General features: G+C 31.4%; 59 protein-coding genes and 1 tRNA gene. 42 read left to right on the plus strand and 18 right to left on the minus strand.

Translation table 11 applies throughout. The features are described from left to right. Nucleotides 1-242 (minus strand): phosphoribosylaminoimidazolesuccinocarboxamide synthase (locus tag ACH5TX_RS02085; RefSeq protein WP_439337901.1); only part of this gene is annotated, 242 nt, incomplete at its 3' end. A 32-nt stretch (nt 243-274) separates the two neighbouring features. Between ACH5TX_RS02085 and ACH5TX_RS02090 the strand changes: the two genes are divergently transcribed. Both ACH5TX_RS02090 and ACH5TX_RS02095 read left to right on the plus strand, forming a co-directional pair. After that, nucleotides 275-577 carry an HAD family hydrolase gene (locus tag ACH5TX_RS02090; protein WP_439337902.1) on the plus strand — a complete coding sequence of 101 codons (303 nt, stop codon included), beginning with the start codon at nt 275-277 and terminating at the stop codon, nt 575-577. After that, entirely contained in the window at nt 546-782 is a 237-nt protein-coding gene (locus tag ACH5TX_RS02095) for an HAD family hydrolase (RefSeq protein ID WP_439337903.1), read from the plus strand. Before ACH5TX_RS02090 ends, ACH5TX_RS02095 begins: the two co-directional genes overlap by 32 nt. Nucleotides 783-840: 58 nt before the next feature. Here the strand turns inward: ACH5TX_RS02095 and ACH5TX_RS02100 are convergent, their stop codons facing one another. Then, entirely contained in the window at nt 841-1,770 is a 930-nt protein-coding gene (locus ACH5TX_RS02100) for a helix-turn-helix domain-containing protein (RefSeq protein WP_439337904.1), read from the minus strand. Nucleotides 1,771-1,981: 211 nt separating this feature from the next. Between ACH5TX_RS02100 and ACH5TX_RS02105 the strand changes: the two genes are divergently transcribed. Then, nucleotides 1,982-2,473 carry a T9SS type A sorting domain-containing protein gene (locus ACH5TX_RS02105; protein ID WP_439337905.1) on the plus strand — a complete coding sequence of 164 codons (492 nt, stop codon included), beginning with the start codon at nt 1,982-1,984 and terminating at the stop codon, nt 2,471-2,473. Nucleotides 2,474-2,477: 4 nt separating this feature from the next. Further along, nucleotides 2,478-4,178, plus strand: coding sequence for a DUF8740 domain-containing protein (locus ACH5TX_RS02110; protein ID WP_439337906.1), 1,701 nt, complete (start codon nt 2,478-2,480; stop codon nt 4,176-4,178). 246 nt (nt 4,179-4,424) lie between these two features. On the opposite strand, the gene ACH5TX_RS02115 is transcribed toward ACH5TX_RS02110, so the two are convergent. Both ACH5TX_RS02115 and ACH5TX_RS02120 read right to left on the minus strand, forming a co-directional pair. Next, nucleotides 4,425-5,372 carry a phosphoribosylaminoimidazolesuccinocarboxamide synthase gene (locus ACH5TX_RS02115; RefSeq protein ID WP_439337907.1) on the minus strand — a complete coding sequence of 316 codons (948 nt, stop codon included), beginning with the start codon at nt 5,370-5,372 and terminating at the stop codon, nt 4,425-4,427. Between the two features lie 225 nt (nt 5,373-5,597). After that, nucleotides 5,598-6,551 carry a PhoH family protein gene (locus ACH5TX_RS02120; RefSeq protein WP_439337908.1) on the minus strand — a complete coding sequence of 318 codons (954 nt, stop codon included), beginning with the start codon at nt 6,549-6,551 and terminating at the stop codon, nt 5,598-5,600. A gap of 135 nt (nt 6,552-6,686) precedes the next feature. Here ACH5TX_RS02120 and ACH5TX_RS02125 point away from each other — a divergent pair, with 135 nt between their 5' ends. From ACH5TX_RS02125 to dnaN, 6 genes are all read left to right on the plus strand, one after another. Further along, the gene (locus tag ACH5TX_RS02125; protein WP_439337909.1) at nt 6,687-7,580 is read left to right on the plus strand and encodes an SAM hydrolase/SAM-dependent halogenase family protein; all 894 of its coding nucleotides are present in this window, start codon (nt 6,687-6,689) and stop codon (nt 7,578-7,580) included. 2 nt (nt 7,581-7,582) lie between these two features. Next, nucleotides 7,583-7,879, plus strand: coding sequence for a putative quinol monooxygenase (locus tag ACH5TX_RS02130; RefSeq protein WP_439337910.1), 297 nt, complete (start codon nt 7,583-7,585; stop codon nt 7,877-7,879). Nucleotides 7,880-7,886: 7 nt separating this feature from the next. After that, nucleotides 7,887-8,606, plus strand: coding sequence for a gliding motility-associated ABC transporter permease subunit GldF (gldF, locus tag ACH5TX_RS02135; protein WP_439337911.1), 720 nt, complete (start codon nt 7,887-7,889; stop codon nt 8,604-8,606). Beyond that, entirely contained in the window at nt 8,603-9,088 is a 486-nt protein-coding gene (locus tag ACH5TX_RS02140) for a hypothetical protein (protein ID WP_439337912.1), read from the plus strand. Before gldF ends, ACH5TX_RS02140 begins: the two co-directional genes overlap by 4 nt. Continuing rightward, on the plus strand, nt 9,081-10,748 hold the full coding sequence (gene gldG / locus ACH5TX_RS02145; protein ID WP_439337913.1) for a gliding motility-associated ABC transporter substrate-binding protein GldG: 1,668 nt from the start codon (nt 9,081-9,083) through the stop codon (nt 10,746-10,748). The genes ACH5TX_RS02140 and gldG overlap by 8 nt, the downstream gene beginning before the upstream one ends. A gap of 188 nt (nt 10,749-10,936) precedes the next feature. After that, nucleotides 10,937-12,055: a DNA polymerase III subunit beta gene (gene dnaN / locus ACH5TX_RS02150; protein WP_439337914.1), complete on the plus strand. Its 1,119-nt coding sequence runs from the start codon at nt 10,937-10,939 to the stop codon at nt 12,053-12,055. A gap of 165 nt (nt 12,056-12,220) precedes the next feature. On the opposite strand, the gene ACH5TX_RS02155 is transcribed toward dnaN, so the two are convergent. Next, the gene (locus tag ACH5TX_RS02155) at nt 12,221-12,559 is read right to left on the minus strand and encodes a DUF4870 domain-containing protein (RefSeq protein WP_439337915.1); all 339 of its coding nucleotides are present in this window, start codon (nt 12,557-12,559) and stop codon (nt 12,221-12,223) included. A gap of 197 nt (nt 12,560-12,756) precedes the next feature. Here ACH5TX_RS02155 and ACH5TX_RS02160 point away from each other — a divergent pair, with 197 nt between their 5' ends. Then, entirely contained in the window at nt 12,757-14,346 is a 1,590-nt protein-coding gene (locus tag ACH5TX_RS02160; RefSeq protein WP_439337916.1) for an aspartate:alanine exchanger family transporter, read from the plus strand. A 9-nt stretch (nt 14,347-14,355) separates the two neighbouring features. On the opposite strand, the gene ACH5TX_RS02165 is transcribed toward ACH5TX_RS02160, so the two are convergent. Continuing rightward, nucleotides 14,356-14,829 carry a hypothetical protein gene (locus tag ACH5TX_RS02165; RefSeq protein ID WP_439337917.1) on the minus strand — a complete coding sequence of 158 codons (474 nt, stop codon included), beginning with the start codon at nt 14,827-14,829 and terminating at the stop codon, nt 14,356-14,358. Nucleotides 14,830-14,853: 24 nt separating this feature from the next. After that, a complete protein-coding gene (locus tag ACH5TX_RS02170; RefSeq protein WP_439337918.1) occupies nt 14,854-15,696 on the minus strand; it encodes a universal stress protein in 843 nt (280 codons plus the stop codon). 186 nt (nt 15,697-15,882) lie between these two features. On the opposite strand from ACH5TX_RS02170, the gene ACH5TX_RS02175 reads away from it, so the two are divergent. The 4 genes from ACH5TX_RS02175 to ACH5TX_RS02190 all read left to right on the plus strand — a co-directional run bounded on the left by ACH5TX_RS02175 (nt 15,883) and on the right by ACH5TX_RS02190 (nt 19,326). After that, on the plus strand, nt 15,883-16,653 hold the full coding sequence (locus ACH5TX_RS02175) for a DUF3108 domain-containing protein (protein WP_439337919.1): 771 nt from the start codon (nt 15,883-15,885) through the stop codon (nt 16,651-16,653). Between the two features lie 4 nt (nt 16,654-16,657). Further along, nucleotides 16,658-17,032, plus strand: a complete 375-nt coding sequence (locus ACH5TX_RS02180) for an FUSC family protein (RefSeq protein WP_439337920.1) — start codon at nt 16,658-16,660, stop codon at nt 17,030-17,032. Nucleotides 17,033-17,115: 83 nt separating this feature from the next. Continuing rightward, a complete protein-coding gene (locus ACH5TX_RS02185; protein WP_439337921.1) occupies nt 17,116-18,168 on the plus strand; it encodes a M28 family metallopeptidase in 1,053 nt (350 codons plus the stop codon). Nucleotides 18,169-18,315: 147 nt separating this feature from the next. Then, nucleotides 18,316-19,326: a M28 family metallopeptidase gene (locus ACH5TX_RS02190; protein WP_439337922.1), complete on the plus strand. Its 1,011-nt coding sequence runs from the start codon at nt 18,316-18,318 to the stop codon at nt 19,324-19,326. 10 nt (nt 19,327-19,336) lie between these two features. Here the strand turns inward: ACH5TX_RS02190 and ACH5TX_RS02195 are convergent, their stop codons facing one another. From ACH5TX_RS02195 to bshB1, 3 genes are all read right to left on the minus strand, one after another. Then, complete coding sequence (locus ACH5TX_RS02195; protein WP_439337923.1) at nt 19,337-19,729, minus strand: hypothetical protein; 393 nt, start codon at nt 19,727-19,729, stop codon at nt 19,337-19,339. 70 nt (nt 19,730-19,799) lie between these two features. Beyond that, nucleotides 19,800-19,875 (minus strand) — tRNA-His (locus ACH5TX_RS02200). A 113-nt stretch (nt 19,876-19,988) separates the two neighbouring features. After that, nucleotides 19,989-20,708: a bacillithiol biosynthesis deacetylase BshB1 gene (gene bshB1, locus ACH5TX_RS02205; protein WP_439337924.1), complete on the minus strand. Its 720-nt coding sequence runs from the start codon at nt 20,706-20,708 to the stop codon at nt 19,989-19,991. A 439-nt stretch (nt 20,709-21,147) separates the two neighbouring features. Between bshB1 and pckA the strand changes: the two genes are divergently transcribed. Further along, nucleotides 21,148-22,788 (plus strand): phosphoenolpyruvate carboxykinase (ATP), encoded by a 1,641-nt coding sequence (gene pckA, locus ACH5TX_RS02210; RefSeq protein WP_439337925.1) that lies wholly within the window; start codon nt 21,148-21,150, stop codon nt 22,786-22,788. 59 nt (nt 22,789-22,847) lie between these two features. On the opposite strand, the gene rlmF is transcribed toward pckA, so the two are convergent. Further along, nucleotides 22,848-23,738, minus strand: a complete 891-nt coding sequence (gene rlmF / locus ACH5TX_RS02215; protein WP_439337958.1) for a 23S rRNA (adenine(1618)-N(6))-methyltransferase RlmF — start codon at nt 23,736-23,738, stop codon at nt 22,848-22,850. A gap of 122 nt (nt 23,739-23,860) precedes the next feature. Between rlmF and ACH5TX_RS02220 the strand changes: the two genes are divergently transcribed. Then, nucleotides 23,861-24,517, plus strand: coding sequence for an HAD family hydrolase (locus tag ACH5TX_RS02220; RefSeq protein ID WP_439337926.1), 657 nt, complete (start codon nt 23,861-23,863; stop codon nt 24,515-24,517). Here the strand turns inward: ACH5TX_RS02220 and ACH5TX_RS02225 are convergent. The 6 genes from ACH5TX_RS02225 to ACH5TX_RS02250 form a co-directional block, all read right to left on the minus strand. Beyond that, complete coding sequence (locus ACH5TX_RS02225) at nt 24,509-24,949, minus strand: DM13 domain-containing protein (RefSeq protein WP_439337927.1); 441 nt, start codon at nt 24,947-24,949, stop codon at nt 24,509-24,511. The genes ACH5TX_RS02220 and ACH5TX_RS02225 overlap by 9 nt on opposite strands. Nucleotides 24,950-25,034: 85 nt before the next feature. Continuing rightward, nucleotides 25,035-25,184, minus strand: coding sequence for a hypothetical protein (locus ACH5TX_RS02230; RefSeq protein ID WP_439337928.1), 150 nt, complete (start codon nt 25,182-25,184; stop codon nt 25,035-25,037). 2 nt (nt 25,185-25,186) lie between these two features. Beyond that, nucleotides 25,187-25,630, minus strand: a complete 444-nt coding sequence (gene mscL / locus ACH5TX_RS02235; RefSeq protein WP_439337929.1) for a large conductance mechanosensitive channel protein MscL — start codon at nt 25,628-25,630, stop codon at nt 25,187-25,189. 95 nt (nt 25,631-25,725) lie between these two features. After that, nucleotides 25,726-26,154: a DinB family protein gene (locus ACH5TX_RS02240; RefSeq protein WP_439337930.1), complete on the minus strand. Its 429-nt coding sequence runs from the start codon at nt 26,152-26,154 to the stop codon at nt 25,726-25,728. 35 nt (nt 26,155-26,189) lie between these two features. Further along, the gene (locus tag ACH5TX_RS02245) at nt 26,190-29,441 is read right to left on the minus strand and encodes a cytochrome c biogenesis protein (protein ID WP_439337931.1); all 3,252 of its coding nucleotides are present in this window, start codon (nt 29,439-29,441) and stop codon (nt 26,190-26,192) included. A 119-nt stretch (nt 29,442-29,560) separates the two neighbouring features. Further along, on the minus strand, nt 29,561-29,962 hold the full coding sequence (locus ACH5TX_RS02250) for a group III truncated hemoglobin (protein ID WP_439337932.1): 402 nt from the start codon (nt 29,960-29,962) through the stop codon (nt 29,561-29,563). A gap of 60 nt (nt 29,963-30,022) precedes the next feature. Between ACH5TX_RS02250 and ACH5TX_RS02255 the strand changes: the two genes are divergently transcribed. The 9 genes from ACH5TX_RS02255 to ACH5TX_RS02295 all read left to right on the plus strand — a co-directional run bounded on the left by ACH5TX_RS02255 (nt 30,023) and on the right by ACH5TX_RS02295 (nt 40,078). Continuing rightward, a complete protein-coding gene (locus tag ACH5TX_RS02255) occupies nt 30,023-30,790 on the plus strand; it encodes a Rossmann-like and DUF2520 domain-containing protein (RefSeq protein ID WP_439337933.1) in 768 nt (255 codons plus the stop codon). Next, nucleotides 30,771-31,301 (plus strand): KdsC family phosphatase, encoded by a 531-nt coding sequence (locus tag ACH5TX_RS02260; protein ID WP_439334603.1) that lies wholly within the window; start codon nt 30,771-30,773, stop codon nt 31,299-31,301. Before ACH5TX_RS02255 ends, ACH5TX_RS02260 begins: the two co-directional genes overlap by 20 nt. A 99-nt stretch (nt 31,302-31,400) precedes the next feature. Then, nucleotides 31,401-32,315: a geranylgeranylglycerol-phosphate geranylgeranyltransferase gene (locus ACH5TX_RS02265; RefSeq protein WP_439337934.1), complete on the plus strand. Its 915-nt coding sequence runs from the start codon at nt 31,401-31,403 to the stop codon at nt 32,313-32,315. Between the two features lie 3 nt (nt 32,316-32,318). Next, on the plus strand, nt 32,319-32,909 hold the full coding sequence (locus tag ACH5TX_RS02270) for a Maf-like protein (RefSeq protein ID WP_439337935.1): 591 nt from the start codon (nt 32,319-32,321) through the stop codon (nt 32,907-32,909). Nucleotides 32,910-33,044: 135 nt separating this feature from the next. Continuing rightward, nucleotides 33,045-33,572 (plus strand): mechanosensitive ion channel domain-containing protein, encoded by a 528-nt coding sequence (locus tag ACH5TX_RS02275; protein WP_439337936.1) that lies wholly within the window; start codon nt 33,045-33,047, stop codon nt 33,570-33,572. Between the two features lie 30 nt (nt 33,573-33,602). Then, nucleotides 33,603-34,670 (plus strand): magnesium/cobalt transporter CorA, encoded by a 1,068-nt coding sequence (corA, locus tag ACH5TX_RS02280; protein WP_439337937.1) that lies wholly within the window; start codon nt 33,603-33,605, stop codon nt 34,668-34,670. Between the two features lie 83 nt (nt 34,671-34,753). Next, entirely contained in the window at nt 34,754-37,282 is a 2,529-nt protein-coding gene (locus ACH5TX_RS02285; protein WP_439337938.1) for a PIG-L family deacetylase, read from the plus strand. A 116-nt stretch (nt 37,283-37,398) separates the two neighbouring features. Continuing rightward, a complete protein-coding gene (locus tag ACH5TX_RS02290; RefSeq protein WP_439337939.1) occupies nt 37,399-39,114 on the plus strand; it encodes a sodium:solute symporter family protein in 1,716 nt (571 codons plus the stop codon). Continuing rightward, entirely contained in the window at nt 39,092-40,078 is a 987-nt protein-coding gene (locus ACH5TX_RS02295) for a Gfo/Idh/MocA family protein (protein WP_439337940.1), read from the plus strand. The genes ACH5TX_RS02290 and ACH5TX_RS02295 overlap by 23 nt, the downstream gene beginning before the upstream one ends. A gap of 180 nt (nt 40,079-40,258) precedes the next feature. Here the strand turns inward: ACH5TX_RS02295 and ACH5TX_RS02300 are convergent, their stop codons facing one another. Further along, nucleotides 40,259-41,104 (minus strand): DUF2911 domain-containing protein, encoded by an 846-nt coding sequence (locus ACH5TX_RS02300; protein ID WP_439337941.1) that lies wholly within the window; start codon nt 41,102-41,104, stop codon nt 40,259-40,261. Nucleotides 41,105-41,231: 127 nt separating this feature from the next. Between ACH5TX_RS02300 and ACH5TX_RS02305 the strand changes: the two genes are divergently transcribed. From ACH5TX_RS02305 to ACH5TX_RS02380, 16 genes are all read left to right on the plus strand, one after another. Then, nucleotides 41,232-41,900, plus strand: a complete 669-nt coding sequence (locus tag ACH5TX_RS02305) for an MIP/aquaporin family protein (RefSeq protein WP_439337942.1) — start codon at nt 41,232-41,234, stop codon at nt 41,898-41,900. A 91-nt stretch (nt 41,901-41,991) separates the two neighbouring features. Next, the gene (locus ACH5TX_RS02310) at nt 41,992-42,648 is read left to right on the plus strand and encodes a TetR family transcriptional regulator C-terminal domain-containing protein (protein WP_439337943.1); all 657 of its coding nucleotides are present in this window, start codon (nt 41,992-41,994) and stop codon (nt 42,646-42,648) included. A 4-nt stretch (nt 42,649-42,652) separates the two neighbouring features. Then, nucleotides 42,653-43,963 (plus strand): ABC1 kinase family protein, encoded by a 1,311-nt coding sequence (locus ACH5TX_RS02315; RefSeq protein WP_439337944.1) that lies wholly within the window; start codon nt 42,653-42,655, stop codon nt 43,961-43,963. Further along, on the plus strand, nt 43,963-44,583 hold the full coding sequence (locus ACH5TX_RS02320) for a flavin reductase family protein (RefSeq protein WP_439337945.1): 621 nt from the start codon (nt 43,963-43,965) through the stop codon (nt 44,581-44,583). The genes ACH5TX_RS02315 and ACH5TX_RS02320 overlap by 1 nt, the downstream gene beginning before the upstream one ends. Before the next feature lie 46 nt (nt 44,584-44,629). After that, entirely contained in the window at nt 44,630-46,051 is a 1,422-nt protein-coding gene (locus ACH5TX_RS02325) for an SDR family oxidoreductase (protein ID WP_439337946.1), read from the plus strand. Between the two features lie 126 nt (nt 46,052-46,177). After that, nucleotides 46,178-46,402: a hypothetical protein gene (locus ACH5TX_RS02330; protein ID WP_439337947.1), complete on the plus strand. Its 225-nt coding sequence runs from the start codon at nt 46,178-46,180 to the stop codon at nt 46,400-46,402. Nucleotides 46,403-46,558: 156 nt separating this feature from the next. Then, nucleotides 46,559-46,774: a hypothetical protein gene (locus ACH5TX_RS02335; RefSeq protein ID WP_439337948.1), complete on the plus strand. Its 216-nt coding sequence runs from the start codon at nt 46,559-46,561 to the stop codon at nt 46,772-46,774. A gap of 23 nt (nt 46,775-46,797) precedes the next feature. Next, the gene (locus ACH5TX_RS02340; protein WP_439337949.1) at nt 46,798-47,481 is read left to right on the plus strand and encodes an SDR family NAD(P)-dependent oxidoreductase; all 684 of its coding nucleotides are present in this window, start codon (nt 46,798-46,800) and stop codon (nt 47,479-47,481) included. 4 nt (nt 47,482-47,485) lie between these two features. Further along, nucleotides 47,486-48,028, plus strand: a complete 543-nt coding sequence (locus ACH5TX_RS02345) for a glutathione peroxidase (RefSeq protein WP_439337950.1) — start codon at nt 47,486-47,488, stop codon at nt 48,026-48,028. 5 nt (nt 48,029-48,033) lie between these two features. Then, nucleotides 48,034-48,201, plus strand: coding sequence for a Lacal_2735 family protein (locus ACH5TX_RS02350; protein WP_439337951.1), 168 nt, complete (start codon nt 48,034-48,036; stop codon nt 48,199-48,201). A gap of 19 nt (nt 48,202-48,220) precedes the next feature. Next, nucleotides 48,221-48,682 (plus strand): TspO/MBR family protein, encoded by a 462-nt coding sequence (locus tag ACH5TX_RS02355; RefSeq protein WP_439337952.1) that lies wholly within the window; start codon nt 48,221-48,223, stop codon nt 48,680-48,682. 15 nt (nt 48,683-48,697) lie between these two features. Further along, entirely contained in the window at nt 48,698-49,159 is a 462-nt protein-coding gene (locus ACH5TX_RS02360) for an SRPBCC family protein (protein WP_439337953.1), read from the plus strand. Beyond that, complete coding sequence (locus tag ACH5TX_RS02365) at nt 49,160-50,464, plus strand: cryptochrome/photolyase family protein (RefSeq protein ID WP_439337954.1); 1,305 nt, start codon at nt 49,160-49,162, stop codon at nt 50,462-50,464. Nucleotides 50,465-50,680: 216 nt separating this feature from the next. Next, nucleotides 50,681-51,331 (plus strand): hypothetical protein, encoded by a 651-nt coding sequence (locus tag ACH5TX_RS02370; protein ID WP_439337955.1) that lies wholly within the window; start codon nt 50,681-50,683, stop codon nt 51,329-51,331. 186 nt (nt 51,332-51,517) lie between these two features. Continuing rightward, entirely contained in the window at nt 51,518-52,459 is a 942-nt protein-coding gene (locus ACH5TX_RS02375) for a YHYH protein (protein ID WP_439337956.1), read from the plus strand. Nucleotides 52,460-52,473: 14 nt separating this feature from the next. Next, a complete protein-coding gene (locus ACH5TX_RS02380) occupies nt 52,474-53,775 on the plus strand; it encodes a sulfatase-like hydrolase/transferase (protein WP_439337957.1) in 1,302 nt (433 codons plus the stop codon). Nucleotides 53,776-54,048 lie beyond the last annotated feature (273 nt).

A 54,048-nucleotide genomic window follows, 5' to 3' on the forward strand; every position in this document is an offset into this window, starting at 1 on the left:
GCTGTTAACCAGTTAGGAACTAAATCCTGAGTAGCTGCCATCATTTTTGTGGCTATTTGGTTTAATATTTGTCCTTTGTACGGTATACCTTTTGGCATCACGACATCGAACGCCGATAACCTATCGGTTGCAACCATTACCAATTCTTCATCGTTAATATTATAAACGGCTCTTACTTTTCCTTTGTACAGGCTTTTTTGACCTGGGAAATTAAAATTTGTATCTATTATTGTATTACTCATTATTTCTTCCTTTTGGCTTTTAGCGACTAGCTTTGAGCTTAAGGAATCTTGTTATTAAAGCCTTACCAGAAACCCATCGTGATGATGCACAAATAAATAATGCTTTTGATGCTATGATGACTATTTATCGCGACCAATGCATTGTTAAAACAAAACCGTATGATGGAATTATAGAATTGTTAGATCAGTTAAAATCGCGCTCATTAAAACTTAGTGTTTTATCTAACAAAGCAGGCGAACTTACTAAAAAAACAGTTGCCGCCTTGTTTCCAAATTATTTTGAACATGTATTAGGTTTAAACATTGAAGCTCATAAAAAAACCAACCCCTATTAAAGCCTTTGAAATAAGTAAAAGTTTAAGAATAAACCCTGAAGACATTATTTACGTAAGCGATACAGGTATTGATATGCAAACCGCTAATAATGCAAACTTGCTTACTGTAGGTGTTTCTTGGGGTTTTAGAGATAAAGAAAAATTGATTGATAACAGCGCAAAACACATCATAAATAACCCATTAGATTTAATTGAACTTTTGTAGTGAGATTAAAAAAATCAAATAATATATTTATAAATATAAAAGCTAAACAAACTATTAATTACAATTCTTTTAAAAAATATTTATTTTCCTCTTTTCTAAATTTAGTAGGTGTCATACCCGTTTTAGAGCTAAAAAAACGTGTAAAATAATGTGGGTAATTAAAACCTAATGAATATGCAATCTCACTTATTGAGTTATTAGTTGTTAATAATTTATTCTTGGCTTTTCTAAGTACTAAATTGTTTATATGCTCTTTTATAGAATACCCCGTCTCTTTTTTTAGTAAGTCACTTAAATAATTAGGTGAAAAGTTCATTTTTTCTGCAAAATATTGAATTGATGGAAATCCTTTTTCTACAAGAGTACTCTCTTCTAAATAAGTATTTAAATTACTTTCAAAATCCACCAAAATACTTTGATTGTTTATACTCCTACTAATAAACTGGCGTTCATAAAAGCGTAGCGAATAGTTTAATAATAATTCTAAATTTGAAACAATCAAATTCTGACTATGTTTATCTATCATTTGAATGTACTCTTCTCTAATTTTAGCCGCTATATTATTCAATATGTCTTTTTCGTTTTCAGAGAGATGTAAAGCTTCATTTGCTTCATATTCAAAAAAATTATATTGATTCATTTTTTGACTTAAACTAAACTGCTGAATTAAATCTGGATGAAAATATAATACCCAACCATTTTCTTCATTTTTTTTCAAAGCTTTAGTAGCCATAATCACTTGGTATGGTGCTGTAAAAAGCAAAACCCCCCTTTCAAAATCAGAACTAGTCATACCATATAGCATACCACAATGCTCATCTTTTAACGAAATAGTATAAAGGTTTGTTACAACTTTCACTCCTATCATTTCTTCTTTTATTTCCAAATCGGAAACATTTACTAATGAAATTAAGGGGTGATTAGGTGCATCAAAGTTTAATGCATTATGCAACTCTGCAATAGAATTTATATGAATAATTGTACTCATTATTAATGGTTAGTTTTTTAATCAAAAATAGAATTCTTAAATGTATTATTTATCAGTTTCTGTAAAAAGTGTTAGCAATTCCGTTTTTAGTGTTATTGCACTTATTCTTTATTTGTAATATTTGTTATGTATTTCATCGACTATTAACACCTTTTCAACGATAAAAAATTATAATACCATTAAAAACGCAACAAATATTAAATCTATTTATATGACAAAAAGCACTTTAACAAAAAACTTATTTACAATAGCGGTAGTATTATTTCCCTACACTATTTCATATGCTCAAGATGTATTATTAGCATCAGGAAATACAACAACAGATACTGGAGGTTCTGTTAGCTACTCTGTTGGTCAAATAATGCAACAAAATGCTACAAATTCAAATGGTTCTGTTGTTAAAGGCATTCAATTTAATTTTGATGCTTCAAGTTTAACGGTTATAGATTTAGAAACCAATCTAGATGTTTCAACCTATCCAAATCCAACAACATCTATTTTGAATGTTCAAATTGATAATTTCAAACCGAAAGCAATGTCTTACAAACTATTTGATATTTCTGGAAAATTAATAACCAGCGGAACCATTAAAGATAAAACTACTAAGATTAATGTAAACCACTTAGAAATGGCTACCTATCTTCTAAAAATTAATAATACACATAACCACACAACCAAAACATTTAAAATAATTAAAAATTAATCCGATGAAAAAACTAGCCCTAATTATAATTTTACTATTAGTCTCAATTTCTATTGAAGCACAAACACCGGAAAAATTAAGCTATCAAGCTATAATAAGAAATTCTAGCGACGCAATTTTAGCCAACAAATCTATTGGCATACAAATTAGTATCTTACAGGGTTCTGCTAGCGGAACTACTGTTTATACAGAAACACAAAAACCAAACACAAATGCTAATGGTTTGATTTCTATTGAAATTGGAAACGGAACTTCTAATGATGACTTCACAACCATAGACTGGTCTGCAAACACTTATTTTATTAAAACTGAAATAGATCCTATTGGAGGCAACTCATACAACATTACAAGCACAAGCCAGTTAATGAGTGTGCCTTATGCATTGTATGCAAAAACATCTGGTAGTTCAATTCCTGGGCCTCAAGGAATAAAAGGAGACCAAGGTGAAACAGGACCAAAAGGGGATCAAGGGAACACTGGAGCAACTGGACCTAAAGGCGACAAAGGTGATCAAGGGGACACTGGAGCAACTGGATTAAAAGGTGACAAAGGTGATCAAGGAGACCAAGGGGATACTGGACCTAAAGGCGACAAAGGTGATCAAGGGGACACTGGAGCAACTGGATTAAAAGGTGACAAAGGTGATCAAGGAGATACTGGAGCAACTGGACCTAAAGGAGACAAAGGTGATCAAGGGGACACTGGAGCAACTGGACTAAAAGGTGATAAAGGAGATCAAGGGGATACTGGAGCAACTGGACCAAAAGGTGATCAAGGGGATACTGGCGCAACTGGACCTAAAGGTGACAAAGGAGACCAAGGTGATACTGGTGCAACTGGACTAAAAGGCGACAAAGGTGATCAAGGGGACACTGGAGCAACTGGATTAAAAGGTGACAAAGGAGACCAAGGGGATACTGGAGCTACTGGACTAAAAGGTGACAAAGGTGATCAAGGGGATACTGGAGCAACTGGACCTAAAGGTGACAAAGGTGATCAAGGGGATACTGGTGAAACTGGACCTAAAGGTGACAAAGGAGACCAAGGGGATACTGGTGCAACTGGACCTAAAGGAGACAAAGGAGACCAAGGTGATACTGGAGCAACTGGACTAAAAGGTGACAAAGGTGATCAAGGAGACCAAGGGGATACTGGTGCAACTGGACCTAAAGGAGAAACTGGGGATACTGGATTTATTGGAGAAATAAAACAAACTATAGGCTCTATGCCAGCTGGTTGGATTCAATTAAACGGACAAGCTATATCTAGCTTAACAACTAATCAACAAACAAATGCAGTTAGTTTAGGGTTATCGGGTAATTTACCAGATGCAAGCAATGCTTATTTAAGCCAAAATGGAAATGCTTTAGGAAGTGTAAATGGAGACAACTCAAAAAATATAGTTCAAAATAATTTACCGAATATTAACCTTACAGGAGTTACAAGTACAAACGGAGACCATACTCATAACCTAACAGGTCCTTTTACTAACTCATTAAGAATTACTGGGAATGACACTAGTAATGGACAAGATAGTTCACCAAACGAACCTGATATCAGAAGAGCTGGGACACCTACCATAAGTTCTTCAGGTGATCATAATCATACAGTTTCAGTTTCTTTAAACGGAGGTGTAACACAACAAGTTTTTGATTTTACACCAAAAACATTAAGTGTTAATACTTATATTTTTTTAGGAGAATAAATTAACAGTTTTTATAAAAAAAGAGGTTGTTTATTAAAAATTGAACAACCTCTTTTTTATTTCAAAAATTCCTAAATATTTACTTTAACTATAATTTTTAATAATCATGTTGAAATTAAGGTACAGGTGTCGCGTTATTATTGCACCTGTTAACTTTATGTGATTTCTCAATGCGTTCGAAAGAACAAAACAAAAAAGACCTTGTTTTTACAAGGTCTTTTTTGTTATTTAAAGTTTTCTAAGTATTTATTTCAAATACTTCAAAACATTAGCTTCAATACGCTCTTCTATATTTGAAACATCTGCCTTAACAAAAGTTTCTCCTGTAATGTTTTCGTAAAGTTCAATATATCGTTCGCTAACCGATTGAATATACTCATCGCTCATAAAAGGCACTGTTTGCCCTTCTAAACCTTGAAAGTCATTAGCTATTAACCATTGGCGCACAAACTCTTTAGATAGTTGCTTTTGAGCCTCTCCTCTATCTTGACGTTCTTGATAACCATCGGCGTAAAAATAACGCGATGAATCTGGTGTGTGTATTTCGTCTATTAAAACAATTTTACCGTCTTTGGTTTTTCCAAATTCGTATTTGGTATCTACTAAAATTAAGCCACGAGATGCTGCAATTTCAGAACCACGTTGAAATAATTTACGGGTGTAATCTTCAAGAATAATGTAATCTGCTTCTGAAACGATACCACGTTTTAAAATGTCTTCACGTGAAATATCTTCGTCATGATCGCCCATTTCTGCTTTTGTAGCTGGCGTGATTATTGGCTCTGGAAACGCATCGTTTTCCTTCATTCCTTCTGGCATGGGTACACCACAAAGCATGCGTTTTCCTAATTTATATTCGCGTGCTGCATGTCCAGACATATAACCACGAATAACCATTTCTACTTTAAAAGGTTCGCATAAATGACCTACTGCTACATTAGGGTCTGGTGTTGCTGTTAACCAGTTAGGAACTAAATCCTGAGTAGCTGCCATCATTTTTGTGGCTATTTGATTTAATATTTGTCCTTTGTACGGTATACCTTTTGGCATAACGACATCGAACGCCGATAATCTATCGGTTGCAACCATTACCAATTCTTCATCGTTAATATTATAAACGGCTCTTACTTTTCCTTTGTACAGGCTTTTTTGACCTGGGAAATTAAAATTTGTATCTATTATTGTATTACTCATTATTTATTAAAACTTTTATTCGTTTATGAGTTTATTTGTTTATGAAACACTTAGAATGCGCTTAGTGCAACATTTAGTTTCTATTATTGTTTTAAACTAAAAGCCCTAGCCCTGATTGATGCGGCATCCTTTTTTGCCATTAAAAGCAAAAAAGATATAGCTGAAAGCAGGAATAGCTTCTAATATTTTTTATTTTATTTAATACGTTTAGACTGCCTACTTAAACTACTCTCTGTTTTCGATGCTCTTATAAGCTTCAATAACTTTTTTAACTAGTTTATGACGAATAACATCTTTATCGTCTAAAAATATCATGCCTACACCTTCTACATTTTTCAAAATTAATAAGGCTTCCTTTAATCCAGAAATAGTACGACGTGGCAAATCTATTTGACCAGGATCTCCGGTTAACAAAAACTTAGCATGTTTACCCATACGGGTTAAAAACATTTTCATTTGCGCATGCGTTGTGTTTTGTCCTTCATCTAAAATTACAAAGGCATTATCAAGCGTACGCCCACGCATAAATGCCAAAGGTGCTATTTGAATAGTTCCGTTTTCTATATAATGCGCCAATTTTTCGGGTGCAATCATATCGCGCAACGCATCATACAAAGGTTGCATATACGGATCTAGTTTTTCTTTTAAATCGCCTGGTAAAAAACCAAGATTCTCGCCTGCTTCTACAGCTGGACGAGTTAAAATAATTCGCTTTACCTCTTTGTTTTTTAATGCCTGAACGGCTAACGCAACGCCTGTATAGGTTTTTCCTGTACCTGCTGGCCCAATAGCAAAAACCATATCGTTTTTACGCATAAGCTCTACCATTTTACGTTGGTTTGCTGTTTGCGCTTTTATTAATTTACCACCAACACCGTGCACAATTACTTCGCCGCTTTGTTTTGATGTGGCATAATCATCGCTACTTTGACTTGTTAAAACACGTTCAATAACATTTTCGTCTAGTTTATTATACTTTCCAAAATGTTTTAAAAGCATGGTAATACGTCGGTCGAATTCTTCTAGCAATTCTTCATCTCCAAAAGCTTTTATTTTATTTCCGCGCGCCACAATTTTTAGCTTAGGGAAATACTTTTTTAGAAGTTCAATATTAACATTCTGCGCTCCAAAAAACTCTTTTGGAGAGATTTCTTCTAGTTCGATAATGATTTCGTTCAAAGGCGTTGTTTTAATTTTTAAAAATATGTGTTATCAGACCAAATGATTTATTAGTTTTGTATCTCACACATGTGAAACTCAAAAATACATAAATTTGAGTGACCTAACGCTAAAAACATATCAACAATTTTGCCAATGGCAATCATAACTTTAACAACCGATTTTGGAGAAAAAGATCACTTTGCTGGCGCAACAAAAGGCGCTATATATAGTGAGTTACCTGATGTTAGAATTGTTGATATCTCACATTCGGTTTCACCGTTTAGTATTCCTGAAGCGGCTTACATTATACAAAACGCATACAATAGCTTTCCTAAAGGCACCATTCATATTATTGGTATTGATTCTGAAATAAACCCAGAAAACAAACACATTGCTTTAAAGTTAGACGATCATTATTTTATTTGTGCCAACAATGGCATTATGAGTATGATTTGTTCTGAAATAAATCCAGAAAAAATTGTTGAAATTAATATTCATGATAAAGTACAAACCAGTTTTCCTGTACTAGATGTTTTTGTAAATGTAGCTTGCCATATAGCGCGAGGCGGTACTTTAGAGGTTATTGGCAAAACTATTAAAGAAATAAAACCTATAAAAAACATAGTACCTTATGTAAATAAAGATAAGTCGCAAATTATTGGAAATATTATATATATAGACAATTACGGCAATGTTATTACCAACATTAAACGTAGCTTTTTTGAAACCATACAGAAGGGACGTAATTTTGAAATTTCGGCAAGAAATAATAAATTCAAAAAAATATATAACAAATACAGTGATATTGTAAATTTTGATACACCTGAAGAAAAACGACAAGATGAAGGCAGAGGCTTAGTAGTTTTTAATTCTGGTAATTTTTTAGAAATTGCCATTTATAAAAGCAATAGTGCAACCGTTGGAAGTGCGTCTAGTTTAATGGGACTTGGTTTAATGGATACTGTAAGTGTTAATTTTATTACCAAGCCTATTAGTAGCATTGAAAATGATATTTTGCAAAGCGCTACTAAAACAAGAAGCTTTTAATTATGTTTATTAGAATTGTTAAAATGGGATTTAATGAAAAGAACATAGAGGTTTTTCTTAAAAATTTTGATGATTCGAAAAAGATGATAAGAGCATTTAAAGGTTGTTCTTTTTTAGAGTTATATAGAGACAAAAACGATTCTAATATATTTTTTACATACAGCCATTGGGAAACAGAAGCCGATTTAGAACTTTACAGACAATCTGATTTATTTAAAAACGTTTGGAGTAAAACTAAACCACTTTTTAGTATTAGACCTGAAGCTTGGAGTGTTGATAAATTAGAAAGTTTAAAATAAATAGTACATGTACGCCATACTTAAAAAAGAAATAAACTCATTTTTTGCATCACCAATTGGATATTTGGTGGTTGCTATTTTTTTACTACTAAACGGTTTGTTTTTATGGCTTTTTAAAGGTGAATTCAATATTTTAGATTATGGTTTTGCCGATTTATCCCCTTTCTTTTTATTAGCGCCTTGGATATTAATATTCCTTATACCTGCAGTAACTATGCGTAGTTTTTCTGATGAAAAAAAACAAGGTACGCTTGAGCTTTTAGTTACAAAACCAATATCGTACACTCAAATTGTTTTAGGTAAATATTTTGGTGCTTTTATTTTAATTTTAATTGCCTTATTACCTACTTTATTATACGTTTATACGGTTTACCAATTAGGAACTCCTGTAGGTAATTTAGATATTGGAAGTACTTTAGGCTCTTATTTCGGACTACTATTTTTAATTGCTGCTTACACTGCCATTGGTATATTTGCATCTACATTATCAGACAACCAAATTGTGGCGTTTATTACTGCTGTATTCCTTTGCTTTATATTTTATATTGGTCTTGAAGGTATTGCAGAATATGCTTCAAGTAATTTAATAGAACAATTAAGTATGAGTACGCATTATAAAAGTATGAGCCGTGGAGTACTAGACACAAGAGATATTATATACTTTTTAAGTATTACCATACTTTTTTTAGCATTTACAAAGTTAAACTTGAATAAAGAACATAAATGATTTTAACACCAACTTTTGTTATTTTATTAGTAATAGTATTCGTTTTAGTATGGCTATTTACAAACACCATAGATAAACGTAAATGGTTAACATTTCTGTTAAGTATTGTACTAACACCAATTGCTTATTTTTATGTTCTATACCCTGTTATGAATATTTTTAGTAGTTATCATCATGAAAAACATTTTAAATCTGAAGCTTGGAAAGAAACCCCTAGACTTCGCTATGAAATGCTAAATAACATTATTGAAGATAGTCTGTTAGTTCGGAAAAGCAAGCCTGAAATTAATGCGATTTTAGGTGCCAGCGAATGGTATGGATGGGATGATGCCATTAAAGCAAATACACCAGAAAAATGGAATTATAATTTAGGCTTTAAACCAGGTGCATTTAATGATATGCAAGAATGCATTGAACTTGAGTTTTCCAATGATACCGTTAAAACAGTTAGACAATATCAATTAGAAAAGACCTTTGAATAAAACAATAAAACATATAGCAATCCTAATAATTGCTTTAATAGCTATTAATATTATAAGTTATCAAGCTTTTAAACGTTTCGATTTAACCAAGGATGGGCGTTACACGCTTAGCGTTGCTTCTACAAATATTATTAAAGACGTAGAGTCTCCTATTATTGTTGATGTATTTTTAGATGGCGAAGATTTTCCTTCTGAATTTAGAAGGCTTCAACGAGAAACTAAACAGTTGCTAGAAGAGTTTTCTGCAAAAAACAATCGTATTATTTTTCATTTTATAAATCCTCTTGAAGAAGAATCAACACGAGAACGCAACATACAGCAATTAAGCGAACGAGGACTCACACCTATGCAATTAAGTGTAGAAGAAAGCGGAAAATCTTCGCAAGCCGTTATTTTCCCATGGGCGTTAGCGAGTTATAAAGATCAAACAGTTGTTATTCCTCTCATTAAAAATAAAATAGGTGCTACACAACAAGAATTAGTCACCAATTCTGTTCAGCATCTAGAATATGCTTTTGCTAACGGATTTAATAAACTAACCAAACCGAAGCATAAAAAAATAGCCATTTTAAAAGGTAACAAAGAATTAGAAGATAAATACATTGCCGATTTTGTTAAAAAAATTGGTGAGTATTATTACATAGCGCCTTTTACACTAGACAGTGTTTCTAAAAACGCACAAAAAACGCTTAAGGATTTAAAAAACTACGATTTAATTATAGCTGCAAAACCAACCGAAGCTTTTTCTGAAGAAGAAAAACTTGTTTTAGATCAATACACCATGAATGGCGGAAAAAGTCTTTGGCTTATTGACGCAGTTGCTATGGAACAAGACAGTTTATATAATGATAGTGGAAGTAATTTTGCTGTTCCTAGAGATTTAAACTTAACCGATTTATTTTTTAAATATGGTATTCGTATAAATCCTGTAATAATTAGTTCGCTTTACTCTGCTCCTATTACAGTTGCCATGGGTGAAGGAAGTAATTCTCAATTTCAACATTTAAGATGGCCATATTCACCATTAGCAAGTTCAAATAGTCAACATCCCATAGTTAACAATTTAGATTTGGTAAAATTTGATTTTGCAAATCAAATAGACACTCTTAAAAACAGCATAAAAAAAACCATTCTTTTAGAAACAGCAGCTTTAACAAAGCTAGATGGTACACCTAGAGAAATAAATTTACAGGTAGTAACTCAAGAACCTAAACCAGATCTTTTTAATAAAGGAAAACAAACACTTGCAGTACTTTTAGAAGGCGAATTTAATTCGGCGTATAGCAATCGAGTAAAGCCTTTTAAACTTAATGGAGAAAAAGAAAAAAGTGTTCCAACCAAAATGATTGTTATTGCTGATGGCGATGTTATAAAAAACGATGTTGTTAGAAATAAACCGCAAGAATTAGGCTTTGACCGTTGGACTGGAAAAAACTATGGTAACAAAGAATTTTTACTGAATGCAGTTAATTACCTATTAGACGATGATGGACTTATAAACATTCGCTCTAAAGAAATAGCCGTTGCTTTTTTAAATAAACAAGAAACATCTGCTAAAAAAACAAAGTGGCAACTTATAAACATCGCATTACCACTGCTATTACTAGGTCTGTTCGGATTCGTTTTTAATTACTTTAGAAAGAAAAAATACGCGCACTAAATGTTAATAAGTTTGTTTCCAAATATAGACTGTTTGGAATATATTTGTAAGTAGTATTACTTCTTTAAACGAAGTTAGTTTCATGAAACATTTATAAGTAATCAAAGTTTCACTTAATTATTTATGAATGTTGCATTTTTTGCACTGAGTTAAGTCGAAATATGTAATAAAAAAATTAAAAATATCACATGAAGTTTATTGTATCAAGCACATATTTATTAAAACAATTACAAGTTTTAGGTGGCGTTATAAACAGCTCTAACACCTTACCTATTTTAGATAATTTCTTATTTGAATTAGACCACACCAAGCTTACCGTTTCTGCAAGTGATTTAGAAACAACAATGGCATCTTCTTTAGATGTAGAAAGTGAAAGCAAAGGAAGTATAGCTATACCAGCTCGTCTATTATTAGACACTTTAAAAACCTTTCCTGAGCAACCTTTAACGTTTGTAGTTGAAGATAACAATACCATTGAAATAAGTTCTAATCATGGTAAATATGCTTTAGCTTACGCTGATGGAAACGAATTCCCAAAAGCAGTAGCACTTGAAGACCCAAGTAAAACAATAATTACTGGAGATGTTTTAGCAACTGCTATTAGTAAAACTATTTTTGCTGCTGGTAACGACGATTTACGCCCTGTAATGAGTGGTGTGTTTTTTCAATTTTCAACAGAAGGTTTAACATTTGTAGCTACAGATGCTCACAAATTAGTAAAATATACACGTGAAGATATAAAAGCTAATCAAGTTGCCGAATTTATTATGCCTAAAAAACCTTTAAATCTATTAAAAGGTATTTTAGCTGCAAATGAAGATGAAGTAACAATAGAATACAACGAATCTAATGCTAAATTCACATTTGATAATTCAGAATTAATTTGCCGTTTAATAGATGGTAAATACCCTAATTACGAAGCTGTAATACCAAAAGAGAATCCTAATAAATTAGCTATTGATAGAACTCAATTTTTAAATTCTGTGCGTCGTGTTAGTATTTTCTCTAATAAAACAACACATCAAATACGTTTAAAAATTGCTGGAGCCGAATTAAATATTTCAGCAGAAGATATTGATTACAGCAACAAAGCAGAAGAACGCTTAACTTGTGATTACCAAGGAGACGATATGCAAATTGGTTTCAACTCACGCTTTTTAACTGAAATGCTGAATAATTTAAATTCAGACGAGGTTCAACTAGAAATGAGTATGCCAAATAGAGCAGGTATTTTAACTCCTGTTGATGGTCTTGATGAAGGCGAACTTATTACAATGCTTGTTATGCCTGTTATGCTTAATAGCTAATAACTTTCTATTTCTACAAAAGCAAAAAACACTTTACAAAAAACTAAACTAAACAAACTAAACCTTTTGCTTTTGTAATATAAAAACGCTCACCATTTGGTGAGCGTTTTGCTTATCTCATACTAACAAAATAACTAATAAAATTAAAAAGAGATAACGTTTTTTTTAATTAATAAAATTAAAAGTAAAAGGATATACTGGGATGTCTCCTCTACTAGCCTTTATAGCATTTACTATAGGAAAAATGATTGATACAATCCCTAACACTATAAAACCTAATAATCCCAAGCCTAAAAATAATATTAAAGAAATACATATTATAAAGTATACTATTAAACTTAACTGAAAATTTATAATATTTTTACCATGTGCATCCATTTGATACACTTTATCTTTTTGTGTTAACCAGAATACTAAAGGAAGAATTAAACTTCCAAAACCAGTAATTAAAGTAATTAACTGACTTAAATGTGTAATAACAATTAATTGATTGTCTTCTCTCATGATGGTGATTTTTTTTGATTGATACTAATATGACGTTAAAAGAGAATAAATGTTACAAAAAATCAAAAAAAATATCTCCTATTTATTATTTCATAATAATACTCAAGAAAAAAACATTTACATCATTACTTGATAAATGTCAGTTTTATTAGCCAGTAATAAAGTAATTTTGTTATTCATTAAATAATGAGAATTCTATGGACTTGATCAATACAACCTACTTAGCTTTATTTTTAATTATATGTATTGGATTTATTATTGGAAATATTAAAATAAAAGGCATCTCTTTAGATATTTCTGCTATCATTTTTGTTGCATTACTATTTGGTCATTTTGGTGTTTCATTACCAGATATCTTACAAAAAATAGGACTCATATTATTTATTTATACTATTGGATTACAAGCCGGACCTGGTTTTTTTGACTCTTTTAAAGAACAAGGTAAAAATTTAGTTATCATGTCTGTTGTTATTGTTTTATCAGCAGCCATTATTGCATTACTAGCTATATTAGTTTTAGATATTGAAAAACCTATTGCTATAGGTCTCATGGCTGGAGCATTAACAAGTACTCCTGGTTTAGCAACTGCTATTGATGTTACACATTCTCCTTTAGCTTCTATAGGCTATGGTATTGCTTACCCCTTTGGAGTTATTGGCGTTATTTTATTTGTAAAATTATACCCCAAAGTTTTTAGAATAAACATCCCTAAAGAAGAAGCTTCTTATGAAGCAAAAACCCAGAGTCTTTATGAGGAAATTACAAGAAGTCATTTTATTGTAGAAAATGAAAGTGCTATTAATAAAACTATTGAAGAATTAAGAGTACGGTCTATGACAAAAGGTGTTATTTCAAGAGTTATGCATGAAGGAAAAGCATTTACTCCACAAAACGATACTGTTTTACACAAAGGAGACTATGTTAAAGTTGTAGGTAGCAAAGAAGCTTTAAAACGAGTTGAACTACTTATTGGTTCAGAAGTAAATGTTCAGATACCTCTGGGAGCACAATATATGATACAATCTTTTTTATTAACTAAAACCGAGTTAGTAAATACACCTCTTGGAGAACTTAATCTACTAAACAATTACAACGCATCAGTAACACGAATAAGACGTAGTGGTATTGATTTATCTCCAAATCCAAGTTTAAAACTGCAAATGGGAGATAAACTAATGATTGCTTGTTCTAAAGAAAACACCAATCAAATTTCTAGTTTAATTGGGGATAATAAAAGTAAACTTTCCGACACTAATTTCTTTCCTTTAGCATTAGGTATTGTTATTGGTATTTTAGTTGGAGGCGTTTCACTTTCTTTTGGAAACTCAATAACTTTTAATTTAGGCCTTACCGGAGGCGTTTTAATTGTAGCCATGATTTTAGGACGTGTTGGTAAAACGGGAAATGTTTTATGGGTAATGAGTGGGAACTCTAACCAACTTTTAAGACAATTTGGTTTAATGTTATTCTTAGCTTCTGTGGGAACTAAAGCTGGATCTACATTAGTAGAAACCTATTTACAATACGGTATAAAACTATTTTTAATAGGAGGCATTATTACGCTTTTACCAATGATACTAACAGCTATAATTGCTAAATTATTTTTTAAAACAAATGCATTAACTTTTTTAGGAACTATAACGGGTTCTATGACAAGTACACCTGGGTTAGCAGCTATAGACACTATGACTAAAACCAATGCTGCATCTGTAGCTTACGCAACCGTGTATCCTATAGCTATGGTACTTTTAATTATATGTGCGCAATTAATAGGACTTTTCTTTTAACATTTTTTGTTAATTAAGACTGTTTCCTTTACCCATTTGTTTATAATGCTCTTCAAACCATACAGGTTTTTCTATATCATTTTCATAAATATAATCTGCTATTTGTTCAATAACTTTATCTGGATAAGGTAATTTTTGCATAACACCAAAACGCCTAACTGCACCAAACATCTTAGCTTTATTCTCAGTTGGATTACTAATCCAAGATTTCATATCACTTATAAACTCATCTTTTGATGTACCCTTTAAAATATAATGTTTTTTTATAGCAATCATTGGTGGTGCTAATCTAGCATCTTCAGTTGTTGTTGCATTATGACAAGCATAACAATATACTTTCATCATTTTTTTTCCTGGATGAATAGTATCCTTATCTAGCTGTTCTAAAACACTTTGTGAATTATAAGCACTTTTTTTATTTGAATTATTACAACTGAAAAACAATAAACATAAAAGAGCTATTGAGAAAAGAGTATTCTTCATTTATTTAATATTTTAATTGATTTTTTAATCTGTTTTTTTCATTACTAAAAATGGAATATCTATTTTAAAAGCAAATGTTTCAACAGGGTGTTTTGTGAAGAATCGTTCAAAAAAGGAATGCTTTTCATCCATAAACGACAAAATATTTATGTCATTTTCTTCAATATACTTATGAACAATATCATATGTATTCCCTTTTTTAACCTCTAAAAGCTCATGTTTAACTTTCTTAAAGTAAATTTTAAAAAAATCAAAAATACTATTTTGATTTTGTTCTATATGTTTTTCATTAGGTATATGAAGCACACTTAAATTAAATTCAAACATAGATGTTAAGTCTTTTAAAGGCTCTAATGTTTTTATATTAGATGCTAATAAATTACTTGATGTAAAAGCAATATTGTTTAAACCTGTAAAAGTACAACCATCAGGAATTGCTAAAACAGGAACTTTACATCGTTGCATAACATGCACTGTATTTGTCCCAAAAATTACTTTTTCTAAACCAGAAGCTCCTCTGGTTCCCATAATAATTAAATCTATATCATACTTTTCTGAAGCTTGGTTTATAGAATCTACAAAATTATCGTAATCTACTATTGAATAAAGGGTATGATTCTTATTTTTATAACTTGTTTCAATTTGGGTAATTATATTCGTAATCGATTTTTTTGCGGCATCTATTATGGTATTATAAATAGTTGCTGATGGTGAAATAGACATCATATCATCACTAATAAACGAAGAAGCTTTTTGCACATTAAGAACATAAAAATTACAAGCTACATCCTTATATAACTCAACAGCATAATTTATAGCGTTTATAGAATTTTTAGAAAAATCGGTAGGTAATAATATATTTTTCATAGCTCTAAAAAATTGATTACAAAGTAAATATAACCTCCCAAACAAGTAAAAACTATGACAATTATCAGTTGAGAATAAATTCATACATTCCTTAAAATAAAAAAAATTAGTATAATATTTTAAAGCATTGTATTTTCGGCACAATAAATGTTATTTGATACGTTAATATCTACAAACTCGCTTTACATGATGACACGCTTATTATTTATTTTTATTTTACTTACAACACTAAATATCAAAGCACAAAACAATGCTATTGGTACAAGTGAAAAATTAACGTATACTGCCTCTTATAATATGTCTGGTATATTAACAGACTTAGCAGAAGTAACAATGGCAACTAGCACTGTTAAAACATCAAAAGCGACGCTCTTAAGACTTAAATGTACTGCTGCTACATATAGTAAATGGGATAATTTTTTTAAAATAAGAGATTTATATGAAAGCTATGTAAACCCCAAAACACTAACACCTTATTTATATAATAGAGACCTTAATGAAGGAGGTTATCATAAAAATGTAAAATACAATTTCAGTCACAAAACCAAAACGGTTAAATCGACACTAAAAAAGAAAAACAATTACGAACTAAAGAGAAGTGTTACTATAGGTTCTAACACAAAGGATATTGTATCTACAATGTATTACATTAGACTATTAGACTATACAACTATGTCTAAAGGCAGTAAAAAAACTATTACAATTATTTTTGACAGTAAAGAAATTAAAGGGGTAATAACCTTTTTAGGAAAAGAAACCATTAATACTGCAATTGGAAATAAAGAATGTTATAAACTAGCTATAAGCTCCAATCAAAAAAATGCATTGCAAGGACAAAACAATAATTTTTTATGGATAACTGCAGATGAAAATAAGATTCCTGTTTATGGCAAATTTAAAATCCCTGTTGGTAATGGTGAGTTAAAAATAAAATCGGTTTCTGGGTTAAAAAATTAATTAAATGAAAAAAATTTCTACCATTTTAGCAATAATATTTTCTGTTTTAGCAATTATACTAGCAGTATTACCTGTGTCTAACCTTGCTATCATACCTGCTATTCTTTCTCTTGCATTTGGCTTGTTTGCTTTTTATTTGTCTAAAAAAACTGGGCAAGTAAAAAAAATAATTCAATTTACTTTTTTTCTTACTATTGCAGCTCTTTCTATAACTATTTACAAATCAGTATTCACAACTACTCAGGTTGCAAGTACAGAAGGATTAGAAAAAACAGAAGCTAAATTAGAAGAAGAGTCTATTAACGAATTAGAGAACATAGAAATAGATGATTTTGAAATTGATGAATCTGAACTAGAAAATATCGATCTAGAACAGTAAGCAATTTCTTCTTTTGTTATATATTTGCAATTAGTATTAAATCAAGCTAAGTAAGCACTCATGTCTTAAAAGACTATTATAACATGAAAACCTTCTGGATTCTCTCAATATTTTCTTTAATAGGCACTTGTGCTACACAAAAGTACACTACTAAAATTCAAAGTGTTAAAGATAGTATTCAACTAGAAGACAGCACTCTTGTTTTTAAATATGCAAATACTATTAATTCTGAAGAATTAAGCACTCATTTATATAAATACGCATCTGATGAATTTAAAGGGCGAGAAGTAGGTGAAGAAGGTCAAAAAAAAGCAGTTGAATTTATAAAAGATTATTATGTATCTGAAGGTATTGAATCTGCTTTTGGAGGCACAAATTATTATCAAACCATACCTAAAAGCTTCTTTAACGGAGAGTATAATGCTTCTGAAAACGTTTTAGCATTTATTGAAGGTACTGAAAAACCTGATGAAGTAATCATAATATCTGCGCATTTAGACCACCTTGGAATTGATGAAGACGGACAAATAAATTATGGAGCAGATGATGATGGTTCTGGCACAGTAGCCCTTATGGAAATGGCTCAAGCCTTTCAATTAGCTAAAAAAGAAGGTAACGGCCCTAATCGAAGTATTTTATTTTTACATCTTACTGCAGAAGAAATTGGTAAAAAAGGTTCTGAATATTACGTCAACAACCCTGTATTTCCTTTAGAAAACACCTTAGCAAACCTTAATATAGACATGATAGGAAGGGTTGATAAAATTCATGAAAATAATAAAAATTACTTATACCTTATAGGTGCTGATAGAATAAGCAAAGAGCTGCATTACATTTCTGAAAAAGTTAATAATACTTACTTCAACATAGATTTAGATTACAGATACAACGTAGAAGGAGAAAAGAACAATTATTATACACGATCTGATCATTATAACTTTGCAATGCATGGTATACCTGTTATATTCTATTTTAATGGCGAACATAAAGATTACCACAGACCCAGCGATACACCTGATAAAATAGAATACGAATTATTAGAAAAGCGTACCAAACTCATTTTTGCTACAACATGGCAATTAGCTAATCAAAAACACTATTTGGCAGCAGACAAAGACAATGAACTATTAAAATAGCACGAAAGGCTATTCATATTTATATTACTTTTTGTAATATCGTACCTCTAAAACTAAAACTTTTGAAATGCGCCATAAAAAATAAGCTAAAATAAACTTATTTTAATATAGGCAAATTACATCTGAACTAATTAATAACTCATACAGATGAAAAAATTATTATTACTTTTTTACACTACACTCTTTATTACGTCATGCATCTCTTCTCAAAACAAAAAAGAATCTAAAAACAGCTCAGATGCTACAAATTATGCTAAAAAAATTACGGCTGGCGAATTAAAAAGTATGTTATACAGATATGCTTCCGATGAATTTGAAGGAAGAAAAACTGGAGAACCTGGACAAAAAAAGGCCATAAACTATATAAAAGATTTTTATATTTTTAATAACATCCCCTCTCCTATTGCTAATGGTGATTATTTTCAAGAAATCCCAGAATCCTATTTTAAAGGAAAAGCTAAGGCTTCAGAAAACGTATTAGCTTATATAAAAGGATCTGAGAAACCAGATGAAATTATTATTATATCTGCACATTTAGACCACATAGGTATATCTGGTAGAGGCAATATTAATAATGGAGCTGACGACGATGGTTCTGGTACAGTCGCTATTATGCAAATAGCAAAAGCTTTTAAAGCCGCCGAAAAAGAAGGCTGTGGACCTAAACGAAGTATTTTATTTTTACATGTTACAGGAGAAGAAATAGGACTTTTTGGATCACGCTATTATGCTGATGTAAACCCTATTTTTCCTTTAAAGAATACAGTTGCCGATTTAAACATAGATATGATTGGTCGTGTAGACTCTAAACATGAAGGGAAACCTAACTATTTATATTTAATAGGGTCAGACAGATTAAGTCAAGAACTACATGATATTTCTGAAGCTGTAAATAAAAAGTACTTTAATTTAGATTTTGATTATACTTATAATAACGAAAACGATCCAAACCGCTTTTATTATAGATCTGATCATTATAACTTTGCTAAAAACAATATTCCTGTTATCTTTTATTTTAACGGCACACATGCCGACTATCATAAACCAACAGACACACCAGACAAAATTAACTACGAATTTTTAGAAACACGTACACGTTTAATTTTTCATACTGCTTGGGAGTTAGCAAATCGAGATGAACGTGTAAAAGTTGATTAAAAATATTTACTTATTCTAAAATATAATCAGCACTTACAAATTCTATTGGTTCTGATGGAAATAAATTCGGATTATCATCCACAACACTATAAGTTAAAATACAAGAACTATTAGCTGAAATAACTTGACAGTCACTATTAGGAACACTTGTAGACGTCGCTCCTCCTCCAATTGTCAATGTTATTTGAGGATTACCTTTTACATCAAAATCATTGGAGTTAAAAAATTCAACCTCATAAGATAACGATTCTTCATTTGTAGCTGTTTGCTGAATAAATACAAAACTTAAAAGCTTATAGGTTACAGGTTGAGGATCAAATTCAGTTATAGGAGAATCATCTTCTGGACATGAAAAAAAGAGGAAAGGTAAAAAACACAAAAAAAACATTCTTAAATACTTCATTAAAATATATTTTTAATCATTGGAATTAACAAAAAAAGCCTTTCAATTTCTTGAAAGGCTTTTACTTTTTGGGTGGAAGACCGGATTCGAACCGGCGACCCTTGGTACCACAAACCAATGCTCTAACCAACTGAGCTACAACCACCGTGTAACGCATTTTGTAATGCGTGTGCAAATGTAATTTATTTAACCCTTATCTACAAAGACTTTTTTTAAAATTTTACTTAAAAATTAAAAATAATTCCGAAGAAAAACTTAACTACTTTAAATCGAACAAACTATCAACAGCAACATAACGCTCAACATTATACCCTTCTGCATATTCAACACCAATAAGTCGCCCTAAATCTTTTGCTCTGTACTTAATACTGTCAGTAAAGTTCTTGCTAGAGATAGGAGTTTCTGGCTCATTACTGTTTTTATCATAAAATTGCGTTTTATACGCCAATACCGATGCCATTTTTTTATCCATAAATCCTGTAACATCAACTACAAAATCTGGTTCTAAGTTTTTCCATTGCATATAATGGTAAACTTGCTTAGGTCTCCAAGGACTTTGCAGCTCTTCATTATCGTTTTTTGTTTCAATTTTAATCAATCCACTTAAAAAACAAGCATCACTTACTAGTTTGCTACCTTTACCATGATCAATATGTCTATCATCAATAGCATTACAAATCACTATTTCTGGCTGATACTTTCGTATCATTTTAATAATGGCTAATTGATGTTGTTTATCATTTACAAAAAAGCCATCAGCAAACCTTAAGTTTTCTCGCACTGTAACACCTAATATTTTCGCAGCTTCTATAGCTTCTTCATCTCTTGTTTCAGCAGTCCCACGTGTTCCTAATTCACCTCTTGTCAAATCTATAATTCCAACTTTTTTACCTAAAGTAATTTCTTTAGTTAATGTAGCACCACAACCTAATTCAACATCATCTGGATGTGCTCCTATGGCTAGTATATCTAATTTCATGTGTTTTTAATTTATATTCACCCCTTTTAATTGGTTCAATTCAAAAATATAACAATAAACATTATACTCTGCCTTTTTATTATAAATAAAAATAAAAGGGTGTTATCTCTAATAATAAATCGTGCTTTGTTTTAAACCTTTTTTAATTTTTAGCTAGAAATCAATACGAGTATTAAACATAAAAATCTAATAAAAAACTATAATTACCTAGAAACCAATATTACGAAAGCGTATTTGTATATATTATTGTCATATTTATCTTATAAAACATAACAATAATCAAAAAGCATCACTTCACTCTAAAGTATGACAATAATCATGAATATTATATATAATGTAATGTAAATTTACTTAGTTATGATAAAACTACACAAAACATAACTGCCTATAATACGGCTCTTTATAATACTTAATTAAAAACTTTTAAAATTTAACAAAAATGAAAGAAGCAACAACAATGCAGAATCATACAAGTTTAGAAAAGTATGGATTAAAAGATGTTACAGTAAACTGGAATTTAACACCTAAAGAACTTCAAAAAATTACAGTTGAAAAAGGGATGGGTAAAGAAACGTCTAATGGGACGCTTTCTATTAATACTGGAAAATTTACAGGACGATCGCCTCTAGATCGTTTTCTTGTAAAGGATGACTATACTGCTGAAAAAGTTTGGTGGGGAAAAACCAACAAACCAGTTTCTTCAGAAAATTTTAATAAATTAAAAAGTGAAATAATAAAATACCTTTCTGGTAAAGAAATATACGCAAGAGACGGTTATGTTTGTGCCGAACCAGAATATAAAACGAATATTAGAACCGTAACCGAATTACCATGGTCTAACATGTTTGTTTATAATATGTTTTTAAGACCAAGTGCAAAAGAATTAGAAAACTTTGAAGAAGATTGGCTAATTCTTTGTGCTCCTGGGTATGAATGTCCAGACCCAAAAGCATATGGTATTCGTCAAGGCAATTTCTCAATACTTGACTTTACACAAAAAATCGCTTTAGTTGGAGGATCTGCCTATACCGGGGAAATGAAAAAAGGCATTTTCTCTGCATTAAACTTGACTTTACCAATAGAGAGAAACGTATTACCAATGCACTGTTCAGCAAATGTTGGTAAAAAAGGAGACACTGCAATTTTCTTCGGGTTATCGGGTACAGGAAAAACCACTTTATCTGCAGATCCAGAACGTAAATTAATTGGTGATGATGAACATGGTTGGACAGCAGATAATACTATTTTCAACTTTGAAGGTGGATGTTATGCTAAAGTAATTGATCTTAGTGAAGAAAAAGAACCAGATATTTTTAGAGCTGTTAAGCCTGGTGCAATACTTGAAAACATTGTGTTTAAAGAAAATGGCGAACCAGACTATATGGATAGTAGTATTACGCAAAACACACGTGTAAGTTACCCTATTCATCATATTGATAATATTCAAGAAACACTTTACGCAAACAACCCTAAAAATATATTCTTTTTAACTTGCGATGCCTTTGGTGTGCTACCGCCAGTATCTAGATTAACTCCTGGACAAGCTGCTTACCACTTTATATCTGGTTATACAGCAAAAGTTGCAGGTACTGAAGCTGGAATTACCGAACCTGTACCTTCATTCTCGGCTTGTTTTGGCGAACCGTTTATGCCACTACACCCAGCTGTTTACGGCGAAATGCTAAGTAAAAAAATGACGGAAGCTGGCGTTAATGTATGGTTAATTAATACTGGATGGAGTGCAGGACCTTACGGAGTAGGATCTCGTATAAAATTAAAATATACAAGAGCTATGATTAGCGCAATCCTTAAAGGAGAGCTTGATAATGTAGAATACGAACAAAACTTTATTTTTGGTTTATTTATGCCTAAATATTGTCCAGGTGTTCCAACAGAAATGTTAGACCCAATGAATACTTGGTTACAAAAAGGTGCTTATGTTGGTAAAGCTATTCAATTAGCACACTCATTCCACTTAAACTTTGAAAAATTTGCTCATCAAGCATCTGAACAGATCATTGAAGGTGGTCCACTAATTGATGAACATCATAAATTACCTTACTCAAACCCTTTAAGTTAAAAAAGGTTATTAATTATTGACTAAAAAGAGGAGTTCTTAAAAGAACTCCTCTTTTGCTTTTATTTTTTTTCTAAAAAAGTCCAAGCAACAATACGTGATATTTTATTACCCTGCCCCATATTAATAGTTTTAATATCTGTAGCTCCTAACTTTTTTAAAGATGTATACATTCCTTTTACTAAGTCTTTTTTAGAAACCAACGTTGTAAACCAATGGCATTGCTCTTTAAACAAAGAACTCTCGTATAAATAATTATGAAGAAAAGCTTTTTCGCCTCCAGGATACCAAAGTTCATTATGTGTTCCTGAAAAATTTCTAACAACTGCAGATTTTTCTTTGTTCAATCCTTTTAATTTTCGGGTAGTTGCTTCTAATGCTTCAGCTTCCGATTTATAAAATGGCGGATTACAAATAGAAGCTGTAAACTCATCACCATTATTTAATACACCTTTAAATATTTGAGATGCATCTTTTTGGTGTCGTAACGATATAAAAGTCTCTAATTTGTTTTCTTTTATAATTTTTTGTGCAATCTGTAACGACTTCTCATCTGTATCAGATCCTACAAAACTCCAATTATATTCTGCATTTCCTAAAATAGGATAAATACATGTGGCTCCTACTCCGACATCAAAAACACTAATATCTTCTTTAAGTCCAGAACAACCAATTAAATCTGAAAGATGATGGATATAATCTACACGACCAGGAATTGGAGGACATAAATTAGAATCGGGAAATTCCCAATATTTAATATTATAAAACTGAAATAACAAAGCTGTATTTAAAGCTTTTACCGCTTTAGGATTTGCAAAATCTATAGTTTTCGTTTCATATTTATTTTCAAATACAAAAGGCAATAAGTCTGGATATTTTTCACATAAAACATCAAAATTATATCCTGATTTATGCTTGTTTTTTTTGTGGAAGGTAGGGTTAGCTTTGATAATTTTATATTTAACTTAAAGTGTAACTAATTTTCTAGTATAATAATACAAACTTAATCATTACAAATTATAAAATGAATTTAGCAAACAACTTTGATTCTTTATCTTCGTAAAAAAAATTAAGGATGCTTAAAGCGGTTATATTTGATATGGATGGGGTTATTATTAACAGTGAACCTTTACACCATAAAGCCTATCATAAAATGTTTGAGGAAGTGAATATTAATGTATCTGATGCACTATACGAATCTTGTACTGGACAGTCTACATTAAATGTATGTAAGTTTGTTAAAGATACTTTTAAGCTTAAAGAAACGCCCGAAACATTAGTAGCTATTAAACGCAAACATTACGAATACATTTTTGAAAATGATAAAACCTTCGATTTAATTGAAGGTGTTTTAGATTTAATAAAAGATTACCATGCTAATGGCTTAACTTTAATTTTAGCATCGTCTGCTTCTATGCCTAGTATTGAACGTATTTTTAATAGGTTTGACTTAAATAAATATTTTAAAGCAAAATTAAGTGGTGCCGATTTAAAAGCATCTAAACCACATCCTGAAATATTTATTAACGCCGCCAAAGCTTCTGGTTTTAAAACCGAAGAGTGTCTAGTAATTGAAGATTCTACCAACGGAATAGCCGCTGCCAATGCTGCCAATATTTTTTGTGTTGGATTTGATAGCGAACACTCAAAAAATCAAGATTATACAAATGCCGATTTAAAAATTAATGATTTCAAGGAGATTAATTATAATAAAGTAAAAACCTTACTTTAATACTGTATACCCGAAATTAACCGAAAAAGTAACACACCAAATAAGCACGTGATCATACTTTTCTAAGTCCACACTATCTGGTAAAGTGTACTCGTAATTTCCATTTACGCCTTTTATAGCTCCTAAAGTTATATAAGCTGAAGCCGAAGTATCTGTAGCTAAATATATTTCTAATAGAGGCCCTTCATCTGTTTTAAAATTGGAAAAAGATAGAGTTGTTTTATTATCATTTACTGAAGCTTTCCCACTTGTTACATGTGCATCCGAAATAAAATCGCCAGATAACAAACTTGAATTAGACATCTCTTCTTCCATTTGCATCTCGTCTTTCATTTCCATTTGTTCTTCTTCAGCAATCATATCATCATTTGAAGTGGTTGAGCAAGATTGAAAAGAAATTAAAATCAGAGTAAGTAAATAAAAAGCTCTCATAATAGTATAGTTTAGTTATTTCTAAAATTTGTCGAAACTTAAACATAATCATTACAAGCACTCTGAAAAAAAACAATGAAGTCTTTTATTTTCCTTCTTTAGCTTTATTAATAATAGCCTTTAAACGTTCTTTTCTTAAAATCTCCTCAGCTTTTTTCTTATTCTTTTTCTGAGCCATTAACTTAGAATGTTTTGCTTTGTTTTTGGTGTTTTTATCGCGTCCTGTTTTTGCCATAATTATTGTTTAGCTTTTAGCAAAGCATTTTGTTCTTCCATTAATTCGGTAAGATGAGATAAAAGCTCTATATCTTTTGGTGTTACTACGGTCTCATCTTTTGTGTCTTGCGCTCTATTCCGTAATCTATTCATAAACTTAACAATAATAAATACTGTAAAACCTATAATAAGGAAGTCCAATAACGCTTCTCCCAAAGCACCATAACCTATTGCAACTTCATCTGTAACTATAGCGCCTGTAGTATCTATTACAGCTTCTTTTAAAATAATACACTTATCCTGAAAATTAACACCGTCTGTTAATAATGATAACGGAGGTAAAATCACTTTCTTTACCAGCACATCAACTACTTTATTAAATGCTGCTCCAATAATAATACCAATGGCCATATCCATCATACTACCCTTTACTGCAAACTCTTTAAATTCTTTGAATAACTTCATTTTTTATTCTTTATAAAATTACTAATATAGTAGATTTAAGCTTTACACATTTTCTAAACGATCCAACTATTTACTAATTGAGGATAAAAACAGAACTACATTTGATTAAGATGATGCTCTAAATGACTCACATAGTCTTTCATTAAAAATTTTAAATCTGAAATCGTTCCAGTATTAAAAATAATTTCAGAATTTAATGTTTCATCTGTTTGAATACTGAATAAATAAGCTATCCTGATATTAATAGATTTCCAAAATCGAAGTAGCTCTTCGGTTTCTGAGTTTTGATAATCGTTAGCTATAACCAAATCATTTTGATTATATGGTCTTATTTTATATGGTGCAGATTCAAACTGAATTTCTGTAAACCGTTGAAGGTTATTAATTCCAGAGTCTATCAAATGTCCTAAAACCTCTTTTCTAGACCACTTTTCAGGCGACTCTTTAAAAGTCATTTCCAATTCTGAATATTCACTAATACAAGTGAAACCTGAATTTAATAACTCCGTTAATTTACTTTGCAACTCAATCATTTTAATATGTAGCAATCTAGCAACTATTACTTTTTATAATACTTAGCATAGCCTCTATAACCAAAAGCTCCAAGTATAGCAACAATAACACAAGCTATTACTATAAATTTCAAACTTACAATTTGATCGCCACTAGCATAACTATGAAGTCCAGCAAGGTAGAAATTCACTCCAAAATAGGTCATTAAAATACTAGCAAAAGCAACAATTGAAGCTAAATTGAAGCCCCAACGACCACGAAGTCCAGGAACCAATCGCATATGTATTACAAAGGCATACACCATAATACTAATAAGTGCCCATGTTTCTTTAGGGTCCCAACCCCAATAACGTCCCCAACTTTCGTTAGCCCACATACCTCCTAAAAAGTTTCCTATGGTAAGCATAACTAAGCCAACTGTTAAAGCCATTTCATTAATTATTGTAAGCTCATTTATATTTAGCGACATTTTCTTCTTATTCTTTTCGGTAGTAAAAGCCATTAAAAATAATGATACCATACCTAATATCATTCCTAGAGTAAACGGACCATAACTAGCAACAATTACCGCTACGTGAATCATAAGCCAATAACTGTTTAATACTGGTTGAAGATTTGCAATAGCAGGATCCATCCAGTTCCAGTGAGCAATCATTAAAATCATTGCCGTAACAAAAGCTGCTGCTGCTATTGTAAGATTAGAAGATTTTCGACTAAACACTGCTAAAATGGAAGCCCAAAAAGATACTGATTTATCTGAAGTTTCTTTTTTACTTATCCCTGTTATCAAACCAAACAACATGGTAGACCAAGCTACATATATCATTGATTCGTATGCATCACTCCAAGGTGCGTGTCCAGAGATATACCAACGTGCAATTAAGCCTACTGTATGCAAAAGAAATAACCCTACTATAATCCATTTAAACACATTAACAGCTACGTTTACAGCTTTCCTTTTATCATTAAATATTTGTACAATAAGAAGAACAAACAGCAAAGTACCTGCATACATGTACCAACTAAAAAGTTTTTTAAAAATATCGTATTTGTTATAAAGTATTTCGGTGTGTACTTTATCATCACTCAACATAACATCACCTCCATATTTATGTTGCGTTTTTTTGAATGCCTTTAATAACTTTGAAGCTTCCGAAAAATCGCCAGTTTGTTTTGCTTGATTCAACGTATATAAATACACTCCAAAACCGTTTCTTATAAAATTCGAGTAAAGTGAATCTTTAATTTTCAGATTTGCGTGCTTAAAATCAGAAGTAGAAATCCATTTATTATTATCGTCATTAGGAATTGGAAATATTTTTAATGAAGCTCCTTCAATGGTATTAAATAACAGTCTAACTCTTTCGTCTGTTTCTTTAATCTTCTTTTGATAACCATTAGGAACAGCAGCATTATATGCATCTTCTACATATGGACTCAACTTATAAGTACCATTGTCATTTAAAAAATCTGCTAAAGCAAAATGTTTACCTTCTTTACTAACTCCTATAATGGTACGTAAGGAATCCGTTTCCATAGGGCGTAAATAAATTATTGGCACATTATACCAAAGTTGCGGACTTTCTTGAATTGACAAAAACACTTGATTGGCATCAAAACCTTCATAAGTATCACTCTTACTTAGTTTACGAACCAATTCTGAAGCATAAGTGTTTACCGGCATCATACGTCCGCTAAGATCCTGAATTACTAAATGCCCAAATTCATCGGCATGTGCTTTTAGTGTTATGTTCGCTTTTAAAACAGAATCAATCTGTGTTTTTGTTGGTTTTGAATGGTCATGTCCATCATTTTTTGAATGTTCTTGAGAAAATCCATGTAAACCAACACACAATACAACAACCGTAAGAAGCTTTTCTTTTTTAGCTTTTACTTTTTCTAATTGTCTTTTTAAGTCTCCAAAACGAGACCCTTTAACAAACAAAATAGCCATTAACCCAAAGTAAAGTATAAAATAACCTATATAAGTTATTAAAGATCCCCAATAATCGTGATTTACAGAAAGAATGGTTCCTTTTTCATCTGGATCGAATCCCGATTGAAAGAAACGATACCCATCATGATCTAAAATATTATTCATAAAAATTTTATAATCATAATCTTCTGCTCTATCATCTATAACCGTTACTTCACTAGAATATGCCGAATTCATTTTAGAACCCGGATATTTTTCTGCTTCAAAATCGTTTAATTTTATTGAAAATGGTAATTCTAAAACCTTAGACCCGTATTTAAAAGCAAAATCTAATCCACCTATTTTAACTTGCTTAAAAGCACTATTCATGCCTTTACCACCAAGTATACCTACATGTTTTGTTTCACCATTTGTAGTGACTTTAAGAACAATACCATCTTCATCATTCTTTAATATTTTAGATTTTTGTACAATATCAAAAACCCCTTTTACAACAGGTTTAGGAAATACCATTTGCATATTACCAATTACATAACGAGACCGTAATATTAAAGGTTGTAAACTATCTTTAACCAGTTTACCTTGCGCCATGGTAGCCATAGTCATGTACTCACCTTCAAATGGAGATTGAATGGTTAAATTATCATCTTTATAAGTAATATTTATAGCGCCTTTTGTTGGTTTATTAAGGGCTATTAAGACATTATGAATACTGCTAACCTGTCCTACTTTTAAAAAATGGTTATGTGGTCCGCTTCCTCCTGCTTCTACTAATTTTAAATAGGATTCGCCTGTTTCATCTGGAACTATATCTTCTTCCGCTCCAGCGATAAACTTTTCTAATTCAACTGTAACAGGTTGATCGCCATATGTTACATTATACTTAAAATCATTATCTAATCGCTTAGAAAAATCTACTTCATGCGTTAATGGTAAACGCTGAGCCACACCATCAATCTCGTAATCGCCATCAATATAAGTTGTTATATATGTTTTTTGAGATAGAAAAGTATTTTCGGTAGCACCTTCTCTTATTGCCATCATACCTTCAAAACTCACATATCTTGTAATAAATGCCCCTATTAAAATAAAAAGAAAGGCTAAATGCAAAATTAATGTCGACCACTTTTCCTTTTTAAAAAGACGATATCTAAAAATATTACCAGCAAAATTAATTACAAAAAACACCATAATGGCCTCAAACCACCATGCGTTATAAATTAAATTTCTAGTATAAGGTGTTGGCGAAGTATCTTGTCCGGCATCTAAAATTGTTCCTGTTGCCATTGCTGCTGCAAAAACAATAAATAAAATAGCGGTAAGTCGTGTTGAAAAAAGAATTTTGGCGAGTTTATCTAGCATAATATAAGCCCATTTTAAGGTGGTGCAAATTTAATGATTAAAGTTTATTCTAAAGTGTTAAAGTCTTGAAAAAAAGATTGAAGACGGAAGACTGAAGGCTGAAGAAAAAATACTCTATACTAAACGCCTCTAGCTTCAAAAATTTTCAAATAAAAGAAAGTGCCCATTTTTCTGGCACGTCGTTTAGCATTTTCGGCACAATCGCCTTCAAAAAGTTCATCAATGGTTTGAAACCATAGGTTCAACCATAACCCAAAATGAAGCTCTGTAATAGAATTATTATTCTCTTTATCAACTTTCGCATGCACTTCTAAAGGATTCCCTTTATACTTATGCTCTAATTTTCTAGTCATAAAAAGGCTTGATTCCCAAAAGGTTGTTAGTTTTTCTAAGTGCGCATCCCAATCTTTAATAGCATCATTAAAAAACGGCCCTAAAACAGGATCTTTTCTAACTTTTACATAAAATGAAGACACTAGTAAAAACACATCGTCTCTTGAATCAATATCTGTTTTAATCATAATAAACAAAGATACATTAATAGGTTTTTATTTAACGTAATACTTACTTATTTTCGCAGTATGATTACAGTAACTATTCTTGGCGCTGGCAATGTAGCAACGCATTTATTTAAAGCTTTTAATAAAGCAAATAACATTTCTATAAATCAATGGTACAATAGAAGTTTAAAATCTATTGATGCTTATAATAATAAAGTTGAAATAACTGATGATTTATCAACACTTAAAGAAGCCGATATATACATTTTAGCGGTTAGTGATGATGCGATAGCAGAACTTTCTTCGCAACTTCCTTTTGAAAACCGACTGGTAGTACATACCTCTGGAAGCGTTAGTGTTTATGATATTGATAAAAAACACAAACGCGGTGTATTTTACCCGCTTCAAACATTTAGTAAAAATGCTAATATGGATTTTGCTAATGTGCCTATTTGCTTAGAAACAATAAACAAAGAGTGCTATCCAACTATTAAAGAATTAGCTGTTGCTATAGGAAGCCCAACAAAACGAGTTAATGGCGACCAACGCAGAACACTACATTTAGCAGCTGTTTTCGTGAATAATTTCACCAATCAACTCTATAGAATCGGACACGAAATTACAGAAAGTGAAGGTGCCGAATTCGATATGCTAAAACCGCTAATTTTAGAAACCGCTAAAAAAATTCAAGATTTATCGCCTTTTAAATCGCAAACAGGTCCTGCCATGCGTAACGATAAAAAAACAATAAAAAAGCACTTGAAACTTTTAGAAAACGACCACCATAAAGACATTTACGAATTACTTACAACCTCTATACAACGCACTCATGGAAGAAAAAAGCTATAAAGAATATTTAAACCATATTACCACCTTTATTTTTGATGTAGATGGTGTGTTAACAGATGGATCTGTTACCGTTTTAACAAATGGCGATATGCTACGAAAAATGAATGTAAAAGATGGCTACGCTTTAAAAACAGCCATTGATGCTGGATTTAATATTTGTATTATTTCTGGTGGTTCTAACGAGGGTGTTCGTTTACGTTTAAAAGGACTAGGTATTACAGATATTTACTTAGGCGCTCATAATAAAATTGAACAGCTAGATGAGTATCTAACTGCTAACGATATAAAATCTGAAAACGTGTTGTACATGGGTGATGATATTCCCGATTACCCAGTAATGAAAGGTATTGGGTTGCCTTGTTGTCCACAAGATGCTGTACCAGAAATAAAGAACATTTCAAAATATATTTCTCATAAAAAAGGTGGCAAAGGTGCTGCTCGCGATGTTATAGAACAAGTCCTTAAAGTACAAGGAAAATGGCATGGTAATTTTAATGCGAAGTACGATTAGGTTTTAGTTTACAGTATTTAGTCTCAGTAAGCAAAAAAAGAAGTAAATATTCGTGAATTCGTGGCTAACTTTCATCTATTCATTTCAACTTAAAAATAAATGCGTAGCATTTTAAACCTCATCCGTTGGAAAAACTTATTAATGATTGCCGTAGTGCAATTATTAATAAAATATGCGCTTTTAGAACCTTTCGGAGTTAACACAACACTTGATGCTTTTGGTATCTCATTATTAATATTAGCTACTATTTTTATTGCAGCAGCAGGAAATATTATCAATGATATTTACGATGTTGAAACCGACTTTGTAAACAAACCCGAAAAGCTTATTGTTGGCAAAACCATTTCAGAAAAAACAGCTTACAACCTATTTATCGTTTTTAATATTATTGGCGTTGGTATTGGGTTTTACATATCTAATTTAGTAGGCAAAAGTGGATTCTTTTCTTTATTTGTAATTATTTCAGCGTTGCTGTATGTATATGCTACGTATTTAAAACGGACATTATTAATTGGAAACATTATTATTTCTGTTTTAGTCGCATTAAGTATTTTAATTGTTGGTATTTTCGAATTACTTCCAGCCATTACGATTCAAAACCAACAAACACAATTAACCTTTTTTAAAATAATATTAGACTATGCCATATTTGCTTTCATAATTAATCTATTAAGAGAAATAGCAAAAGACCTAGAAGATATTGATGGCGATTATAAAGCAGGCATGAACACGCTTCCTATTGCTATTGGACGCATACGGGCTACAAACGTGTTATTTGTATTATCGCTTATTCCTTTAATGGCTATCGCTTTTTATGTTATAAATTCACTTTATAAAAACGACATAGCTGTTGGGTACTTTTTACTTTTCATTATTGGTCCGCTACTTTATACTAGCATCAAATCGTTTAATGCAAAAACAAAAAAAGAATACCATCATATTAGCAGTATCTTAAAAATAGTTATGGTTTTCGGAATGCTTTCTTTACTTTTATACAAGTATATTTTACTATAAAACATGTTAAACGAAAAACTTAAAGACTATCACATTATTTTAGCTTCGGGATCCCCTAGACGACAAGAGTTTTTTAAAAACTTAGGGCTCGATTTCGAAATTCGATTAAAACCGGTTAAAGAAGAATACCCCGAACGTTTAACGCATTTTGAAATCAGTAATTATTTAGCACAATTAAAAGCATTGCCTTTTAAAGATGAATTACAAGAAAAAGATATACTTATTACTAGCGACACCATTGTTTGGCATAACAACAAAGCATTAGGAAAACCAAGAGATGAGAACGAAGCCTTTAGTATTTTAAAATCGTTAAGCAACGAAACTCACGAGGTTATTACATCGGTTTGTTTTACTACTAAAACTTACGAAAAAACACTACATGCTATAACAAAAGTAGCGTTTAAAAGTTTAACCGATGAAGAAATTTTGTACTATATAAAGACGGCGAAACCGTACGATAAAGCAGGTGCTTATGGTATTCAAGATTGGATTGGGCAAATAGGCGTTACAAAATTAGAAGGTTCTTATTTTAATGTTATGGGTTTACCTGTGCATCTTGTTTATAAAACATTAAACGAATTAGCAAATATTTAAGTAAATTCTAATTATTTTCTAATGTATCTTTGTTAAACACATTGAACTCGTTAAACTTTTTGTGTTTAAATGAAAATTATAAGCTTTTAACAAATTAAAAAGGTTATAAACAAGTTCATTATTAATTTCAGTAATATGAATACCTTTTTTGATACTTACCAAGATGAATTAATTATAAGCAGCATTGTACTTCTATCATTATTCATTTTAAAATTCATTACTAATTTTGCCATTACTAGAGTTGCTAGAAAAAATGGTATCAACGAAGCCAGAATAAGACTTATACGCCGATATGTAACAGTAACATTTCTTTTTATTGCTATTATTATTGAAGCTTTTGTATTTGGTGCAGAATTTAAAGAACTAGCTGTTGTTTTCTCTTCTGTTTTTGCCGTTTTAGGTCTTGCCTTATTTGCTGTTTGGTCTATTTTAAGTAATGTTACTTCTGGTATTATTTTGTTTTTCAACTTTCCTTATAAAGTTGGTGATAAAGTAGAAATTCATGATAAAGACTTCCCTGTAACAGCTATTATTGAAGACATTAGAGCGTTTCAATTACACCTTAGATTAGAAAATGGAGACCTTGTAACTTACCCCAATAATTTAATGCTTCAAAAAGCAGTTACATTAGTTGAAAAAGATGCTATTACAGACGTAAATTAAAAACATTTAAAGCACTCATACTTTTTTACCGTGGCTAAAAACAGAAATAAAACATATCATAAAAAAATTGGGCAAATTCCTGGAAGTGCTATCTATACTGGCGAAAAATCATCAAAAAAATTATTCATTGAGACTTTTGATTATAACAAAGAACAATGCATCGATAAAGAATTACAACATGTTGAAGATGCCTTTAAATTTAAACTTTCAGACTCGGTTACTTGGATTAACATCAATGGACTAAATCATGTAGACCAAATTGAAAAAATAGGTACACATTACGAATTACACCCTTTAGTTATAGAAGATATTGTTAGTATTTCTCAACGCCCTAAAATTGATGAATATGAAAACTACTTGTTTGTTGTTTTAAAAATGCTTTACCATGATAAAGATGACAATATTCTTTTTGAACAAGTTAGTTTTATCTTAGGAAAAAACTACGTGTTATCTTTTCAAGAGGCTGAAGGTGATGTTTTTGATAATGTAAGAAACCGTATAAAGCAAGCAAAAGGTCGTGTTCGCGAAATGCAAGCCGATTATTTACTTTATATTTTAATGGATGAAATAGTCGATCATTATTTCAACATTATTGAAACATTAGGCGATAAAATTGAAGATTTTGAAACCGCTATATTTTCAGGAGACGTTGATGATGATGTTAGTAAAAAAATTCAAGATTTAAAAAGAGAAATTTTAAAAATACGTCGCGCCATCTTTCCGCTTCGTGAAGTTATAAGTCGCATTGAAAACCATGAAAGCGAACTCATTCAAAAAAAGACAAAAACCTATTACCATGACATTTACGACCATTTAATACATGTTTCAGAAAATATTGATGTGTATCGCGAAATGACTTGGAGTTTAATGGATATGTACATGACAACCATTAGCAACAAAATGAATGAGGTTATGAAAGTGCTTACCATAATGGCTTCTATTTTTATTCCACTAACCTTTATTGCTGGTATTTATGGTATGAATTTCGATAACATTCCAGAGCTACACTATAAATACTCCTATTTTATTTTATGGGGCGTTATGATTGCGCTTTTTATAGCTATGCTTATTTACTTTAAACGTAAAAAATGGCTTTAATAAAATAAAGTTAAAGAAACATTAAAAAGACCTTTTTCAGTATGATACTTTGCTATATTTGATACTTAGCAAACCAAAGAATTATGCAAAGAATTGTACTTTATTTTATAACATTACTCTTCCCTTTTACACAAATACAAGCTCAAAAACCAAAAACACCTGCATCGTCTCAAATATACGAGTCTATACAAAAACTTAACTTTTTAGGAACGGTTTTATATATAGCTGCGCATCCAGATGATGAAAACACACGGCTTATTTCATACATGTCTAATCATGTAAAAGCCAGAACAGGCTATTTAGCTTTAACACGTGGTGATGGCGGGCAAAACCTTATTGGTCCGGAAATTAGAGAACTTTTAGGTGTTATCCGTACTCAAGAATTACTAGCTGCCAGACGTATTGATGGTGGCGAACAGTTTTTTAGTAGAGCTAACGACTTTGGTTACTCTAAACACCCCGACGAAACACTTGCTATTTGGAATAAAGACAAGGTTTTAAGCGATGTCGTTTTAGCCATCAGACAGTTTAAACCAGATATTATCATCAATCGTTTTGACCATAGAAGCCCAGGAACCACTCATGGACACCATACAAGTTCTGCTATGTTAAGTTTTGAAGCTTTCGATTTGGCAAACCAAAAGTTAGCATATCCCAATCAACTAAAACAAACGGATTTGTGGCAACCAAAACGATTATTTTTTAACACAAGCTATTGGTTTTACGGAAGTCAAGAAAAATTTGATGCTGCCGATAAAAGTAATATGCTAAGTTTTGACATTGGCACCTATTATCCTTTAAAAGGAATGTCGAATAACGAATTGGCTTCATTGGCTAGTAGTCAACATTTATGTCAAGGTTTCGGACGCTTATCTCAACGCGGATCTCAAAAAGAATACATCGAATTTTTAAAAGGTGAACCTTTAACAAATAATAATGATGATTTTTTTGCTGGTATTGACACCTCTTGGAATCGAGTAAAAGGAGGTAAAGCCATTGGTGAAATTTTATATAAAGTTGAAAACAATTTCGATTTCACAAATCCATCCGTGCATATTCCACAGCTTATGGAAGCATACAAATTACTTCAAAACATTGAAGATGATTATTGGAGGATTCAAAAAACAAAAGAACTGAAATCAATAATAGAAATGTGTGCTGGCTTATATTTAGAAGCTTCAGCTGAAAGACCTTCTACTACCTTAAACCAAACCATTAAAGTTAATATTGAAGCTTTAAACAGAAGTAATCAGAACATTACTCTAGAAAGCATATCTCAAGGAGACGGGAAAAGCATTTCAAAAAACGTAGATTTAAAAAACAACACTTCTGAAAAATTTAAAACCGATTATTACATTTCTACCGAAGAAACATATACATCGCCATATTGGCTAGATAAAAAAGGAACTTTAGGTATGTATCGTGTAGATAATCAAGCCTTAATTGGAAAACCAGAAACTCCAAGAGCTATTGTTGTTAATTTCAATTTAAAAATAGATAATACGCCTATAACACTAAGCAAACCTGTAATTTATAGGTATGCAAAACCAGACAAAGGCGAATTATACCGTCCGTTTGAAATCATTCCTGAAGCATCTGCTAAAATCTCTGAAAAAGTCATCATTTTCGAAAATGATAAACAAAAAGACATTGAAGTTATTGTAAAAGCAGGACATGATAATTTAGAAGGCTATGTTACACTGAAACATCCAAAAGACTGGAAAGTTTATCCTGAAAAACAAAAAATAAACATTACGAATAAAGGTGAAGAACAAACATTTTTATTCACAATAATTCCACCAGAAAATCAAAGCGAAGGAAATATTAGCCCTATTGTAAATGTTAACGACACAGATTACACCAAAGAACTTATAGAAATTAATTACGAACACATTCCATTTCAAACCGTTTTATTGCCAAGTGAGAGCAAAGTTGTAAGATTAGATATTAAAAAGAAAGGCGAAAACATTGCCTATATTCAAGGTGCAGGCGATGTAGTTCCTGAAAGTTTACAACAAATTGGTTACAATGTACGTGTACTAAAAACCGAAGACATAAATGCTGAAACATTAAGTAGATTTGATGCTGTAGTAGTTGGTATTCGTGCTTACAATATTGTTGAAGATTTAAAATTTAAACAACAAATTCTATTTGATTTTGTTAAACAAGGAGGTAACATGATTGTTCAATACAACACCAACCACAGATTAAAAACAAACGAATTAGCGCCTTATAATTTAAAACTATCTAGAGATCGAGTTACCGATGAAAATGCCGAAGTCACTTTTTTAAACCCAGAACACTCGCTTTTAAACTATCCAAACAAAATAACACAACAAGATTTTGAAGGCTGGACACAAGAACGTGGTTTGTATTTTCCAAATGAATGGTCTAGCGAATTCACTCCTATTCTATCTATACATGATAAAGGAGAAACACCCAAAGACGGCAGTTTATTAGTTACTAAATATGGTAAAGGGCATTATATTTATACAGGTTTAAGCTTTTTTAGAGAATTTCCAGCTGGTGTATCGGGCGCTTACCGCCTATTTGCTAATATGCTTTCTATAGGTAAAGAAGATTTAAAATTAGAAGCAAAACTAAACGACTAATTATGAATGAAGAAAAACCACCAAAACAAACTTGGTTAAAACTTTACTCTATTGTTTTAATTGCCAATGCGCTCTATTTTATTGCGTTCTACATTATAACAAAATCCTTTTAAATTATGCAAATTTTAAGTTGGATTGACTGGGTAATTCTTTGCGTAACGTTAATAGCCATCGTTGCGTATGGCACGTATCAAACTAAAGGCAGCAAAAATGTACAAGATTATTTAAAAGGAGGTAATACCTCAAAATGGTGGACAATCGGACTTTCTGTAATGGCAACGCAAGCCAGTGCTATTACGTTTTTGTCCACACCCGGACAAGCCTTTCATTCAGGTATGGGTTTTGTGCAATTCTATTTTGGTTTACCTATTGCCATGATTGTTATTTGCATGGTTTTCATACCTCTATATCACAGGCTAAAAGTATATACTGCCTATGAGTTTTTAGAAAATCGATTCGATTTAAAAACCAGAACTCTAGCCGCTATTTTGTTTTTAATTCAACGTGGGTTAGCAGCAGGCATTACCATTTTCGCACCTGCAATTATTTTATCGGTAGTTTTAGGTTGGGACTTACTAACTCTAAATATTGTTATTGGATTTTTAGTTATTATTTATACGGTTTCTGGTGGCACACGTGCGGTAAATGTGACTCAAAAACATCAAATGGTGGTTATTTTTATAGGCATGCTAGTTGCCTTTTTCTTAATAGTAGATAAACTTCCGCAGGATATTACATTTAGCAAAGCATTAGACATTGCAGGCGCAAGTGGTAAAATGGACGTTTTAGATTTTTCGTTCAGTTTAGATAATCGCTACACTTTTTGGAGTGGTATTATTGGAGGTACTTTTTTAATGCTGTCGTATTTCGGGACCGATCAAAGTCAAGTACAACGTTATTTATCAGGTAAATCGGTTAAAGAAATGCAACTTGGTTTAATTTTTAATGGCTTATTAAAAGTACCTATGCAATTCTTTATTTTGTTAGTTGGTGTTATGGTTTTTGTGTTTTATCAATTTAATGAAGCACCCGTTAATTTTAATCCAACAGCTACAGAAGTGGTATTACATTCGGAATATGCTAATGATTACAAAACCCTTCAGAAAGAACAAAAAACCATTTTTAATGACAAGCAGAAAATTATTAAAGCTTTTATAAATTCTGATAATCCTGAAGCTTCAAAATATATTGCAATAGCCAACAAAGCAAATGATGAATTAAGAAGTGAAGCCAGAGATTTAATTGATAAAGCCTCTAAAAGTGAAGGTATAAAAATTGAAAGTAACGACAAAGATTATGTCTTTATTCATTTTATATTAAACAACTTACCTCGCGGACTCATTGGTTTACTATTAGCGGTTATTTTAAGTGCTGCCATGTCTAGTACGGCGAGCGAATTAAATGCATTAGGCTCTACAACCACTATAGATTTATACAAACGTAATACCAGCGAAAAAACAGAAGAACAAATGGTAAAAGCCTCTAAATGGTTTACGTTTGCTTGGGGTATTATTGCTATAGGTGTTGCTTGTATTGCTAATCTTGCCGAAAATTTAATTCAACTTGTAAATATTATAGGTTCTATATTTTATGGAAATGTTTTAGGAATCTTTTTATTAGCCTTCTTCTTTAAATTTGTAAAAGGAAATGCTGTTTTTATTGGCGCTTTAATAACTCAAGTGCTTGTTATTGGACTCTATCTTTTAGATTTAAATGAGTATATTAACCTACCGTTTCTATGGTTAAACTTTGTTGGTTGCGCCATTGTTATAACTATTGCATGTTTACTTCAACTAACTATTAAAAAAGATGACACAACAATCACCACTTAAAAAAATAAAATGGGGCATTATTGGCTTAGGAAGAATAGCCAATCAATTTGCTACCGATTTGTTAACTATTGACGATGCCGAATTATATGCTGTGGCGTCTAGAAATCAAGAAAAAGCAGATGATTTTGCTAATAAATATGGAGCTACAAAAGCTTATGATAGTTACGAAGCTTTAGCAAACGACTCTAACATTGATGCTGTTTATATTGCGACACCTCATACGCTACATAAAGAAAATGCGCTTTTATGTTTAGAAAATGGCATTGCTGTTTTGGGCGAGAAACCGTTTGCTATGGATGCACAAGAAGTTGAGGAAATGATTGCTAAAGCCAAAGAAAAGAATGTGCTTTTAATGGAAGCCCTTTGGACTTACTTTTTACCACACTATCAATTTGTATTAAAAGTAGTAGAAAATAAAACTTACGGAGAGATTTTAAAGGTTGAAGCTAATTTTGGTTTTAAACGTCCTTATGATACTAACAGCAGACTTTTTGATAAAAACCTTGGTGGTGGCAGTCTTTTAGATATTGGTATCTACCCTATTTTTACGGCACTGTCTACACTTGGCAAACCTAATAATATTGAAGCTTCTGCTACTTTTTTTGAAAACGGAGCTGATTCATCTTGCAATATGACTTTTAATTATGATAATAACTTAAAAGCGCATTTAAAAAGCTCGTTATTAGAAGTTTTACCAACGGAGCTTATTCTACATTGTGAAAAAGGAACTATAAAGGTTAATACGATGTTTCATATGCCAACAACCGTTTCTATACTTGTTGATGGAAAAGAAGAAATAAAAGATTTCGGATATAACACTATTGGCTATAACTACGAAACTATGCACTTTAATCAACTTATAAGAGACGGTAAAACCGAAAGTGATATTATGACTTTCGAGTTTAGTAAAAACCTTATTAAAACACTTGATGACGTTAGAGCGATAATTAAATTAGACTATTAATTAATTAATTGAAAAAAACTAAAGCTAGCAAACACATGCGTTAACGATTGAACGGCCTGTTTGAGCTCCCGACATAGGAGGAGCGAGTAGTGAAAGCGTGTTAAAACGCCCAAAAATTAAAACAAAAAACGCAACCCTGTTCTGGAGTTGCGTTTTTCAATGGTATAAATTATTATAAATCTACTGCATCCACTCAGCAATAGACTCTTTATTCATTTTTACATAATCGGCATTTCCTGCTTTTTCTGCAGCTGCTAACGATTTTTTAGCCGCAGCAATAGCACCTTTAACATCGCCAGCCTTAGCATAAATTAACGATTGTTGTCTTAATTGCCAAAAAGGAGCTTTATCTCCAGCCATTGTAATAGCTTTATCAATCCATGTTTTCGCTTGATTAATATCTTTACCAGCTTGTAAATAATACACTGCTGCAGCATAATAATCGCCAGCCCCTGGACCATTCATAACTTTCTCAATATTAGCAGTCACTGCTTTATCAGTAGGTACCTCAAAAGTAACACCTGCATACACATCTTCCCAAAGCATTCCTATAGTAGCTCCGTTATTATTTAAATCGTCAAACGTCATAGTAAACGTTTCAATTTTCATTGGCATTGGGTAAATTTTAGCAGTTACTTTAGCAGCTACTTTGGTTTCATCCCACTCGCGTGGTGTTCCCCAATTGCTAGCATCACTATAAAAAACAACCTCCCAAGATTCTTTATTAGGTGTTGCGTAAATAGCATAAGTTCCTGCTTTTAATGCTTGACCTTCAACTGTAACATCTGTACTAAATGTAATTTTTGTATTGGCATTAGCCCCTAAACGCCAAAGCTTTCCGTAAGGCACCAAATTTCCAAAAATAGTACGTCCTCTCATATTTGGTCTAGAATATTCTAAAGTAACATCGGTTAATCCTACCTTTTGTTCCATTTTAGAAAACGGACTTGGTTGTGGGGTTTTAATTTGCGCATCTACCGAATAGATTGTAGTAAACGCTAATAAAAGTAAAAATAGCTTTTTCATAATAGTGTTGTTTTTGGTTTAATAATAGTTGCAATAAATTTACAACTCCTATTTCTTCTAGATGTTAACAAAAGCTTAAAATAAGACATTGTATATTTGCATCTTATTTTTAAAGTAAAAGCATAAAATGAATAAAATAACCAATATGAAACAGTATTACTCCGAAATTATAGGAACTTTTGCAATGGTGTTTTGTGGCTGTGGTGCTATGACTATTAATGAAATTACTAATGGTAGTATTTCTCATGTAGGTGTTGCTGCCACTTGGGGGCTTATTGTTATGGCAATGATATATGCTTTTGGTGAAATTTCGGGGGCACATTTTAACCCTGCGGTTACTATTGGTTTTGCTGTTGCTAAAAAATTCTCTTGGAAAAAAGTACCTCAATATATTTTTGCACAGGCTATTGGCGCTATACTGGCTTCTTTTTTATTGTGGTTTCTATTTCCTGAAAGTCAGTTTTTAGGAGAAACAACTCCTGCCGAAGGTTTCCCGCCTTATAAAGCGGCTATTTTAGAGTTTCTATTAACCTTCTTTTTAATGGTTGTAATTATGAATATTTCAACAGGAAGTAAAGAAATAGGTACTATGGCTGCCATTGCAGTTGGAGGTGTCATTCTTTTAGAAGCTATGTTTGCGGGCCCTATGACAAAAGCATCTATGAATCCTATTCGTTCTATTGCGCCTGCCATTTTTACGGGTAATTTCCAATATTTGTGGTTGTATATCTCTGCTCCTATTTTAGGAGCTATAGCTGCCGTGTTTAGTTGGAAATTAGTGAAAGGTGATAATTAATTCTAATATTTATTTCAACTAAATATTTTTTTTGTTTAACAAATTTTAAAACAAGTTAAACATTTTGTATCTTTACCATAAAACAATAAATATGGAAAAGAATAAAGCAATTTCTAGTAATGATATTATGTCCTACTTTATGGACTATGTATTAGAACATAACGGAAACCCAAAATCTGTTTTTGTCTTTTGTAAAACGAACAACTTTGAAGAAGCTAAATTTTATGAATTCTTTTCTTCTTTTGAAGCTATTGAAAAAGAAATTTTTGAAACTTTTTTTCATAACTCCATAAATGCTTTAAATAAAAGTGAAGATTACAAATCCTTTGATGCAAGAAACAAGCTTTTAAGCTTATACTTTACTTTTTTTGAAAACCTAACAGCAAACAGAAGCTATGTTATATATGTACTTAACAAGCATAAAAATAGTTTAAAAGGTTTAAAAATACTTTCTAGATTAAAGCATCAATTCACAAATTACATAGACCATTTAGACATTGAAATATTAGATATAAAACAAGAAAAGGTTGAAAAAATTCAGAAAAAAACATTAAAAGAATCAGCATGGGTACAACTACTATTAACCATGAAATTCTGGATGGATGACACCTCTCCTTCGTTTGAAAAAACAGACATTTTTATTGAAAAATCTGTGAATACAAGTTTTGATATTTTAGACATTGCTCCATTAAAGAGTGTTATTGATTTAGGTAAATTCCTATTTAAAGAGAAATTTCAAATGAATTAAGCCTATGAAAACTATAGACAAAATACCAACTTCCAAAATACAACGCGCAACAAAATTGGTTTCAACAGGAGCCAAAGTAGGTGTTAATTACATTAAGTATTATGGAGACAAAATGGTTAATTCTGAAATAGAAGCCAAAGAGCGATTAAATAAAAATAACGCAACCGATATATATGATGGCTTAAAACAATTAAAAGGAAGCGCTCTTAAAGTAGCACAAATGCTTAGCATGGAAAAAAGCATTTTACCACAAGCTTATGTCGAAAAATTTTCATTAGCACAATTCTCTGTACCTCCACTATCGCCTCCTTTAGTAATAAAAACATTTAAAAAATATTTTGGTAAAACACCAAATGACATATTTGATACTTTTAACGCAACTTCTGTAAACGCTGCTAGTATAGGACAAGTCCATATAGCAGTAAAAGATGGGAAAAAACTTGCTGTGAAAATCCAATATCCAGGAGTTGCTGAAAGTATTGCTTCAGATCTTGCAATGGTAAAACCTATTGCCATGAGTATGTTTAATATAAAAGGCAAAGATTCTGATAAATATTTTAAAGAAGTTGAAAATAAATTGGTTGAGGAAACAAATTATATGTTAGAAATAAAACAAAGTAAAGAAATTGCTTTGGCTTGCTCTCACATTTCTAACCTATTGTTTCCAAAATATTATGAAGATTTATCTTCAGAACGCATTATAACTATGGATTATATGGAAGGTGAACATCTTTCTGAGTTTACAGCTTATAATACCAACCAAGAAAAAGCTAATAAATTAGGTCAAGCTCTCTGGGATTTCTACATGTTTCAAATTCATAAACTAAAAAAAGTACATGCAGATCCGCATCCTGGAAACTTTTTAATATCGAAACAAGGAAAATTAATAGCACTTGACTTTGGGTGTATGAAATCTATTCCAAACGAATTTTACACACCTTATTTTGAACTTGCAAATCCTGAAAACATAAATAATAAAGACTTTTTTACATCAAAATTATATGAGTTAGAAATACTTAAAGAAGATGATAGTAAAGAAGAACTTGAGTTTTTCACAACAATGTTTCATGAAATGCTTAGTTTATTCACACAGCCTTTCCATTCTGAAATTTTTGATTTTTCGGACACTGGATTCTTTGGTAAAATAGCTGAATTAGGAGAACGCTATTCTAAAAGCACCGACTTAAAAAAGATGAATGGCAATCGAGGTTCTAAACATTTTATTTATATAAATAGAACTTTTTTTGGGCTCTACAATTTAATGTTTGACCTTAAATCTCAAAATATTATAATAAATAATTATAAAAACTTATAATGCGATATTTCAATGAAAATACAATTGAAAACCTTGAGCATTTATACAAAATAAACTTAATAAATTGTTCATCAGGATACAAGTCGGCTAACCTCATAGCAACAAAATCTAATGACGGTATTGAAAACGTTGCCGTGTTTAGCTCTGTTACTCATATTGGTTCTAGTCCTGCTATGTTAGGGTTGTTTATGAGACCAACAACGGTTATAAGAAATACATACGATAATATAAAATCTAACGGTTTTTATACTATAAATCACATTCATAAAAGTATTATAGAAGATGCGCATCATACATCAGCTAAATATGATGCTTCTATTTCAGAATTTGATGTTACAAATCTAAATTCTGATTATAAAAATGATTTTTACGCTCCTTTTGTTAAAGATGCACCTATTCAATTAGCTATGAAATACCTTGAAGAATATGATATTAAAGCAAATAACACTATCTTACTAATTGGTAAAATTATAGGCTTTTATGTAAATGATGATCTTTTAGAAGATGATGGATTTATAAACCTCTCAAAAGCTAAGATAGCTGCTATTAATGGCCTTGACGGATACGCAATTCCTAAAAACAAAACTAGATTCGGATACCAAAGACCAAAAGAAGAATAACAATGACGATCACATTTTTTTAATATAAATCAATAGATATACACATATGAAAATTCTTGTTACAGGAGCTACTGGTTATATAGGAAAACGACTTATTCCTTTATTAATAAATCAAGGACATCAAGTTGTGTGTTGTGTTAGAGATAGATTACGCGCCGATAAAAGTTATAAAGAAGAAGAAAACATATATATTATTGAAGTTGATTTTCTAAAACCAGAAACGCTTCAAAATATTCCAAAAGACATAGATATCGCATATTATTTAATTCACTCCATGTCTAATGATAGTGATTTTGAATCCTTAGAAGCACGTTGTGCTATAAATTTCAAAACATTCATAGAAACCACAAAAACAAAACAAGTTATTTATTTAAGTGGCATAACAAACGAAATAAAACTTTCTAAGCATTTACAATCTCGTAAAAATGTTGAAAATGCATTAGCTTCAGAGACTTACGCACTTACTGTTTTTAAAGCAGGTATTATTGTAGGATCTGGTAGTTCTTCTTTCGAAATCATTAGAGATTTAGTAGAAAAACTCCCTTTCATGATTGCTCCGAAATGGTTATATACAAAAACACAACCATTGGCCGTTAGAGATGTTTTATCATTTTTATTAAATGCGGCTGACAACACATCTGTTTACAATAAATCGTATGATGTATTTGGTCCAGAAATACTAACTTATAAAGAAATGCTTTTACAATTTGCAAACGTAAGAGGCTTAAAACGTTATATACTAACAGTACCTGTAATGACTGCTAAATTATCATCGTATTGGTTATACTTTGTAACTTCTACTTCATACAAATTAGCATCTACATTGGTTGATAGTATGAATGTTCAAATAATAGGAAAGCCTAGTGAAATTAATAAAATATTATCTGTAAATCCATTAAGTTACAAACAAGCAGTAGCATTAGCATTTAAAAAAATAGAGCAGAACAGCATTGTATCTAGCTGGAAAGATTCAATGATTAGTAGCGGCAGACTACCTAATAATTTACACAAATATGTAAATGTGCCAAAATATGGTTGTTTTAAAGACTATAAAGAACGACAAGTAAAAAACACAAAAAAAACCATAGATAAAATCTGGAGTATTGGAGGCACAACAGGTTGGTATTACGGCACATTTTTATGGAAAACAAGAGGTTATATTGATAAATTTTTTGGAGGCATAGGCTTAAGAAGAGGTCGAACGAGTCCAACAGAATTAAATGTTGGGGATGCCCTAGATTTTTGGCGCGTCATTTTTGCTGATAAAAAACAACAAAAACTTTTACTCTATGCCGAAATGAAACTTCCAGGAGAAGCGTGGTTAGAGTTTAAAATAGAGAATAATTTACTTAAGCAAACAGCTACCTTTAGACCTAGAGGATTATGGGGACGCATGTATTGGTATAGCGTATTTCCTTTTCATGGATTCATTTTTAAAGGCATGATTAATAAGCTTACAAAAGAGTAATAAATTCTTCTTATAGCAGCATCAATTATGATGTTTAATAAATACATGAATAACTCAAACAATTTCATAACTTTGCAGTTACATAAATTTATTGTAAATAATACAAATTTTAAACATATATAATATATGGACTTAATAGATAGAGCACAAGCATTTGAAGAAAGAAAAATGAGATCGTTATCAACTAGCGATCGTGTAAAAATTTCTCGTGAAGCAAAAGCTTTAATTTTAGAATTAAACGAAATCTACAAGGCTGAGAAAGATGAAAAAATCATGGATACCATGAAACGCATTACAGCTATAAAAAGAAAAGTTGAAAAGCGTCTTAAAGGAGCGCCTTTAACCTCTTAAAACACAAAAAAATTGGAATAAAAAAATATATTATTAATTTTTCCTTAATAAATAGCCATAAAAATCGGAAATCTCTTAGTTTTTACTATATTGTCAACATCTGGCAGTGTTTTTGTACAGATTATGATAACATTAGATTAAAGATTAAAAAAAATTATGGAGATTATTGATAAAGCTTTAGAGTTCGAACAACGTAAACACACTTTTAAAACAACAAGTGAACGTATCGAATCGTCTAGAGAAGTTAAAAATTTGATATTAAGTTTGAATACAATTTATAAAGAAGAAAAGGATCCGGAAATCATGGATTTAATGAAGCGTTTGACAGCTATTAAACAAAAAATAGAAAAAAGGCTGAAGGGCAGGCCATAAATAAAAAAATGCCCTGAAACCATATGAAAACAATTATTGTTGTAGGTGGAAGTAAGGGTATTGGAAATGCCATACTAAATAAACTACTTAAATATTCTAAAGTTATAAATATTAGCAGAACCATTCCCGAGTTCAAGCATGCTAATTTAATTCACTTTTCTTGCGATATTACCAAAGATAAGCTACCAGATATAGAAACTGCTGACTCACTTATCTATTGTCCTGGTAGTATAAACTTAAAACCTATTTCTAGGTTAAGTATAGATGATTTTAAAAACGATTTTGAAATTAATGTACTTGGTGCTGTAAAGTCCATTCAAAAATACCTTCCAATACTAAAAAACGGAGATCACCCAGCTATACTTTTATTTAGCACAGTAGCTACTCAATTAGGCATGCCATTTCATGCAAGTATTGCTACAGCAAAATCTGGGGTTGAAGGTTTGGTAAAATCATTAGGAGCAGAATTAGCGCCTACTATTCGCATTAATGCCATTGCTCCTACTGTTACAAATACAGACTTAGCTTCAAAACTATTGAGAAACGACAAAATGATTGAAAATATTACAGAACGTCATCCTTTAAAAAAGTTTTTAAATCCAGAAGAAGTAGCTGAAATGGCAGAATTTTTAATTTCTAAAAAATCAGCATCACTTTCTGGTCAAATTTTTAAAATGGACTGTGGTATTGTTTCATTCAAATTATAGACTTATGAAAAAAATAATTTTACTCAGCATTATGTTCTCAATATTCTCAAAATCTAAAGCTCAAACAGTTCCAGCATCATCAATTTATGATATTAAAATTAATGATTTAAGTGGAAAACATATCGACTTATCTTCATTTAAAGGTAAACATATTTTATTTGTAAACGTAGCTTCAAAATGTGGATTTACCGAGCAATACAAAGATTTACAAAAACTATATAACATATACAAAGACAAACTCATGGTTATAGGAGTGCCATGTAATCAATTTGGAAATCAAGAACCAGGTACATTTAAAGAGATACAAACTTTTTGCGAAGTAAATTATGGAGTTACTTTTTTAATGACTGAAAAAACAAAGGTTAAAGGTATTAACCAACATCCATTATACCAGTGGTTAACAAAAAAGGAACTAAATGGTAAGACAGATTCTTCTGTAAAATGGAATTTTCAAAAATATTTAGTTGATACGCAAGGACATTTGGTTAACTACTATTTTTCTTCAACGAAGCCTTTAAGTGATAAAATAACTAAACACCTAATTTAAAGACGATGTTCGGACTATTTAAAAAGAAAACAGAATCAGAAAAACTTCAAAAAAAATACAAATCACTTATGGCTGAATGGCATAAACTATCTAGTATTAATAGAGCCGAAAGTGATAAAAAATATGCTGAAGCAGAAGCTGTTTTAAAACAAATTGAAACATTAAAACAATAATAAAAATTATTTTAAACTCATGAAACTATTCAAGTACATTGTTGTTTTTTTAGTCATCAATTTTGGAGCTTTAGCCATTGGTAGTTGGCTGATGAATGACGGTCCAAGAACCGAATGGTATGAAAACTTAAATCAAGCACCTTGGACGCCTCCAGGATGGTTTTTTGGTGTTGCATGGAGTACTATAATGATTTGTTTTTCAGTTTATATGGCACACTTATACAAACTGCAACCTAACACAAAATTAATAACACTATTTGGTATTCAATTTTTACTCAATGTTATCTGGAATTTTATTTTCTTCAATCAGCATTTAGTACTATTAGGCCTTATTTGTATCATTTTACTAACTATAATTGTTGGATTGTTTTTATTCAATTATAAAAACGCATTAAAACAAAAAAGCTTATTAATACTCCCCTACTTTATTTGGTTATGCATAGCCACATCGCTTAATGCGTATATTTTATTTAATAATTAGTTTAAATTTATTTAGATGAAGATATATACGCTACATAAAAAACAGAATCTTCCAATTACGCTACAAGAAGCTTGGGATTTTTTATCGAGTCCGAAAAACTTAAAAACCATTACTCCAGATTATATGGGGTTTAACATTTTGTCTGGAGCAGACAGACCTATGTTTGCTGGTCAAATAATACAGTATATTGTTACTCCTGTTTTAAGTATTAAAACTAAATGGGTTACCGAAATTACCCATGTAGTTGACAAACATTACTTTGTTGATGAACAGCGTTTTGGTCCTTATGCGCTTTGGCATCATAAGCATTTTATAAAAGAAATTGAAGGCGGTGTAGAAATGGAAGATATTATAGATTATAAAGTTCCTTTTGGAATTTTAGGACAACTTGTTCATCCGTTTTTAGTGAAACCTAAGCTGGAAGAAATTTTTAACTACCGAACTAAAAAACTTGAAGCTTTATTTGGTAAATATTAAATGAAACACGCCATAAACATATTCTGGTTTCGTCGCGATTTACGATTAAATGATAATCACGGACTATTTGCAGCATTACAAGCTAAAAACCCAGTGCTTCCTATTTTTATTTTTGACTCAAATATTTTAGAACGATTACCCAAAGATGATACTCGGGTTACATTTATACATGAAACGCTTCAAGAAATAAATACAAAACTTCATAAAGAATTTAACAGCGGTATTTCTATGTTCTTAGGAAAACCCATAGACATCTTTAAGAAATTATTAGAAACCTATACCATTGAAAGTGTTTACACCAATCATGATTACGAGCCTTATGCAAAAGAACGTGACTTAGAGATTGAAACACTTTTAGTAGAACATAATGTAAACTTTAAAACCTATAAAGACCAGGTTGTTTTTGAAAAAAACGAGATTACTAAAGCTGATGGTAAACCATACTTAGTGTACACACCATACATGAAACGTTGGAAAGAAACTTTTAGAAGGCTTGATTTCAACACTTATCCATCAGAAACATTATTACCTAACCTTATTTCAAATGATACCTTTTCAAATTTAAGTTTAGCAGATATTGGTTTTTCTAAATCAAGTCAAAACATTGAAGCTTATACTGTAAGTCCTCTATTAATTGAAAGCTATGAAAACACCCGAAACTTCCCCGCACAAGACAGCACCTCTAAGTTAGGTCCGCATTTACGTTTTGGCACAGTAAGTATTCGTAATATGGTAAAAAAAGCAACCGCACAACAAAATGAAATATTTTGGCAAGAGCTTATTTGGCGAGAATTTTTCACCCAAATATTATGGCACTTTCCGCAAACACAAACTGAAAGTTTTAAGCCTAAATATAACCGTATTGTTTGGCGCAATAACGAAACCGAATTTAAAGCTTGGTGCGAGGGTAAAACTGGTTATCCGTTAGTTGATGCAGGTATGCGACAATTAAACCAAACAGGGTTTATGCATAATCGTGTGCGTATGCTTGTTGGTAGTTTTTTATGCAAACACTTATTAATTGATTGGCGTTGGGGTGAAGCTTATTTTGCCGAAAAACTACACGATTACGATATGGCAAGTAATGTTGGTAATTGGCAATGGGTAGCTGGTTGCGGTGTTGATGCTGCTCCTTATTTTAGAATTTTTAACCCAACAACTCAAATTGAGAAGTTTGATAAAAATTTAGAATATATAAAACAATGGGTTCCCAATTTTCAAGAACTTACTTACCCTACTCCTATTGTCGATCATAAAATGGCTAGAGAGCGTTGTCTTAAAACTTATAAGGAGGCTTTAAGTTAGTCTCCTTTTTAAATTTATAGAAAAACCAAACCTTAAGCAGAAAGAATTAAACTACAAAACACTGTATCTTTTTTATTTTATTGTAGGAAAAAATAATTATCTTTACTGGATAACAGCAACAAAACACTTACTGTATCCTGACATATTTACGGGATATGAGTAATAAAAGTAATTATATAACGTGTTGCCACCAATTAGAGAAAAAATCGCATATAAATGAATAATCCTGAAATTTTTGAAGGAACTACAGTAAATGAAAGGCTCTATATATCTGGAATGATGAATGAGTTTGAAAAAGCTATCAAAAAAGATAATAGGAATATTGCGTACAGAATTTTAAGAGAACTGAAAGTTGACGAACCTTCAATAATTTTAACAGTTGGTTACACAAAAGAAAATATGAAATATCCAAATGCTTGGGATTTTCCGAATGAAAATTCTAACAAACTGAAAAATGAAAACAATGCTACTTTGGAATATTCAAACCTATATGAAATTGGAATGGGAGCACCAATAAGCGGAATTTGCAAACTCAATAGAAAAGGAGAAAATACTGTTCTAATTGGAAATAATTGTGGTGGACCTGGATTATGGAATGAATCTGGACTAAAAATAGCAATTCCAATTTGGGAAAATTCGTTTTTTAAAGGAAAAATTCAGAAAATAGGAATATTTGACTTGGAAAAAAATACTTTAACTAAATATAAAAAGAAATTTAGAGTGTTAAATTTAGAGACATTTAAGAAAAATACAATTAAAGGAATTGACAGTCCAATTCATAAATCTAAAAATATCGAATTTAACATTGAAAATGAAAAAATTGAGAAAATTATCGAAATAAAAATAACTGGTGGCAACACCGTATAAACTTTATTGCTTGCTTCTTGCCTACTTGCGAAAGTCCTCGCGGACTTTCTTGGTCGGTAATTATTTACTATATTTACTGCTAAACCGACGCAACAAAGCTTATACCAATCCGTTGTAGCCAATTAAAACCATCTTCAAATTAAACCTTTTGGAAATAAGAAAGTCCTAATTCTAAACAAATCAATTATGACCTACAAAAATTATTTCAAAACAACGAGTATTTACTTGTTTGTAACTTTCATTACGCTTACTAGCTGTAACAAATCTGATGATTCTACCGTAATTAAGGAAGAAACTTTACCTGAAACTGTTGACCTCACTAGTTTGCCATTTGGTGGTGTGGGAGAAACAGAAATCTTAATAAGAAATCAAGGCGACCCATTTCCTGATTTTCTTTCTTTATGGTTATGTGGACTACCATCTGACGGAGCAGGAGCAAATAATGCAAGTGATTGGACGAATCCCGATGGAACTTGGGATTATACAAGAAAACCTCAAGTAGAAGGCAACATAACGTGGAATCACATATTTGACATTCGTTTAGATGGAAATGGCAACAGAATTATTACAGGAAATAATTTACCAGACCATCCGACTGGTATATTTCCAATTCAACCCGGTACGGAAGCTTTTCAATATGATAGAAATCCAAACATTATTTCTGAACAAGTTGTAAATTACACATTACCTGCAATACCTCAAATTGCCCAAGAAGCAAATTGCGTATTTTTTGGTCCTGCTGGATTTTCTGTTACTGGTGCTGCTATTTATCACGGAGCATCAACGCTCGGAACAGATGCAGCAGCACACGAAATGCTAGATAGATATGGTGGTCACACAGATGGTACAGAAAGATATCATTATCATTTTCCTGCCGAAGACCTACAGAATCATATTCACGAACACGAATCTGGACACGGAGCACTTATGGGATATATGTTGGACGGTTTTGGGATATATGGTCCTCAAGGTGAAAATGGTGAAATACTAACTTCCGCAGATTTAGATGAATGTCACGGTCACACACATCCAGTTCTTTGGGATGGCGAAATGATAAACCTATACCACTATCATTGGACGTATGATTTTCCATATAATATTGGATGCTTTAAAGGAACACCTCAATAAAAACAACCTGCAAAATGAATAAAATAAAATCAATCTTATTATTCTCAATTGTTTTAGTCATCTTTTCTTGTTCAAAAGACTCAAATGAAGAGACTAGTATTGAAGTCCCAAATACAGAATCACCAAATATTCTTTTCATTATAGCAGATGATTTAGGTAAAGATGCTATAAATGGATTTTCAGAAGGAAGTATAAAACCAAATACACCAAACATAGATGCTATTAGAAATAATGGAATCTCTTTCAGTAATTTTTGGACAAACCCAACTTGTACACCAACGAGAGCTTCCATAATAACTGGAAAGTATGGTTATAGAACTGGTGTAAAAGGTGTTGGCGATGAGTTATCTATTCAGGAAACTACACTACAAGAATATATTAGCAATCAAACCAATAATGAATATTCATCTGCAATTGTTGGAAAATGGCATCTTTCAGGTAATAATTCAGTAATAAACCCAGAAACGTTTGGACTTGACTATTATGCAGGACTTGTGCGTGGTGCTGTAGATAATTATTACCAATGGCAATTAAACGAAAGTGGTAATACAAGTAAAAACACGGAATATATAACCCAAGCTTTTACAGACTTATCAATTAATTGGATTAACCAACAATCTAAACCTTGGTTTATGTGGTTAGCTTATACTGCACCTCATACACCATTTCATGCACCACCAAGTAATATGCACAGTCAAGGAAATTTACCAACATATAATAATGTCCTTGACCCAATACCATACTATATGGCAGCGATTGAAGCTATGGATTTTCAAATTGGGAGATTATTAGACAATATTCCCGAAGATGAAAGAAATAACACGATAATCATTTTTATTGGAGATAATGGTACGCCAAATCAAGTTGCCCAAAGTCCTTATTCAAGTTCAAAGGTGAAAGAAACGTTATATCAGGGAGGAATAAATGTTCCAATGTTTATTTCGGGAAATTCAGTTTCAAGAACTGGAACAGATAACAGCTTAATAACTAGTACAGATTTGTTTGCAACTATAGCTCAAATTGCTGGCAGTTCGACAAGCGAAATTCACGATAGCAAAAGTTTTAAATCACTTTTCACAGAATCTACCAATATAAGAGATTATCAATACTCTGAACTGGTTGATGGTGCAGATGATGAATGGACAATAAGTAATGGAACATATAAACTCATTGTCAATTCACTTGGAATGGAAGAACTCTACAATTTAGTGAATGACCCTTACGAAAATAATAATTTACTTAATGGAACTCTATCTACAACAGAACAGAACGCAAAAACAGAATTGGAAACTGAATTAACAAACATTCGGAATTAAAAATAACTGGCTACAACAACGTGTATAAGTAATAGCTACATGAGTTTTAATTCAAGTCGCTATTACTTTTTATTATGTATATTACTTACTGAAAAGTAATGCCTATTAAATCGCTACTACTCATACACAAATACGTTGCCCACAATAGCGAAACGCACTCAGCAGGAAGTAAATCGAAATTAAAAAAAAGCGAAATTTAGCGGAATAAAACGCGGAATTAATTGCGCTGAATTTTTACTCAAATCGGAATAAAAATCACATCGGACTTTTTAG

This window comes from Thalassobellus citreus, assembly GCF_044385915.1.
In the GTDB taxonomy this organism is placed as follows: domain Bacteria; phylum Bacteroidota; class Bacteroidia; order Flavobacteriales; family Flavobacteriaceae; genus Thalassobellus; species Thalassobellus citreus.

Bases quoted from the DNA above. Each gene is read 5' to 3' on its own strand.
- ACH5TX_RS02100 (WP_439337904.1), bottom strand. From the start codon at position 1,770: ATGAGTACAATTATTCATATAAATTCTATTGCAGAGTTGCATAATGCA.
- ACH5TX_RS02105 (WP_439337905.1), top strand. From the start codon at position 1,982: ATGACAAAAAGCACTTTAACAAAAAACTTATTTACAATAGCGGTAGTA.
- ACH5TX_RS02110 (WP_439337906.1), top strand. From the start codon at position 2,478: ATGAAAAAACTAGCCCTAATTATAATTTTACTATTAGTCTCAATTTCT.
- ACH5TX_RS02115 (WP_439337907.1), bottom strand. From the start codon at position 5,372: ATGAGTAATACAATAATAGATACAAATTTTAATTTCCCAGGTCAAAAA.
- ACH5TX_RS02125 (WP_439337909.1), top strand. From the start codon at position 6,687: ATGGCAATCATAACTTTAACAACCGATTTTGGAGAAAAAGATCACTTT.
- ACH5TX_RS02130 (WP_439337910.1), top strand. From the start codon at position 7,583: ATGTTTATTAGAATTGTTAAAATGGGATTTAATGAAAAGAACATAGAG.
- gldF (WP_439337911.1), top strand. From the start codon at position 7,887: ATGTACGCCATACTTAAAAAAGAAATAAACTCATTTTTTGCATCACCA.
- ACH5TX_RS02140 (WP_439337912.1), top strand. From the start codon at position 8,603: ATGATTTTAACACCAACTTTTGTTATTTTATTAGTAATAGTATTCGTT.
- dnaN (WP_439337914.1), top strand. From the start codon at position 10,937: ATGAAGTTTATTGTATCAAGCACATATTTATTAAAACAATTACAAGTT.
- ACH5TX_RS02155 (WP_439337915.1), bottom strand. From the start codon at position 12,559: ATGAGAGAAGACAATCAATTAATTGTTATTACACATTTAAGTCAGTTA.
- ACH5TX_RS02160 (WP_439337916.1), top strand. From the start codon at position 12,757: ATGGACTTGATCAATACAACCTACTTAGCTTTATTTTTAATTATATGT.
- ACH5TX_RS02165 (WP_439337917.1), bottom strand. From the start codon at position 14,829: ATGAAGAATACTCTTTTCTCAATAGCTCTTTTATGTTTATTGTTTTTC.
- ACH5TX_RS02170 (WP_439337918.1), bottom strand. From the start codon at position 15,696: ATGAAAAATATATTATTACCTACCGATTTTTCTAAAAATTCTATAAAC.
- ACH5TX_RS02175 (WP_439337919.1), top strand. From the start codon at position 15,883: ATGATGACACGCTTATTATTTATTTTTATTTTACTTACAACACTAAAT.
- ACH5TX_RS02180 (WP_439337920.1), top strand. From the start codon at position 16,658: ATGAAAAAAATTTCTACCATTTTAGCAATAATATTTTCTGTTTTAGCA.
- ACH5TX_RS02185 (WP_439337921.1), top strand. From the start codon at position 17,116: ATGAAAACCTTCTGGATTCTCTCAATATTTTCTTTAATAGGCACTTGT.
- ACH5TX_RS02190 (WP_439337922.1), top strand. From the start codon at position 18,316: ATGAAAAAATTATTATTACTTTTTTACACTACACTCTTTATTACGTCA.
- ACH5TX_RS02195 (WP_439337923.1), bottom strand. From the start codon at position 19,729: ATGAAGTATTTAAGAATGTTTTTTTTGTGTTTTTTACCTTTCCTCTTT.
- bshB1 (WP_439337924.1), bottom strand. From the start codon at position 20,708: ATGAAATTAGATATACTAGCCATAGGAGCACATCCAGATGATGTTGAA.
- pckA (WP_439337925.1), top strand. From the start codon at position 21,148: ATGAAAGAAGCAACAACAATGCAGAATCATACAAGTTTAGAAAAGTAT.
- ACH5TX_RS02220 (WP_439337926.1), top strand. From the start codon at position 23,861: ATGCTTAAAGCGGTTATATTTGATATGGATGGGGTTATTATTAACAGT.
- ACH5TX_RS02225 (WP_439337927.1), bottom strand. From the start codon at position 24,949: ATGAGAGCTTTTTATTTACTTACTCTGATTTTAATTTCTTTTCAATCT.
- ACH5TX_RS02230 (WP_439337928.1), bottom strand. From the start codon at position 25,184: ATGGCAAAAACAGGACGCGATAAAAACACCAAAAACAAAGCAAAACAT.
- mscL (WP_439337929.1), bottom strand. From the start codon at position 25,630: ATGAAGTTATTCAAAGAATTTAAAGAGTTTGCAGTAAAGGGTAGTATG.
- ACH5TX_RS02245 (WP_439337931.1), bottom strand. From the start codon at position 29,441: ATGCTAGATAAACTCGCCAAAATTCTTTTTTCAACACGACTTACCGCT.
- ACH5TX_RS02250 (WP_439337932.1), bottom strand. From the start codon at position 29,962: ATGATTAAAACAGATATTGATTCAAGAGACGATGTGTTTTTACTAGTG.
- ACH5TX_RS02255 (WP_439337933.1), top strand. From the start codon at position 30,023: ATGATTACAGTAACTATTCTTGGCGCTGGCAATGTAGCAACGCATTTA.
- ACH5TX_RS02260 (WP_439334603.1), top strand. From the start codon at position 30,771: ATGGAAGAAAAAAGCTATAAAGAATATTTAAACCATATTACCACCTTT.
- ACH5TX_RS02265 (WP_439337934.1), top strand. From the start codon at position 31,401: ATGCGTAGCATTTTAAACCTCATCCGTTGGAAAAACTTATTAATGATT.
- ACH5TX_RS02270 (WP_439337935.1), top strand. From the start codon at position 32,319: ATGTTAAACGAAAAACTTAAAGACTATCACATTATTTTAGCTTCGGGA.
- ACH5TX_RS02275 (WP_439337936.1), top strand. From the start codon at position 33,045: ATGAATACCTTTTTTGATACTTACCAAGATGAATTAATTATAAGCAGC.
- ACH5TX_RS02285 (WP_439337938.1), top strand. From the start codon at position 34,754: ATGCAAAGAATTGTACTTTATTTTATAACATTACTCTTCCCTTTTACA.
- ACH5TX_RS02290 (WP_439337939.1), top strand. From the start codon at position 37,399: ATGCAAATTTTAAGTTGGATTGACTGGGTAATTCTTTGCGTAACGTTA.
- ACH5TX_RS02295 (WP_439337940.1), top strand. From the start codon at position 39,092: ATGACACAACAATCACCACTTAAAAAAATAAAATGGGGCATTATTGGC.
- ACH5TX_RS02300 (WP_439337941.1), bottom strand. From the start codon at position 41,104: ATGAAAAAGCTATTTTTACTTTTATTAGCGTTTACTACAATCTATTCG.
- ACH5TX_RS02305 (WP_439337942.1), top strand. From the start codon at position 41,232: ATGAATAAAATAACCAATATGAAACAGTATTACTCCGAAATTATAGGA.
- ACH5TX_RS02310 (WP_439337943.1), top strand. From the start codon at position 41,992: ATGGAAAAGAATAAAGCAATTTCTAGTAATGATATTATGTCCTACTTT.
- ACH5TX_RS02315 (WP_439337944.1), top strand. From the start codon at position 42,653: ATGAAAACTATAGACAAAATACCAACTTCCAAAATACAACGCGCAACA.
- ACH5TX_RS02320 (WP_439337945.1), top strand. From the start codon at position 43,963: ATGCGATATTTCAATGAAAATACAATTGAAAACCTTGAGCATTTATAC.
- ACH5TX_RS02325 (WP_439337946.1), top strand. From the start codon at position 44,630: ATGAAAATTCTTGTTACAGGAGCTACTGGTTATATAGGAAAACGACTT.
- ACH5TX_RS02330 (WP_439337947.1), top strand. From the start codon at position 46,178: ATGGACTTAATAGATAGAGCACAAGCATTTGAAGAAAGAAAAATGAGA.
- ACH5TX_RS02335 (WP_439337948.1), top strand. From the start codon at position 46,559: ATGGAGATTATTGATAAAGCTTTAGAGTTCGAACAACGTAAACACACT.
- ACH5TX_RS02340 (WP_439337949.1), top strand. From the start codon at position 46,798: ATGAAAACAATTATTGTTGTAGGTGGAAGTAAGGGTATTGGAAATGCC.
- ACH5TX_RS02345 (WP_439337950.1), top strand. From the start codon at position 47,486: ATGAAAAAAATAATTTTACTCAGCATTATGTTCTCAATATTCTCAAAA.
- ACH5TX_RS02350 (WP_439337951.1), top strand. From the start codon at position 48,034: ATGTTCGGACTATTTAAAAAGAAAACAGAATCAGAAAAACTTCAAAAA.
- ACH5TX_RS02355 (WP_439337952.1), top strand. From the start codon at position 48,221: ATGAAACTATTCAAGTACATTGTTGTTTTTTTAGTCATCAATTTTGGA.
- ACH5TX_RS02360 (WP_439337953.1), top strand. From the start codon at position 48,698: ATGAAGATATATACGCTACATAAAAAACAGAATCTTCCAATTACGCTA.
- ACH5TX_RS02365 (WP_439337954.1), top strand. From the start codon at position 49,160: ATGAAACACGCCATAAACATATTCTGGTTTCGTCGCGATTTACGATTA.
- ACH5TX_RS02370 (WP_439337955.1), top strand. From the start codon at position 50,681: ATGAATAATCCTGAAATTTTTGAAGGAACTACAGTAAATGAAAGGCTC.
- ACH5TX_RS02375 (WP_439337956.1), top strand. From the start codon at position 51,518: ATGACCTACAAAAATTATTTCAAAACAACGAGTATTTACTTGTTTGTA.
- ACH5TX_RS02380 (WP_439337957.1), top strand. From the start codon at position 52,474: ATGAATAAAATAAAATCAATCTTATTATTCTCAATTGTTTTAGTCATC.